Source organism: Halorubrum sp. Hd13 (assembly GCF_002252755.1).
In the GTDB taxonomy this organism is placed as follows: domain Archaea; phylum Halobacteriota; class Halobacteria; order Halobacteriales; family Haloferacaceae; genus Halorubrum.
Genome location: NZ_NHOY01000108.1, coordinates 1 through 45,007, shown reverse-complemented (window position 1 = coordinate 45,007; position 45,007 = coordinate 1). Strand labels below are relative to the sequence as shown.

The 45,007-nt window shown below is 58.6% G+C and carries 36 protein-coding genes and 3 pseudogenes; 17 read left to right on the top strand and 22 right to left on the bottom strand.

What is annotated here, in order from left to right; all coding sequences use genetic code 11:
- Nucleotides 1–286: pseudogene (locus tag DJ81_RS14940) on the top strand (IS6 family transposase); the annotation flags it as partial.
- A gap of 3 nt (nt 287–289) precedes the next feature.
- On the opposite strand, the gene DJ81_RS14935 reads toward DJ81_RS14940, so the two are convergent.
- On the bottom strand, nt 290–1,633 hold the full coding sequence (locus tag DJ81_RS14935) for an aspartate aminotransferase family protein (protein ID WP_094590378.1): 1,344 nt from the start codon (nt 1,631–1,633) through the stop codon (nt 290–292).
- Between the two features lie 316 nt (nt 1,634–1,949).
- Between DJ81_RS14935 and DJ81_RS14930 the strand changes: the two genes are divergently transcribed.
- Nucleotides 1,950–2,585: a type 1 glutamine amidotransferase gene (locus DJ81_RS14930; protein ID WP_094527775.1), complete on the top strand. Its 636-nt coding sequence runs from the start codon at nt 1,950–1,952 to the stop codon at nt 2,583–2,585.
- Nucleotides 2,586–2,637: 52 nt separating this feature from the next.
- Here DJ81_RS14930 and DJ81_RS14925 read toward each other — a convergent pair whose 3' ends face one another.
- Complete coding sequence (locus tag DJ81_RS14925; RefSeq protein ID WP_094527776.1) at nt 2,638–3,489, bottom strand: ABC transporter permease; 852 nt, start codon at nt 3,487–3,489, stop codon at nt 2,638–2,640.
- Between the two features lie 2 nt (nt 3,490–3,491).
- Entirely contained in the window at nt 3,492–4,388 is an 897-nt protein-coding gene (locus DJ81_RS14920) for an ABC transporter permease (RefSeq protein WP_094527777.1), read from the bottom strand.
- 349 nt (nt 4,389–4,737) lie between these two features.
- On the opposite strand from DJ81_RS14920, the gene DJ81_RS14915 reads away from it, so the two are divergent.
- The gene (locus DJ81_RS14915; RefSeq protein WP_170938342.1) at nt 4,738–5,826 is read left to right on the top strand and encodes a PotD/PotF family extracellular solute-binding protein; all 1,089 of its coding nucleotides are present in this window, start codon (nt 4,738–4,740) and stop codon (nt 5,824–5,826) included.
- A gap of 41 nt (nt 5,827–5,867) precedes the next feature.
- Complete coding sequence (locus DJ81_RS14910) at nt 5,868–7,016, top strand: ABC transporter ATP-binding protein (RefSeq protein ID WP_212589844.1); 1,149 nt, start codon at nt 5,868–5,870, stop codon at nt 7,014–7,016.
- A gap of 21 nt (nt 7,017–7,037) precedes the next feature.
- On the opposite strand, the gene DJ81_RS14905 is transcribed toward DJ81_RS14910, so the two are convergent.
- Both DJ81_RS14905 and DJ81_RS14900 read right to left on the bottom strand, forming a co-directional pair.
- Nucleotides 7,038–8,054: an agmatinase family protein gene (locus tag DJ81_RS14905; protein WP_094527780.1), complete on the bottom strand. Its 1,017-nt coding sequence runs from the start codon at nt 8,052–8,054 to the stop codon at nt 7,038–7,040.
- A 175-nt stretch (nt 8,055–8,229) separates the two neighbouring features.
- Entirely contained in the window at nt 8,230–9,915 is a 1,686-nt protein-coding gene (locus DJ81_RS14900; RefSeq protein WP_094590375.1) for an aldehyde ferredoxin oxidoreductase family protein, read from the bottom strand.
- Nucleotides 9,916–10,200: 285 nt separating this feature from the next.
- Between DJ81_RS14900 and DJ81_RS14895 the strand changes: the two genes are divergently transcribed.
- On the top strand, nt 10,201–10,707 hold the full coding sequence (locus DJ81_RS14895) for an Lrp/AsnC family transcriptional regulator (protein ID WP_094527787.1): 507 nt from the start codon (nt 10,201–10,203) through the stop codon (nt 10,705–10,707).
- A gap of 195 nt (nt 10,708–10,902) precedes the next feature.
- On the top strand, nt 10,903–12,315 hold the full coding sequence (locus DJ81_RS14890) for an aspartate aminotransferase family protein (protein WP_094590373.1): 1,413 nt from the start codon (nt 10,903–10,905) through the stop codon (nt 12,313–12,315).
- Nucleotides 12,316–12,593: 278 nt separating this feature from the next.
- On the opposite strand, the pseudogene DJ81_RS14885 reads toward DJ81_RS14890, so the two are convergent.
- From DJ81_RS14885 to DJ81_RS14875, 3 genes and pseudogenes are all read right to left on the bottom strand, one after another.
- A pseudogene (locus DJ81_RS14885) lies at nt 12,594–13,489 on the bottom strand (IS4 family transposase); the annotation flags it as partial.
- Nucleotides 13,432–14,304, bottom strand: a complete 873-nt coding sequence (gene epsC / locus DJ81_RS14880; RefSeq protein ID WP_094590371.1) for a serine O-acetyltransferase EpsC — start codon at nt 14,302–14,304, stop codon at nt 13,432–13,434. The gene epsC and the pseudogene DJ81_RS14885, both read right to left, overlap by 58 nt.
- Nucleotides 14,305–14,539: 235 nt before the next feature.
- Nucleotides 14,540–14,779, bottom strand: coding sequence for a hypothetical protein (locus DJ81_RS14875; RefSeq protein ID WP_094558086.1), 240 nt, complete (start codon nt 14,777–14,779; stop codon nt 14,540–14,542).
- 925 nt (nt 14,780–15,704) lie between these two features.
- Here DJ81_RS14875 and DJ81_RS14865 point away from each other — a divergent pair.
- Together DJ81_RS14865 and DJ81_RS14860 are read left to right on the top strand one after the other, a co-directional pair.
- Nucleotides 15,705–16,196 (top strand): redoxin domain-containing protein, encoded by a 492-nt coding sequence (locus DJ81_RS14865; protein ID WP_094558085.1) that lies wholly within the window; start codon nt 15,705–15,707, stop codon nt 16,194–16,196.
- Between the two features lie 144 nt (nt 16,197–16,340).
- A complete protein-coding gene (locus DJ81_RS14860; RefSeq protein ID WP_094590369.1) occupies nt 16,341–17,138 on the top strand; it encodes an SDR family oxidoreductase in 798 nt (265 codons plus the stop codon).
- 72 nt (nt 17,139–17,210) lie between these two features.
- Here the strand turns inward: DJ81_RS14860 and DJ81_RS14855 are convergent, their stop codons facing one another.
- The 5 genes from DJ81_RS14855 to DJ81_RS14835 form a co-directional block, all read right to left on the bottom strand.
- Nucleotides 17,211–17,981 carry an SDR family NAD(P)-dependent oxidoreductase gene (locus DJ81_RS14855; protein WP_094590367.1) on the bottom strand — a complete coding sequence of 257 codons (771 nt, stop codon included), beginning with the start codon at nt 17,979–17,981 and terminating at the stop codon, nt 17,211–17,213.
- A 45-nt stretch (nt 17,982–18,026) separates the two neighbouring features.
- On the bottom strand, nt 18,027–18,416 hold the full coding sequence (locus tag DJ81_RS14850; protein ID WP_094590365.1) for a cupin domain-containing protein: 390 nt from the start codon (nt 18,414–18,416) through the stop codon (nt 18,027–18,029).
- Between the two features lie 362 nt (nt 18,417–18,778).
- On the bottom strand, nt 18,779–20,278 hold the full coding sequence (locus DJ81_RS14845) for a tripartite tricarboxylate transporter permease (RefSeq protein ID WP_094590362.1): 1,500 nt from the start codon (nt 20,276–20,278) through the stop codon (nt 18,779–18,781).
- On the bottom strand, nt 20,279–20,854 hold the full coding sequence (locus tag DJ81_RS14840; protein ID WP_275542433.1) for a tripartite tricarboxylate transporter TctB family protein: 576 nt from the start codon (nt 20,852–20,854) through the stop codon (nt 20,279–20,281). It lies immediately after the preceding gene.
- A 152-nt stretch (nt 20,855–21,006) separates the two neighbouring features.
- A complete protein-coding gene (locus DJ81_RS14835) occupies nt 21,007–22,092 on the bottom strand; it encodes a tripartite tricarboxylate transporter substrate binding protein (protein ID WP_170938340.1) in 1,086 nt (361 codons plus the stop codon).
- 261 nt (nt 22,093–22,353) lie between these two features.
- Here DJ81_RS14835 and DJ81_RS14830 point away from each other — a divergent pair, with 261 nt between their 5' ends.
- Entirely contained in the window at nt 22,354–23,745 is a 1,392-nt protein-coding gene (locus tag DJ81_RS14830; RefSeq protein WP_094590358.1) for an SLC13 family permease, read from the top strand.
- Between the two features lie 69 nt (nt 23,746–23,814).
- Here DJ81_RS14830 and DJ81_RS14825 read toward each other — a convergent pair whose 3' ends face one another.
- Both DJ81_RS14825 and DJ81_RS14820 read right to left on the bottom strand, forming a co-directional pair.
- A complete protein-coding gene (locus tag DJ81_RS14825) occupies nt 23,815–24,801 on the bottom strand; it encodes an aminopeptidase (RefSeq protein ID WP_094558077.1) in 987 nt (328 codons plus the stop codon).
- Between the two features lie 176 nt (nt 24,802–24,977).
- Complete coding sequence (locus DJ81_RS14820) at nt 24,978–26,162, bottom strand: MFS transporter (protein WP_170938339.1); 1,185 nt, start codon at nt 26,160–26,162, stop codon at nt 24,978–24,980.
- A gap of 140 nt (nt 26,163–26,302) precedes the next feature.
- On the opposite strand from DJ81_RS14820, the gene DJ81_RS14815 reads away from it, so the two are divergent.
- The 3 genes from DJ81_RS14815 to DJ81_RS14805 all read left to right on the top strand — a co-directional run bounded on the left by DJ81_RS14815 (nt 26,303) and on the right by DJ81_RS14805 (nt 30,341).
- Nucleotides 26,303–27,553, top strand: a complete 1,251-nt coding sequence (locus DJ81_RS14815; RefSeq protein ID WP_094558075.1) for a 2-methylaconitate cis-trans isomerase PrpF family protein — start codon at nt 26,303–26,305, stop codon at nt 27,551–27,553.
- Between the two features lie 56 nt (nt 27,554–27,609).
- Nucleotides 27,610–28,401: an SDR family oxidoreductase gene (locus tag DJ81_RS14810; protein ID WP_094590354.1), complete on the top strand. Its 792-nt coding sequence runs from the start codon at nt 27,610–27,612 to the stop codon at nt 28,399–28,401.
- Between the two features lie 122 nt (nt 28,402–28,523).
- Entirely contained in the window at nt 28,524–30,341 is a 1,818-nt protein-coding gene (locus DJ81_RS14805) for a thiamine pyrophosphate-binding protein (protein WP_094590352.1), read from the top strand.
- On the opposite strand, the gene DJ81_RS14800 is transcribed toward DJ81_RS14805, so the two are convergent.
- Nucleotides 30,342–31,835 (bottom strand): aldehyde dehydrogenase, encoded by a 1,494-nt coding sequence (locus tag DJ81_RS14800; RefSeq protein WP_094590350.1) that lies wholly within the window; start codon nt 31,833–31,835, stop codon nt 30,342–30,344.
- 85 nt (nt 31,836–31,920) lie between these two features.
- On the opposite strand from DJ81_RS14800, the gene DJ81_RS14795 reads away from it, so the two are divergent.
- Nucleotides 31,921–32,364 (top strand): universal stress protein, encoded by a 444-nt coding sequence (locus tag DJ81_RS14795; RefSeq protein WP_094558071.1) that lies wholly within the window; start codon nt 31,921–31,923, stop codon nt 32,362–32,364.
- A gap of 142 nt (nt 32,365–32,506) precedes the next feature.
- Here the strand turns inward: DJ81_RS14795 and DJ81_RS14790 are convergent, their stop codons facing one another.
- The 3 genes from DJ81_RS14790 to tcuA all read right to left on the bottom strand — a co-directional run bounded on the left by DJ81_RS14790 (nt 32,507) and on the right by tcuA (nt 36,002).
- On the bottom strand, nt 32,507–33,469 hold the full coding sequence (locus tag DJ81_RS14790) for a D-isomer specific 2-hydroxyacid dehydrogenase family protein (protein WP_094590348.1): 963 nt from the start codon (nt 33,467–33,469) through the stop codon (nt 32,507–32,509).
- Between the two features lie 48 nt (nt 33,470–33,517).
- A complete protein-coding gene (locus DJ81_RS14785) occupies nt 33,518–34,495 on the bottom strand; it encodes an aminopeptidase (RefSeq protein WP_094590346.1) in 978 nt (325 codons plus the stop codon).
- A 64-nt stretch (nt 34,496–34,559) separates the two neighbouring features.
- The gene (gene tcuA, locus DJ81_RS14780) at nt 34,560–36,002 is read right to left on the bottom strand and encodes an FAD-dependent tricarballylate dehydrogenase TcuA (protein ID WP_094590344.1); all 1,443 of its coding nucleotides are present in this window, start codon (nt 36,000–36,002) and stop codon (nt 34,560–34,562) included.
- Nucleotides 36,003–36,300: 298 nt separating this feature from the next.
- Between tcuA and DJ81_RS14775 the strand changes: the two genes are divergently transcribed.
- Both DJ81_RS14775 and DJ81_RS14770 read left to right on the top strand, forming a co-directional pair.
- A complete protein-coding gene (locus DJ81_RS14775) occupies nt 36,301–37,422 on the top strand; it encodes a 2-methylaconitate cis-trans isomerase PrpF family protein (protein ID WP_094590342.1) in 1,122 nt (373 codons plus the stop codon).
- A 458-nt stretch (nt 37,423–37,880) separates the two neighbouring features.
- Nucleotides 37,881–38,654 carry an IclR family transcriptional regulator gene (locus DJ81_RS14770; RefSeq protein ID WP_094590340.1) on the top strand — a complete coding sequence of 258 codons (774 nt, stop codon included), beginning with the start codon at nt 37,881–37,883 and terminating at the stop codon, nt 38,652–38,654.
- 1,310 nt (nt 38,655–39,964) lie between these two features.
- On the opposite strand, the gene DJ81_RS14765 is transcribed toward DJ81_RS14770, so the two are convergent.
- The 3 genes from DJ81_RS14765 to DJ81_RS14755 all read right to left on the bottom strand — a co-directional run bounded on the left by DJ81_RS14765 (nt 39,965) and on the right by DJ81_RS14755 (nt 43,447).
- Nucleotides 39,965–41,707 (bottom strand): alkaline phosphatase, encoded by a 1,743-nt coding sequence (locus tag DJ81_RS14765; protein ID WP_094590338.1) that lies wholly within the window; start codon nt 41,705–41,707, stop codon nt 39,965–39,967.
- Between the two features lie 431 nt (nt 41,708–42,138).
- Nucleotides 42,139–42,813, bottom strand: coding sequence for a hypothetical protein (locus DJ81_RS14760; RefSeq protein ID WP_094527784.1), 675 nt, complete (start codon nt 42,811–42,813; stop codon nt 42,139–42,141).
- Nucleotide 42,814: 1 nt separating this feature from the next.
- The gene (locus DJ81_RS14755; protein WP_141212593.1) at nt 42,815–43,447 is read right to left on the bottom strand and encodes a TlpA family protein disulfide reductase; all 633 of its coding nucleotides are present in this window, start codon (nt 43,445–43,447) and stop codon (nt 42,815–42,817) included.
- Nucleotides 43,448–43,780: 333 nt separating this feature from the next.
- Here DJ81_RS14755 and DJ81_RS14750 point away from each other — a divergent pair, with 333 nt between their 5' ends.
- On the top strand, nt 43,781–44,395 hold the full coding sequence (locus DJ81_RS14750) for a deoxyribodipyrimidine photo-lyase (protein ID WP_094590336.1): 615 nt from the start codon (nt 43,781–43,783) through the stop codon (nt 44,393–44,395).
- A gap of 364 nt (nt 44,396–44,759) precedes the next feature.
- Nucleotides 44,760–45,007 (top strand): annotated as a pseudogene (locus DJ81_RS14745) (RNA-guided endonuclease TnpB family protein); the annotation flags it as partial.

The window sequence follows — 45,007 nt, the reverse complement described above, 5'->3', positions numbered from 1 at the left end:
AACGAACGCGATCTCCTCGATGTTTCTCTCAGAACTGCGTGAGAAACATCAGGTCGACGACGCAATCTTTCTCGTCGATGGTGCTCCGTGGTTACAGGCGGCCTGTCATCGTCACGGGCTCCGATTCCAACACGTTACACATGGGAATCGGAATGCCGTCGAACGTGTCTTTCGTGAAGTAAAACGACGAACAAACCAGTTCTCAAATACGTTCAGCCATGTCAAGCCGAATACCGCTGAAAATTGGCTTCAAGCGTTTGCCTTCGCATGGAATCAGCTTATCTAAACACTACCGCTCGTCGGCAAGTCGTGGAGCGATGTTCTCGAAGGCTTCGAGATGCTGATCGATGTGTTCGTCCTCGTGTTGGACCGAAATAGTCCACTGCTGGGACGCGTCATGGGGATGCGGGAGAACACCCTGGTTGAGCATCCCGAACCAGTAGTTCTCGTGGAACTCGACATCGATGTGCTCTAAATAATCTCGGTAATCCTCGACCGGTTCGTCGGTGAACAGGACCATGCCGATTGAGTTGACGTTTTCGACGCGTCCCTCGATCCCATTATCAGCCATGATCTCCTCGTACCCGTCCGCAAGTCGCTGTCCTAGTCGATTGACGTGGTCGTAGGCCTCCTCGGTGAGTACGTCGTTTAGGACGGTCTCGACAGCACGTGCGACGAGCGGGTTTCCATTGTAGGTTCCGTAGTGGGCTGTCCCGTCCTCGATGACAGACATGATCTCCTCACGGCCGCCGAAGGCACCGACTGGGAAATTCCCGCCGATGCTCTTAGCGAGCGTCACAAGGTCTGGTTCGACATCGTAGTGTTCGGCGGCACCACCAGGCGCAACTTTCACGCCCGTCTTGACCTCATCGAAAATGTATACAATCCCGTACTCGTCACAGAGCTCCCGAAGCCCCTGCAGGAAGTCGTCGTACGGTTGAGTGACCCCTTTCGCCAGAACGATCGGTTCGACGATGAGCGCGCCGATCTCGTTGACGTGGTCCTCGAGGATCGACTCGACCGCGTCGAGGTCGTTGAATGGGGCGACCTCGACGGTCTCGGCCGTTTTCGCCGGGATACCGTCGCTCTCTACGACCTTGTTCGGTCGCTTGGAATGGCCGACCTGACCCTTCGGCGGGGCCTTGCTGATGAGTACGTAGTCGTGGACGCCGTGATACGCTCCTTCGATCTTCAGGACCGTGTCTCGGCCCGAGTAGGCGCGTCCGACCCGCATCGCGTGCATCGTGCTCTCGGTCCCGCTGTTGGTGAAGCGAACCTTGTCCATCATCGACCAGCGATCCTTGATCGCGCTGGCCGCCTCTCCGAGCAACTCGTGCGGGTGAGTGAACAGCGTCCCGTCGTGCAACTGGTCGCTCGCGGCTTCAGTCACCGTCGGGTGAGCGTGGCCAACCATCGCCGCTCCGTTGTTCATATCGAAGTCGAGATATTTGTTCCCGTCGACGTCGTAGAGGTACGCTCCCTCTGCGCGGTCCACGACGAACGGATACGGATTCCACGCCCGATACGTGCTTGCGACGCCGGCGGGAACGTCCTCCTGCAGCCGTTCGAACGCCGCCTGGCTGCCCCCGGTCCGTTCGCGGTACGTTGCCTCGTAGTCGTCCCACAGGTCCATGTTGAGAGGTTGGTGCCCCATTACTTAATCGTTTGTTTATTATTCCGATTTACAATATTTGGAAAGACACAGTCTGTAAATGCGCGAAAAATTTAGATTTGGTCCGAATTAACCGCCGCGTCGCCGGCGTCGGTCGAAAGAATGTACAAGCGGGCCTGTCCTCGACGACGCGGCCGAGTCTGCGCTGTCGATCGCCGAGTACGCGTCTGGAGCCGCGCGACGCGTCCGGTCCGGGTTCGGACGCAGAACGACAGGTGAATCGGACGCAGAACGACAGGTGAAATGATTTATTGTACCGGGTTCGCAAATATTGATAATGACTGTACTCGTTCTGGACGACGAAGTCCAGCCCGAATACCGGTACCTCGGTCCCGAGATCGATCGGATCGCCGGCGACAGCGAGTATCGCGTCGCCTTGGAGGGCCCGGACGTCGACGATCCGACTCAATACGACGGGATCATTATCAGCGGGAGCACAGCCAGCGTGTACGATACTGATAATGAGGTGTTCGATCGCCAGCAACGACTCGTTCGAGAGTGTATCGACGCGTCGGTGCCGCTGCTGGGGATTTGTTTCGGCCACCAGCTTGTCAACTACGCGCTCGGCGGCGAGGTTCGAGAGGATCGACGCCGAGCGACGTTCGTGGAGATGACGGTCACGGGCGACGACCCCGTGCTCTCGGGCGTCGAGCCGATCGTCCCGGTGCTCCACTCCGATCTCGTGACCGAACTCGGTCGCGACCTTCGTACGATCGCGACGACCGACTACAGCGAGCACTTCTGTACGCGTCATGAGACCGAGCCGGTCTGGACCGTCCAGTATCATCCCGAGTTTACCGAGCGCGTCGAGGGGAACCCGAGTGACTGGTCGCGCGGCGGCCACGACTTCTCCGAGTGTACGGCCGCCAAAACCATCGAAAACTTCGTTGAGATCTGCCAGAACGGCCGGTAGATTACGGCGGAGGACGGGCGTCCGGGTCCCGGAGCGAGGAAACCCGGCGTCGCTACCGGCTGATCAGTTGGCTGATGACGATGAGCGTGATGCTGAACAGCAGCACCATCGCGCTGATCGCGTTGATGACCGGGTCCGTGCCGTGCTGGATCTTCGACCAGATGTAGATCGGCAGCGTGTTGTTCGGACCGCTGGTGAAGAACGCGATAAGGAAGTCGTCGAACGAGAGAGTGAACGCGAACAGCGCCCCGCTCACGATGCCGGGCATCAACAGCGGGAGCGTGACGCGCCGGTAGGTCTGCCACTTGGAGGCCCCGAGGTCGCGGGCCGCCTCCTCCAGCTCCGGATCGAACCCTCTGAGCCGGGCGCTCACCGTGATGACGACGAACGGGGTGACGAAGACGAGCTGCCCGAGCATCACGGTCAGCAGCGAGGTGTTCATCCCGATGACGTTGAACCAGATGAGCAGGGCGATCCCGAGGATGAGTCCGGGGATCGTCATCGGCGCGATGATGATCGCGCGGAATAGGCCCTTCCGACGGAACTGGCCGCGGACCAGTGCGATAGCGCCGAGCGTCCCGAGTATTGTCGCCGCGACGGTGACGTTCGCCGCGACTTGGAGGCTGTTGAACGTGGACTGTATGAGCCGGTTGTCGCTCAGCATCTCCGAGTACCACTGGGTCGTGAACCCGTTCCAGGGGAGCGAGGAGAACGTCCCCTGCTCGAAGGAGAACAGGATCAGGATGACGATGGGCGCAAAGAGGAACGCGAAGACGAGCACCGCCCAGACGGGGAGCCAGTAGCGCTCGGCGACGGTCGCGCCGACGCTCAGATACCGGTCCAATCGCGACTGGTTCGGGGTCTCGCCCGCCCGCTGGGCGGTGGGTTCGGTGTCGTGACTCATCGTTAGAACATCTCCTCCATGTTAGTGTAGCCCATCAGTGACCACAGCGTCCCGGCGACGACGATCATCAGGACGCTCCCGAGGGCCGCGCCCTGCGCCCAGTCCCCGCCGATGCCGAACTCGTGTGCGATTCTGGTTCCGACGAACAGCTGCCCGCCGCCGATCATCGCCGGCACGATGTACGCGCCCATGCTGAAGATGAACACGAAGATCGTCCCGCCGACGAGCCCCGGGATCGAGAGCGGGAGGATAACCCGCTTGAACACGGCTCGTCTCGTCGCGCCGAGGTCGTAGGCGGCCTCGATCAGAGTCTCGTCTATCTTCTCTAGGCTGGCGTACAGTGGGAGGATCATAAACGGCAGCCAGAGGTAGGTCAACCCGAGCCAGATAGAGAAGTTTGTGTTCAACAGCCAGCCGATCGGCTCGTTGATGACGTTTAACCAGATTAACAGCGAGTTGATGATCCCCTCCGACCCGAGGATGATCTGCCAGCCGTACACCCGAACGATGTAGTTGGTCCAGAACGGGATCATCACCAGGATCAAGAGCTGATTTTTGAACCGGCCGCCGTGTCGCGCGATGTAGTAGGCGAAGGGGTACGCGACGACCGCCGCGGTGAATGTCGTCAGCATGGATAGGAACACCGTGTTCTTGATCGCCTCTATGTTCGCGGCCCCCGAGAACACCTCGACGTAGTTCTGCAGCGAGAGCTCGTGAACCAGCTGTAAGTTCTCCATCTGAATCACGGCGATGTAGAACATGATCAAGATCGGTCCGAGGAAAAGCAGCATCTCCAATAGCAGTATCGGACCGCCGGTGACGAGGAACGTGTCCGAGATAGGTATCCGGTTAGTTATCGTCCGAACTTTACTATTTATTTTGTCTGTGATCTCTACCATGGCCACACCTTACTGAACTCCACCCGATATATGTTCCGGTCCACCCCGTCCTCGTTCAGAAGTTTCGTACACCGCTCCTAACCGTCGATGAACGTCGCCGCGAGTCGGCCAGAACGGTTCGCGATACCGGGACGGAAAGAGGTCGAAAGGAAACCGGTGTGAGATATGAATTAATAATCTCCAATCCTATCGGATAGTGTCGTACAATTCCAAGCAAATATGTACTATATGCGGAAATACTATAACCCCTGGCTCTCCATGCCTCCATGGAACAGATATGACGGACGAGAAACCGAAAACGAAACGCACGGCAGGACACGGTCACACAGGATTTTCCCGGCGTCGCTTTGTGCAGGCGTCAGGCGCGGTCGGGACGGCGGCGCTGGCGGGGTGTTTCTCCAGCGGCGGGAGCGCCACGGAGATCAACGTCCTGACTTGGGAAGGATACGGGACCGACACCATCGTTGACAAGTTCGAAGAGGAGAACGACGCGACGGTCAGCATCAGCCTCGTCTCCAGCGACTCCGAGGCGCTGAACAACCTCCAGAGCGGCGGGACGGAGGACTACGACCTCCTGACGGTCAACAACACGTGGGCCCAGCGCCACGCGGAGGCGGGGACGATCGAACCCCTCAACTCGGACGACTTCTCGGCGATGAGTAACTTCATCCCGCGGTTCCAGTGGCCGTTCTCGTCGTTCGAGTACGATGACGAGATGTACGCGCTCCCGACGCGGTGGGGCTGGGACACGCTGACGGTCAACACTGACGAGGTCGAAGCGGACCACTACCAGTCCTACGACGTCCTCTGGACGGGTGGCCCCGACGGCCAGTACTCCGGCAAGATGGGCATCATGGACTGGCCGACCTGGAACATCCCGAAGATCGCATTAACGCTCGGGTACGACCCCTTCGAACAGAGCGACGAGGAGCTGAGCGACATCGAGGACCACCTCGTCCAGATGTTCAACCAGTTCGAGGCCATCTACAGCGGGACCAGCGCCATCCGGCAGGCGTTCAACCAGAACGACATCGTCATGTCTCCTGTCGGGAACTTCACGATGTCCGAGCTGCGAGCCGGCGGCGCCGACTGGGTCAGCGTCGTGCTGCCCGAGGAGGGCGGGATGCAGTGGACCGAGGGGATGTGTATGGTCAAAAATCCGACCGACCGAGAACTGGCCAAAGAGTTCATGAGGACCGTTGTCAGCCCCGAAGGACAGAAGAGCATCTCTTGGGAGCCGGCCGCCAAGAGTCCCCCGGTCAACACCGAGTCCTTCGACATGTTCAGCGCCGAGGAGCAGTCTGCGCTGATGTTCTCCGAGGACGGATTCGACGCCGCCGAAGAGATCGCCGCACAGACCACGCCCTACGAGTTCTCCGATATGACCGAGGACTGGACGAACATGTGGGAACGGGCGAAATCGCAAAGTGATATGTAGACGTGTAACCGTATGAGAGAAATGGATATCTACAAATGACGGTGAGCGAGAGCAACAACACGCAGGATTCGGGGACTAAACGGACGGAATCCGATAGAACCGGATCGGAGGGCGACTTCAAGCGAGGATCGGTCCACTTGCAGAACCTCCGGAAGGAGTTCGGGGACCTCGTCGCCGTCGACGGCGTGAACCTCAAGATTGAATCGGGCGAGTTCCTGACGCTACTCGGGCCGTCAGGGTGTGGAAAGTCCACGACGTTGCGGATGATCAGCGGGCTCGAGACACCGACTGATGGAGACGTGGCCATCAGTGGGAAGCGCGTAACCGCGCAGTCCGCGAACAGCCGCGACACGTCGATGGTGTTCCAGGAGTGGGCCCTGTTTCCGCACATGACTGTCGGTGAGAACATCTCGTTCGGACTAGAGATGGACGGTGTCCCCGAGGACGAACGTGAGACCAGGATCGCAGACGCTCTGGAGATGGTCGAACTCTCGGGGTACGAAGACCGCCAAGCAACAGAGCTGTCGGGCGGACAGAAACAGCGCGTCGCGATGGCCCGAGCCGTCGTCCGTGAACCCGACGTGCTCCTCCTCGACGAACCGCTCGCGAGCCTCGACCGGAAGCTTAGACAGCACATGCAGGTCGAGCTCAAAGATATCCAAGAGGAACTCGGGATCACGTTCATCTACGTCACCCACGACCAGGAAGAGGCGCTAACGATGTCCGACCGTATCGCCGTGATGAACGACGGACAGATTGAGCAGATCGGGCCGGTTGACGAACTGTACACGTCGCCGGAGACACAGTTTGTCGCCACCTTCATCGGGGAAACGAACCTCTTCGAGGGAACTATCTCCAACGACGGAATGTCACTTCAGACCGATGACGGTCGGTTCACAGTCTCAATCCCGCATAGTGCCGACGACAGTGGGCGGTCCGCCGCCGTGTCGGTTCGACCGGAGGAAGTTGTCCTCAAACCGTACGATGACTCGAGCGGATACGCCAACGAATGGACTGGGACCATCCTCGACACGATTTACAAAGGATCGCTGAAGCTGTATCGGATCGACGTCAACGGCAAACACTTCGAGGTCGAGCGCCAGATCAACGAGGAAACAACAAACTTCGCAGAGGACGATGAGGTAACCGTCAGCTTCCCGACAGAGGCGTGTAGAATTATCCTCGACTGATCCGGTCTCGTATCCTCTCACCTACTTCTCCGCGAACTGCCGTTCGAGGAGGGTCACGAGTGCGCTGGCCGCGAGGATTTGAGTCGACATTGTCGGGTCATACTCCGGCGAGACCTCCATGAGATCAACGGCCGCAATATCCGGGTGCGTGCCCGCGATTTCCATTATCTTTAGCGCCTGATGCGCCGAAAGCCCGTCGGGTTCCGGCGTTCCGGTCCCCGGCGCGACGCTCGGGTCGACTGAGTCGATATCGAAGGTGAGGTAGACGGCGTCTGTTTCCGCCGCGGCCGCCTCGATGGCGTCAGTGACGACATCGGCGACGCCGCGCTCGCGGACCTCGCGTTGGGTAAAAACAGAGAGGCCGACGTCGTCGACGAACTCGAAGAAGTCGGGGCCCTCGTATCCCCGAATGCCGACCTGACTGATCGCGTCGTACTCGCACCACTCCGACTCGGCGATCAGGCGTGTGCTTGACCCGTGATAGTGCTCCCCGAACACCGGGCTCTCAGTGACGGTGTCGCTGTGGGCGTCGATCTGAACGAGTCCGACCGAGTCCGCGTCGATCGTACGCGCGACACCGAGGAACGACGGGTAAGTACAGTAGTGATCGCCGCCGAGTATCACCGGAAACGCCTGCTCGGCGATCGATGAAACACGGGATTCGATACGCTCCGCGGTGCGCTCTCGGTCCATCGGTAAGACCGGGACATCGCCACAGTCCGCCACGCGGAGATCGGAGAAGTCGACCTGCGCCCGGGTATTCACGTTCGTGAGGCCGCCCTTGTACTCGGAGAGGTACGCCCACCAAGCGCTGGCTCTGCGTATCGCTCTCGGCCCGTAGCGCGCGCCCGGTCGATTGCTCAGTGCGCCGTCGTAGGGCACTCCCAAGACCCCGACATCAAACCCCTCCAGATCCGTCACGTCTCGGCTGTCGCCTTTCAGGAACGTATCACGTCCCGTGTACGCGAGTTCAATCTCGGCGTCCCTATCCACGGACATCTGCTCTTCGAATTGGGTGCCGTCTCTGTTCTTCGTCATGTGTTTCCGCTCATGTCATGTTCATCAGTCATAATAACCCACTGAACGTGTAATATCTACTGCCAAGCACAGTATTTGTATTTTTATCATATACTATTTCGTTATATGAACGAGGTTCAATAGTGACGGACCGAAGCCGAACGGTCTGTGTCGCTACTGTTCTTTCGTATACCGGTCAGACACCAATGGAACGCTGCCCGTACTCCTCTGGGAGCGCGTCTTCTGGGACGAGGCCGTCTTTCCAGCCACGCACTTCGTAATACTCGTCGAGTGCGGCCTCGAAGTCCGGGAGGTCGTACGGCAGCTTGTCGTCGTCGCGGTCGAAGCCACGCTGATTGTTGAAGTGTCGTTCTAATGTAACTGTCCTGGAACCGACTTCCAGCAGATCCTCATAGTCGACGCCGAACAGCGCTTCGTAGCGCTCGGGACTCATGTAGCTCCGGGAAAACTTGCAGATGACGCCGCTATCGTTGAACGCCATGAGGTCCTCGCGGTCAACGAGAGTCTCGGATTTCCCGATGGTTCCTTCGGGTTCGAGCGCCTCATCCGGTTCAACGAAGGGGTACTCGACCGAGTAGAACGTCGAATACATATGATCGGCGCCGCGGTTCGCGGTCGCGTATGATAGCCCCTGTCCGTTGAGGACCCGTCCCTCGTGGGCGGCAAAGTCCATTCCCTTGACTGACCAGTTTTCGACGCCAATCTCCTCATGGAAGCGGTCAATCCCCTCTGCGAGTGTGTCGCCAATTCCTTCGCGGTGAGCGATTTTTTTGACTGTGTCGTGGATCAGCTCGGTGTTTCCGAACTCGTCCTCGGCAGCGAGATAGGCCGCTACCGAGTTACCTGCTGAGATGGCGTCCATGCCGTAGCGGTCACATTGCTCGTTAGACTTCATGACTTCAACGATGTCATCGACGCCGGAGTTGGACCCGAAAGCCATCGCGACTTCGAACTCTGGCCCTTCGGTCTCGACACCGGCCGCCTCATCTTTTGTCGGCAACTTGCAGGCGAAGGCACAGGCCGAACAGGTCCCTTTCTTGTACTTCTTGTCGGCGACTGCCGCACCGTTGATGCCCTCGACGCCCTCGAACTGCTGTTCGGAAAAGTAGTAAGATGGCAGACCGTTTACCTCGTTTGCCAAATCCATGGCTGCCACCGTCCCCTGCTCTTTCATGATGTCGTCCGCAGTCGCGGCCTCTCGGTGAATCTCCGCTTGAGTTGCGGGGATGTTAATCTCTGGAGCACTGTCCCCGCCGAAGGTCACGGCCTTGATTCCCTTCGCGCCCATGACAGCACCGAGTCCACCGCGCCCGAAGGCGCGCTCTTCTGAAGTCATGATCGAGGCGAATCGCACCTTATTCTCGCCCGCAGGACCTATTACAGCCGTCTGATCGCTCGTGATGCCCCGCTGGGATTCAAAATACTCGACCGTCTCTGGGACGGTCGCGCCGGTGAGGTGATCGACTTCCTCGAACTCGACGCCATCGTCGCGGACGTGAACAGCGACCAACTCCTCGCTCGCCCCGGTGAGTTCGACGGCGCCGTACCCCGTATCAGCGAAGTTCCGGGACATGAAGCCACCCGCGTTGCTCGACAACAACCCGTCGGTCAGTGGCGAAACCCCGGTGCAGTTCATCCGGCCGGTGAAACTCATGTTCGACGTCTGCATCGGTCCCGTGGTGAACACGAGTCGGTTCTCGGGACCGAGTGGGTCAACATCAAACGGGATCCGTTCGTGTGCCACGCGGGTCCCGACTCCTCGTCCCCCGACGTACCGCTCTTGAATCGATCCAATCGAAGTCTTACTGGTTTCATGACTGTCTACGTCGATGGTGAGCATTGGCCCCCGGCTACACAACATGTTCGTTCGATGTCTCGGTAAGCTAATAAATATTGCTTACTATCCACTAGAAACTGCCTAGATCGGATACCAGTCAATATTTTATGTATTTATCGAACGAAGCTGGCGCGCTCCAACTCAGAGTGTTCATTGGTATCAGCTCTCTATCCCGTCGTTTCGTATAAACGAGATTCAAATCTCCCCCAAAACCTAGATACAGTCCAACATATAAACAAGATTTAATACTGACGACACTCGATACAATTTAAACTCGTGGACGTAGTGGGGAACACGGGATTACTCACCATGGACCGAAAGGATATTCAGATTCTCAAAACGGCGTTGTCAGAAGGAACCACTAGCCCCGGAGAGATACACAAATACACAAGCATTCCCAAATCAACAGTCCACTATCGACTTAACCAACTACGGGAACGGGGAGTCATCAAAAACGACTTGTTTGACATTGATCTCTCCAAGTTGGGACTCTCGCTCACGATTATCAGCGAGGTCTACGCGGAGTTCGACGAGGGGTACCACGATATTGTCGGCGAGAAACTCGCGAACGTTGAGGGTATTAATCAGGTGTACTTTACTATGGGCGATACGGACTTCATCGTCATCGGGCACGTTACGGACCGTGCGATGGTTGAGTCAGTCGTTGACTCTTACGAGGCTATCGACCAGATCCAGCGAACCAGCTCGAAGTTCGTCATTTCGACGGTGAAGAACGAACGACACCCGATAAACGACTTCGAACAGGACACACTCGTCGAAGCGCTCACCCAAGAGCAATCGGCTAATCCGATCTGACGGACTGCGTTTGGTGTAGTATTGCCAACGTTCACGTTGAATATGAGTGTACCCAATGGACTACGTGCCAGTATCGGTTATCTGAATTATTGAATGGTATTCAAGCTAGCTGGCAAAAGTATGGATATAATCCGTTTTTTGTCATAAAAATCGGATAAACATCAAATATAAATGCTCTCGGAAAATTCGCAAAATATGGTAACAAGCCCACCAATCGACGAAATACACTTTTCCATGGAGCCAGACGTGGGGACGGTTCCCGGGCCAGAATCGAAACGGTTACTGAAGCGACAGCGGGAGATCGACAGCAACGCAGTCGCATACCCGCGTCGCATACCGGTCGCGCTTGAAGAGGCCAAAGGAGCGACCATCAGGGACGTCGACGGAAACACGTTCTTGGACTTCTTTGCTGGAATCGGCGTGCTGAACGTCGGGCACTCTAACCCATACGTCCTCGAAGGGGTCCAAGACCAACTCGAGAAGCTCACCCATACCGTGGACTTCCCGACCACGGCCCGGATTGAATTTATTGAACGGCTCAACGATATCGCACCCAACGGTCTCGGCGGAAACAGCAAGATTATTTTCGGTGGACCAAGCGGCAGCGACGCGATTGAGGGATCAATCAAGCTCGCCAAACATAATACTGGCCGCCACGGCTTGCTCGCCTTCGAGGGGTCGTATCACGGTACGACGGCCGGCGCACTCAGCCTTACCGCAGGAAAGGCATATAAAACGGGGTACGGTCCACTGTTAGCTGACGCCGTCCACGTCCCCTTCCCGAATCCGACCGAGTCGGGGCCGACCGGCGATGTGGAGCCGTTCTGTCCCGCAGCTGACTGCTGTCAAGCCGGCCCCTGTGCCCGTGCGCTCGACGCTGTACAACGAAAATTCGAGAGCCCGTACGGCGGACACGAATCGCCCGCAGGGATCTGGGTTGAGCCGATCCAAGGCGAAGGTGGCGTCGTCGTTCCGCACGAGGGATTCCTAAATGGACTTCGCGATATCGCGGACGACAACGACGCGTTACTTATTTTCGATGAGATTCAGACTGGGTTCGGTCGCACCGGCGAGTGGTTCGCGGCCGAGCACTGGGGTGTGACGCCGGACGCGATGACGATGGCGAAGGGGATCGGCGGCTCTGGGCTCCCCATCGGTGCGATGATGTACCACGAACAGTACGACACGTGGGGGGCGGGCGGTCATGTGGGTACGTTCCGCGGTAACGTCCCCGCATTTGTCGGCGGGACGCGCGCGATCGAATACATCGAGTCGCACGACCTCCTCGATCACGCGACGGACGTCGGGGAATACATCCGATCGCGGTTCCGCGAACTCGCCGAGGACGTCGATGAGGTCGTCGACGTCCGTGGCAAAGGACAGTTCACCGGCGTCGAGTTCGAAGTGGACGGCGAACCCTCGAAATCACTCGTCGAGTCGATCCAACGCGAGTGTTACCACAGAGGCGTTCTTGTCTGGTACGCCGGGCGTCACAAAAGCGTGCTTCGCCTGCTCCCACCGCTCGTGCTGACGCAGCGTCAGGCAACCGTCGGTATGAACATCATCACCGAATCGATCCGTGATGTCCTCGCGGACCACGAAAGCTGAAGTCAGCCAGCACCCGATGATGCGTGTATTTCCCCTAACAACGGACACGTGGAGAGAGTATTAGGTACCGTGATCACTCATTAATCTCTGGAACTGTTCTTCCGTGTTGACCGGCCTTCTGTACTTGCATTCCACTGATTTACGTTCCGGCCTCTGCCAGCAGTCGTAGCGATTCTCGCTGATATCTTCTGAAACGATTCGCATCGTCACACCGAGTTCATCAGCGGCGGCAGTCAACTGATCGACGAGGTGTATAGGGAACACGCATTCGTCTTTAGTTAAGACACACACCTCGGTTGCGTTGCGGTAGCGAGCGTTTCCCGAAGGATCGGCCGTTGCTGATGGATCTTTTGAGCGTCTTCGATCAACCGGTTAAGCAGTGGCTGTGGGGTGTATCCCAAGAACGCACCGAGTTCGAGAGAATGATCTGGGCGTGCGACCGGACGGTCACCGCCCAGCGTTCTGGTGGGAAGACGACCTCATCATCTGCTACCTCGGTGACTAACCCTAGCAAATCACGGCTTATGAGCAGTGAGAGCAACGCTTCGTACACTGGAATTTCAACAACCGCTGGGTCAGCCGTGTCGAACTCATCTAGTTCGTATTGCGTCTTGAGTTCACGAAACAGCAGCTCTACCTCCCACCGGCACCGATACAGGGTTGCTAGATCCGACGGGAGAAGCTCTTCTCGTGGGAGGTTCGTGATGTACGGGTGATACTCGTCGGCGTCCTCGTTGCGGACGCCGACGACGCGGAATCGCCTCGTATCTAACGAGCGGGTGCCGTTGTACGGTTCCAGTTTGAACTCTACGTCCACTTCTACGTCGATACACGTGCGGTAGAGATCGTCTACAACGTTGTGGATCTGCTTTCCCTCCAAGCGAATGGCGTCGCCACGGTATTCGCGGAGTTCCTCTGTTATCACCGGGTTTGCGTTCTGTTTCAGTCGGCTGACGAAGTAGCCGTCATTCTCGCAGATCCGTGCCAACCGGCGGTGCCCGAAATCCGCCAAATCAAAGGGTATGAGCCGTCCTTGCAGCCTCGACCCGGTCTTGAACACGAGACGGCGCTTCGTAACCGAGTTGTGTCGCGTACTGTCCGTGAACTCCGAAGCCACTACCTGTTCGATTTCTGCTCCTGATTGGGGTGATCCGAAATGAACACGCTCGTGTCGTCCGGGACGTCGTCGGTCACCCAGGCGTTCGCACCGATGCTCACGTGGTCGCCGATTTCTATCGTCCCGAGTACGTTGCTTCCGGCACCGATGACGACGTGATCGCCGATGTCGGGATGACGCTTATAATCTTTCGCCAGCATGTGGTCCTCACCCTCTTCCTCCTCGAAGTGGAGTGCGCCGAGAGTGACGTTCTGGTAGATCCGGACCCAGTCGCCGACCGTCGCTGTCTCGCCGATGACGACCCCGGTCCCGTGGTCGATGAAAAAATACTCACCGATCTCCGCACCTGGATGGATGTCGATGCCCGTCTCGACCTTCGAGTACTCGGCGAGTTCGCGAGCGTACTCGAAGCTGTCCTCCTCGTAGAGGATGTGCGCCACCCTGTGGGTCATGATCGCGTGGAATCCGGGATACGACCGGATGATCTCACAGTTGCTCTTTGCTGCGGGATCGCCCTTATACGCGGCCTCGACATCCTTTTCGAGGGTCCGTCGAATCGCCGGCAACCGGTCGAGCGTCCGTTCGACGATCGCGGTCAAATCGTCTGCGTCACGATCCGAATAGGCCGTGATACCCGTGTGTATGCAGCTGCCGAGCTCGGTCAGGCGGGCACGAGTTTCGTCGGGATCGTCCAGCAGCTCCGTCGCGTTCCAGCATCGGGGAAACAGGAGCTGTTTGAGGAGAGGTGGTTCATCACGCAGAGAATCGCGGGGAGGATAGACCCGCGAGGTGTCACTCGGGAGGGACGATTCGCCTGCTCGATAGGACTCGACGAGGTCTTCGTGGACGTCGCCGGTGTACTCGTACGCCATCTGTTGGTGTTGAGGCTGGCGAGTAAAGTTAGTTCTTCCACTTCGCACGTGTCTGTTGATCTAGGGGCCTGACAATCGAGTTAGCACTGTACTGGAAGTCTATCGATATGTGATCCCTCTGTACTTGTTATCTACTGAATCTATTCTCTGTACTTATCAGGCAATTTCTACAAACTATTGGATATTTTAACGGAACTATGGTTTACTCTGTGAAAATTTTGTGGTGGTGAGTACGCTATGAGTCGATGACGCGTTCGATATCGTCGTCGATGTCGTCTCGGGCCTTGGCGCTCGTGACGAGGCTTACAGCGATCATTACGACGATAGCAACGAGGAGCGTGAGCGCTTCTGCTGCGGAGCCGTGCGGGAGCGAGAAGCCGTAGAACTGAACGGCGACCGCTAGACCGAGGTTCCCGAATAGCGCGACTACACCGGCGGCTATCGCACCTTCCGTGGTCGCGCCTTTCCAGTTCAAACCGATCCCGAGCAGTCAGAATGGAGCTTTGACGGTTGATTCGGAATCATGTCAAATTAAGAATCGGTTCCAGCAGACGGCGAAGGCTCGGAGCCATACTTCTGCCGCGGTCGGCTTCGCGTTTCTGAACATATATGTTAGCAAAGAGGATTGCTGTTTTATCTCTCTAATAATATATTCAACAGCGTTCCGATTTCCACGGTGAGTGATCTGAAATTGGAGCGAGATTCGTGAGAGTGCAGCTGTGAGATGTCCGCTAGCATCACGAGAAACAGCGCATCGTCAAAGTGGTGTCTTTTCTGAGATCGCGGATAACCTCGGCGTAGACTGTTAGGTTTGGACAGAAGATACGTAAATTGGTGGAATTCGTTGTATAAACATTTACCGCAGCATACAGCCAGAGTCTGTCTGAGTCGATCTGAATCACAGTCTCATCAATTACGACGCGATTCGGGCCCGCACCGTCAGATGGCTGTAGATTGGCATTCCGAATCCGGTCGTGAATTGTTGTTCAGCTTCGCTCGACGCCCAAAATATAAATATATTTATTAGTATTTAAAATTGGTAGTTTGGCGAGATGGAGCTGAATACCGTTTTCGACGATCTCGTCGGTGTCCGCTCTCGCTGCATAAACTCCAAAACCGATCCATTCAGTAGAGCCGTCGAGGCAACTGAATTCGGACATGGATTATTCGAAACACCGATCGCCTCGCTTTTGATTTAATATCGTCGTTTTCGGACATAGATTACTTTGAAAACGTTCCGCCTCGCCTTTCAATTCTTATCTGAACATCGCCGGGCACGGAAAGCTACGTTGATTAGTTGTCCCCGAGAATCATACGTTCGATAGCCCTCCCCAAGTTGATTGAGTTGTCGACGGCAAGTATTCACCAGCATTACACCGTTCCCAACAGTACAGTTGGTCATGGTTTCCGAAGGTGATCGTGCACCCGACTTTACTGTCCCGCTGGCCGGTGGCAATGGCTACGATGATGTTTCCGAGTTCACACTTTCAGAGGTGATGGGAGACGGACCAATTGTGCTCGCGTTCGTCCCAGGCGCGTTCACGAGCGGCTGTACCGAGGAGATGTGTACATTCGGGAATGAATTAGGCTCTTTTGAGGCGCTCGACGCCGCGATATACGGCATCAGCGTCGACCTCCCGTTTGCCCAAAACGTCTGGATAGCACAGGAGGGGTTCAATATTCCGATGCTCTCGGACTGGGACCACGAGCTTATCCGGATGTTCGATGTCGTCTCTGAGAATATGTACGGGTCGATCGAATCCGCCCAGCGAAGTGTCTTCATTATCAATTCGGACGGAGTCGTCACGTATCGGTGGGTCCGTGAGAATGGGAACCCCAAGTTCGATTCGTTCATCGATGACATCCGAGAACGAGTGAAAGAGGCGGTTTGATAGCGATTTCAGTTATGACTACACGGTTGGCTAGCAACCTCCGTCGCACTGCCGACCGTATCCGGCGTACGGCCTGATGTACGAGTCTGTGATGAGCCCTCCCGTGAACGGAAGTGTTACATTCCATTCATGAGATGTGATCGCATGGATTTAGGGCTTGACGGAGCATCGGTGTTCGTAGCCGCGGGAAGCAAAGGGCTCGGACTGGGGGCGGCCACGCAGTTCGCTGCGGAGGGAGCGAACGTAACGGTTGCCTCCCGCAGCGCAGATAACCTTGCTCGTGCTCGCGAGGCGATACTCGACGAGACCGGCTGTGACGAGCATGCGGTGCTCACTGTCGAGATGGACCTCGCTGACCGCAATGAGATCGAGTCCGGAATCGCAGCGGCAACAACGGAGTTTGGCGGGCTTGACGTGCTGGTAACCAATCACGGCGGTCCGGATAACACCTCTTTCGAGGAGACTTCCTTGGAGAAGTTCGATCGAGGATACAACGACGTCCTCCGGAGCACGGTGGTTCAGTGCAAGGCCGCTCTCCCCCGGCTTCGGGATGGTGGCGGCGCGGTCACACACCTTGTCGCCGCCTCTGCGGCGGAACCGACGCCGCACGGTACTCTTGGAAACGTGTTTCGACCGGGTATCTACGGACTCTCGAAGATTCTCGCCAATGAGGAGGGGGAAAATGGAGTCCGATCGAACTGCGTCGCCCCTCGTGGTGTACTCTCTGACCGGATCGAGTCGAAAATCGCTGCACGGGCCGAGCGCGAGGGGGTAACAGAGGCGGCGGTGCGCGAACTTCGCGTTGAGAAGGTCCCACTTCCGGAGATGGGCACAATTGAGGAGTTCGGCAAGGCAGTCGCCTTCGTCTCCTCACAGGCCGCATCCTACATCACTGGGTCGGTGTTACCCGTTGACGGCGGGTGGAGTTCGCGTCTCCTGTAGTTTAGCGGTGAGCATTCGCCGCTCACCGTAGCTCCCATAGTGACTGTGATAATGGGATCTATTTTCAATCCATTACTCTTCTGGAACCAGCGTCGGTGTCGGATAAGTCCCGCCGTTGACGTGTAATACTTGTCCAGTCACGAACGACGCGGCGTCCGACGCGAGGAAGCAACACGCGTTGGCCACCTCCTCAACCTCTCCGAGTCGTCCGAGTGGGGTCGAACGGATTATTTCCCGCTCGATCCGCTCCCACTCATCAGTCCGGGTCCGGTTAACGTCAATGAGACCCGGCGAGACCCCGTTCACGCGGATCTCATCTGAACCCAATTCGGTTGCCAACTGGCGTATTTGTCCTTCGATTCCTAGCTTTGAACCGTACGAGTGGGCATGCCCGTGCTTGCCGAGGTACACCATCGCCCCGATCAGGTTCACGACTGAGCCCCCTCCCTGAGCCTTCATGTCTGGAACGACCGCCTGCGTCGTCTGGAACACGCCCCTGAAATTAATGTCGAGCACGCGATCAATGTCCTCTGTCTCTACCTCAAGAAACGGTTTCGACGGACGGTAGGTCGCGTTGTTCACGAGAACGTCGATCGGGCCGAGTTGATCGCGGATATCGTCAACTACCGACTTGACGTCGTCCGGATCACCGATGTCACCGAGCGCGACTGCGGCTTCGCTACCGGCTTCTTGAACGCGACGTGCAGTTTCCTCACATCCCTCCTTGTCGGTCCGGGCAGTGACCCCCACATCGGCTCCGGCCTCCGCGAGTCGGACTGCCGTCGATCGACCGATATTCCGACTTGACCCGGTGACGAGAGCGGTTCTTCCGGTCAGATCCATGTTTGACTCACCTCGAATCCCCCCGATCGTTCAAGCGTTATTCGACTAGACATCGAACTCTGTTTGGTAGTCGGTCGCGTCAAGTCGGTCCTCCCGAAGGGGCCAGAATGCGAGTAGGCGCGCTGGGTCCTCGGAGACGGCGCGAGACGCGTGTGGGACGTCCGGTGGTATCTCTACCGCGTCGTGGACGCCAAGTGAGACCCGCTCTCCATCAACGAGGAAGTCGACTTCCCCTTCGATAACGACGGTCATCTGCTCCCACGGATGACTGTGCTGTGGCTTGTCTTCTCTCTCGGGCCCGATCGTAGTCATGCCGACCATTTGGTCGACACCCCGGAAGACGACCTGCTCGAACCCAGGTCCCTCCTTCGCGGTAGGGGCATCAGCAAGATTGTGCACTGACGGGATTTCGGACGGGTCGTATCTGCGTACCATGCCACATGGAGTAACGAGACGAACTTAAAAAGTAGGTCAATGAGGTGCTCCAGATACAGAATGCAGATTTTCATCTCCTGTTCGTCTGAGTGGAAAATAATCCCCGATGGTTGGAATAACGCTCCGATCCATCGACTGCGAATCCGGACGGTTAGCCTAGCCGAGTTCGTTGATGCTCTCGACGACGGCGTCGGCAAACTCGCTGGTCGCGAGCTTCTCGCCGCCCTCGATCTGCCGGTGGAGGTCGTAGGTGAATTTCTCTTAGCTTGTGCCGTCTGCGCTCAGACGGGGTGTGGTCCGTTTGTAGGGCTAAAACTGACGAGCGAGAAACGAGGGAGCACGCAGAACGGGTGTGTCGCCAGTCAGGTGCGTCTGGCGACCAGTTGCTTGAGTTTGGGTCCAATGAACGGGCCGAGTAAGACGACGACGATCGCGATAACCAACATCAGCGAAAGCGGTTTGCTAACAAAGATCCCGAGCGAACCGCCCGAGAGCTGGAGCGACCGGAGGAGATTCTGCTCGGCAATCGGTCCGAGGACGATTCCTAAGACGAATGCAACCATTGAGAAGTTGTGCTTGCGCATGTAGTAGCCAATGAATCCCAGTGCCAGGATCGTGAAGACGTCGACCCAGTTGTTCCGAAGCGCTAGGGCACCGAGCGTCGCGAGCACGAGGATGATCGGGATGATGTAGTTGGTGTCGATCTGCGTCACGTAGCTGAGCTTCGTGATAACGGTGAGGCCCAACACGAGGATGACGATGTTCCCGACGAACAGCGCGATGAACATGCTGTACGTCTTCGGCAGCTGGCTCGTGAACAGGTCCGGGCCGGGAATGAGCCCGTGCATGATGAGCCCACCGAGCAGGACCGCGGTCGAACCGCTCCCCGGGATCCCGAACGAAAGCGTCGGAATGAGCGATCCGCCGACGGTCCCGTTATTCGACGCTTCCGAGGACATAACACCTTCGGGGTTCCCGTTGCCGAACTCCTCCGCGTTCTCCGAGGCCCGCATCGCCTCACCGTACGCGAGGAAGTTCGACACCGACGCCCCTGAGCCCGGAATCGCACCGATACCCATCCCGATGAACGCCGATTTTATTACCGTCACCGGGTGTCGGATGGTCTCTCTGACTCCCTCTCGGAGACTGCCGCTGATGGAGATGTCGGCGTCCGCGATCTCCGTCTGGTCACGGGCGAGTATCAGCATCTCCGTCACGGCGAACAGGCCGATCAGCGCCGCGACGTACGACAGCCCGTCGCGGATCGCGAACCAACCGAACGTGTATCGGAGCGTGGGCTCGACGGGCGCGATACCGATAGTGGTCAGTAAGAGACCGAAAAAGCCCGCCACGAGCCCCTTCACCATCGACCCCTGTGAGACGATCGTGATCATCGAGAGGCCGAGCAGCGCGATGAGGAAGTACTCGGGCGACCCGAAGAGCAGGACGATCTCGACGAGCACGGGAGAGATCAGGAACAGCGCGATGATAGTGAATAACCCACCGACCGATGACGCAACCGCCGACATCGCGAGGGCGTTTTTCGCTTTCCCCTGTTTGGACATCGGATAGCCGTCGAACGTCGTCGCCGCCGCCGCCGCGGTGCCGGGGACGTTGATGAGGATCGCCGCGATACTTCCCCCGTACATCGCACCGCTGTAGATGCTCACGAGGAGGATGATCGCACTGATCCCGTCGAGGGGAAGCGTCAGCGGGAGGATGATCGCCATCCCGAGCGAGGAACCGATCCCCGGAAGCGACCCGAAGAAGATACCGAGGAGTAGCCCGGCCAACATCAGGCCGATGGTGGGCCACCCGAACGCGATGCCGATCGCTTCGGAGAGGGCGCCGACTGTCGCCATCTACACTACCCCCAAGATTCCGATCTGCAGGAGATCGCCGACGTATACCCCGCGGTCGACCGGAACGATCAGCACGGTGGAGAACGCGTACCCGAGAAGCGTCCCTATTCCGGTCAAGAGCGCGATCATGTACCACGGCTGACCGAACCAGGCGGTGTACGCGACCACGAACAGCGGCGTCATCAGAAACATCGAGAACAGGTAGCTCAGACCGATGTACAACGTGATGAGGACAGCGGTGAACACGGCGGGCGAGAGCGGCCGATCGGGGATGTCCGCCTCCCTCTCCGCCGGAGATCGCTCCTCGCCCTTCTTCGCTTGCACCTCCTCCGTCTCTCGACTCCCGCCGGTGATCGACGTCGAACCGGCCACGACGGTGTAAAACGGCTCCGGGAGGTACTCGCGAATCAAAAGCAGCACCGAGCCGATCAGCGTCGCCGACCCGATGTACCGCGGGAACACCGCCGTCGTTCGGTTCCACTGGAAAGTCTGAATCACCATATAGCCGGAAACGACTATCAAGAATCCGAGGAGAATCTGTTCACTGTCCAAATCACCGAGTTGTTGCCGTACCATGTCAAATTGTGGCATTGTTTTGGGTTGTTATGTAATTTTCGTCTGGTTAGATAGCCCCGGCCGACGGGACCGCTTAGTCGGGGTTCACTTGCCAATCGCAGTCGGTACGTCGCGCGACCACGGGAAATAATTGGGAAACGAGTGGAGGGCGTTCAATTCGTCGCTTCCCGTAGGGCCTCGAGGTCCACGTTCTCGGGAATCTGTTCGAAGGACTGCTGGAGCACTTCGTCGGCGAACTCCGGCGGGTTGTACTCGATGATGTTGCCGGTCTCCTCGGACCACGACTGGACCGGCTCCGTCTGGAGCGCCTCTTCGACGGCACTTGACATCGTCTGAACCCGCTCGTCCGGCGTGTCGCCCGGCATCCACATACAGCGAGTGAGCTGACCGACGTAGTCGATGTTGGGGTACCCCTGATCGGTCACCGACGCCACGTCGGGGAACACGTTGCTCCCCTGACTTGACAAGACCGCGATCACGTCGACGCGGTCGTCCTCGGCCGCGCTGAGACCGGACGCGTCGGTGGTGACACCGACGGGCACCTCGCCGGACGCGACGGCTTGAACCAGCGGGCCACCGCCGTCGTAGCCGACGTAGTTCTCCCAACTCAGGCCGTACTCGTCGTTGTTCTTCATGATCTCGGCGATCACGTTGACGATCCCGCCTCGCTGTTGACCGCCCATGTTGGTGATATCGCCGTTGTCGAACGCCTCGATAGCGTCCGCGAGTTCGCTGAAGCCCTGGTCGGGGTTCGAATACATGACGTACGGCGTCCGGGCGTACCCGCACACTCCGCGAAGCGACGTGAGTTCCCAGTCGTCCGGCGGGTTCAGCAGGTAAGACACCGGCGTGGACGGCGGATTGAATCCACCGAAGGTGTACCCGTCGGGTTCGGCGCGGACCATCTGACCCGCGCCGCGGAGCGACGCCGATCCCGGCACGTTGTTGATCTGGATCGAGACACCGAGGATCTCCGATACCTGCGGCATGATCTGTCGGGCGTACGTGTCGGTCCCGCCGCCTTCGCTGAAGGGAACGATGTACTCGATCCGCTGGTTCGGGTATTCGTCCCCGCCGTCGCCGCCGTCGCCGCCGTCGCTACCGTCGCCGCCGTCGCTACCGTCGCCGCCGTCGCCGCCGTCGCCGCCGTCACCGCCGTTGCCCGAACATCCGGCGATGCCGGCTATTGCGATTGTCGATGCCCCACCAGTATATCGCAGGAGTGACCTGCGAGACATGCGGTCATTTGTCATGATCGACCCATTTGATTAGAAAATGCAATCATATATAATAGTTTCCATAATTTAAATGGTAGTATATGCGGAACAGATGGTGGAGGGACGACACACCCACGGTAGGTGCCGTCGAAACCCGGATTAACAAACCTCAAAACTCCCCACAGTCGGGACTGAATCTCATCCTAACGATAACCACTCGATGAATGGCCTGCTCCACCACCTTTATCAGATTCTACCGCATCTGTAAATTTCACTCACTGCATGCGAAGTCTGCGAGATGTTGATATTGTACCGGCGATCGGCGTAGCGCTGAGCGTAGTTTGTCTGTACGGAAGCGTCGCAGGGATCCCGGTTAACGGACTGTCTGCGACCGGTCAGCGCGTACTCGGTTTGTTCTTTTTCGCGCTCGTAATGTGGCTGACGAAGCCCGTTCCCTTTGTGATATCGAGTCTCACGACCGTCGTGCTCCTGTATGTGCTTGGTCTCGTAGACTCGTTCGCCACGGCTGCCAGCGGCTTCTCGTCGCGGCTCGTTTTCTTTCTCCTCATTCTGCTGCTCCTCGGAAACACGATCTCCAAGGTCGGGCTGGACCAGATGATCGCGCGACGGCTGCTCGTGGCCGACTCGCCAGGAGAGACGATCCGACTGGCCGCCGCGGGATTACTCGCACTCTCGTTTATGATGCCGTCGGCGCTGGCTCGGACCGTAGCGTTCCTACCCATCTTTGAGGAACTCGACGAACTCTGGGACGTCTCGGACGACGAGAACTTCCTCCTGGACGCTCACCTGATCCTCGGTCACGTCAACCCGGTCGCGTCGATGGGACTGATGACCGGCGGAGGCATGGCGATCCTTTCCTCAGAGTTTATCCGCTCGTCTGTTACTGACATCTCTTGGCTGGACTGGGCAGTGTTAATGCTCCCGCCGACGGTGTTCATTTTTGTCCTCGCGGTTGTGACCATTCTTTTCATCCACCCTGTCGGCGCCGCATCAGTTCCCACACCACGGGAGGAGCGTCCATCTGGAACCGGATTCGACCGGGACCAACGGATCGTCATCGGCGTAATGACCGCGGTTATCTTCCTCTGGATCGTCGGGTCATTTATTGGTATTCCGACTATTTTCCCCCCCACCGCGGCAATCCTCTTTCTCGCGCTACCAGGGATTCGGATCGTTACAGGCGATGACATGACGACGATCAGTTGGGGAATCATCTTCGTCTTCGGGACGATGTTCTCCTTACTCGGCGTACTGGAGTCGTCCGGAGTCCTCTCGTGGGTGATCGGAAACGCGGAGCGTGTGCTTCCGTTCAGCGCACTTCCTCTTTGGCAGACTGTTGCGCTCCTGTTGGCACTGGCGTTCGTCGTCCGGCTGTTCTTCTCGACGGCGTCGGCATCGCTTCTCGTGTTATTTCCCGTAATGCTGCGATTTGCCGAGACGTTCGAGATAAATGCGCTGTTCCTCTCGCTGTCGCTGCTGATGGTGGTCGGCTGCTCGACCGTGTTCCCGTTCAACACGACGACGGTGCTCCTCACCTACGACAAAGGACCGATGTCTTTGATTGACGTGATCGTAACGGGGCTCGTCACGACGGGGTACGCTGTCCTCGCGGTCGTGCTCTGCTGGACCCTCTATTGGCCACTGGTCACCTGAGGGAGACCACTAGCGAGGCGACACCGTCGAGAAAATCGAAGTTAATCGTGAATTGAACCTCTGCCGACGCTACAGAAACTTCTCGGTGAGGAGACGACCGTTTTCGACGACGGTCTCGCCGTCCAGCTCGACCGTCGGCGTGCGAACGACGCCGTCCAGATGAATGTCGCTCTTTCTGGTCCCGCCGAGCGACTCGTTGTCGCCGATAGCGAAGTGAACCGTCCCGCTCCGCTTTTTGTCCTCAGCGAGGTTGCCGATGAGCTTCGCCTTCGGGTTCGTCCCCATCGCGAACTCGGCGAGGTTCCCGGCGTTCTCGTCGCTGCGTTCGATTAATTCACGGAGCTCGTCGGCCTGACTGCCGCCGTCGACGTCTGCAACGAAGCCGTCTTCGATCTCCAAGGTGACCGGCTCGTCGAGCTGGCCGAGGCTGTCCATCGACACGTCGACGACGATGGTCCCGTTCGCCGTGTCCTCCTTCGGGTGGGTCGGGGACTCGCCCGGGGGAAGCGTGGCGAATCCCTCCGCTTCGTGATAGTATCCGTCGAGCGAGAACGCGCTACATCCGTCGACGCTGAAACTAATGTCGGTTCCCTGTTTGCTTGTGACGCGAACCTCGGAGGCGGCGTCGTGGACGTCTCGAAGCCCCTCGGTGATGCGGCGGAGTTCCTCGAAGTCTACCGTCATCGCGCCCTCAACCATCATTTCCTCTGTGACGCCGCGTAGGATTCCGAATCGAGTTCCTGCCTCGGCGGCGCGTAGCCGCGATCGGGTGTGCGTGATCGCGTGCGTGGTGCACGTGAACGCCACATCTGCAGCGGCCATGGCGTCGGCGACGACGTCCGGTGGCTCGTTTCCATGGCTCTCCAGCAGTGGCATCACCGACATCGTTGTCGTCGCGCCGGCGGCGTTAGCTGCCGTCGCGATGTTTCGGCCGACGCCGACCTTTCGAGCGTCCGTGATAACGAGGACCTCCTCGTCGGGTTTGATGTCAAGACACTCCTCTACGACTGAGGTGGACGCGTCGATCATCTCCAAGTCGAGCATTTGCTCGGGCATACGGCCTACTTGTCTCCGGGACCGCGCTTAAATCTATGCGTGACTCAAACAGCGTTGCGAGTTCAGCTCTGACGGCTCGGTAGCGACGGACGACCAATCCACGGTGTTGAGAGGGACTCCGTCCGGACGGATACGGATCGGCAGTGGAGTGTGGTCTATCTGGGGAGCGATGACGTCTACGACTCCGTCGAAAGGTGGATAACCGCGAGGATGAGGCAGGCGACTGCTAAACAGCCCACGAAGCCTCCGAAGGCGAGCCTGTAGTTCCACCGTGTGGCAACTACACCGACGTACGTGGGTGCGAAGCTCCCAATCCCGGTCCAGATGGTCTTCATCGCCCCGAGGTCCCCGGCCATGCTATCATCCGGAAACAGACCGATGAGGTACGCCTGCATGACCGGAGGGTAGGCGCGGAGCCCGGTCGCGACGACGACGACGCCGACGACAGCCATGACGACGTTTCCTGACGTGATCAAGACGACGAGGCCGACAATGGCGACGGCAGTCGCAACGACCCCGACAAATATGCGAGAGATTGCGTCCCCAAGTCGACCCGCGAGCGGCCCGACGATAATCGCGATGACGAAGACCGATGCAAAGGCCACTCCCGCCAAAGTGGGACTAAACGATTTTTCGACTCGCAAGAATGTCGGCAGGAAGCCGAGAAATCCTTGCCAAGCAAAAGAAACGCAGACATACGCGAGAAGCAGCGATCTCGCACGCGAGACAGCAAACACCCGACGGCTCGTGCCGCCGAGTTCAAGGGAGACACGACCGACCACCCACTCACCGTCGGCCCATCGCACCAGCGCGAACAGCACGACGGCGAGGACGCCGATGACCGGGAGAAACGAGAGCTGCCAGACGCCGACCGAGACGGCGGCGAGCGTGACGCCTGCCGCCGCACCCGCGCCAATGGAGCCGGATGCTGACTGAATACCGAAAACGTGGCCACGGCGCTCGCCGAAGACGTCTGTCAGAAGTGCCCGGGACGGAACGAAGTACAGTCCGGCGCCGAGCCCCACGAAGACGAAGCCAATGAGGAGTCCAGCGTATGTGGAGACCACGCTAAGCACGAGGAAGCCGACCACGAGGGTAGCGAGACTCACCGTGAGCACTGTCTTCCGCGAGAGCGCGTCCGAGAGACGACCGCCGGGATACTGACTGAGTGCGTAGACGAGCCACATAACGGTGAGGCCGAATCCCGCTGTCGATGGCGATATCTGCAGATCGTCGATGAGTGTCGGGATCAGCGGCGGGATGGCTTCTCGTCCGAGTCGAACCGAGAGCCATCCCGCCGAGAGGGCGATAAGTATCCGCCCGTCGGCGCCTGCCCAGACGGAGCGGTCGTTGGTTGACACGTCGGCCACGATGAGACACCCACACTTGGTAGTAGAGTTCCCGGCAATTGGAGCAAACTGTCGCGCTCCGAGGGGCCATTCACGCCGTTGCTGTCGCTCGCAGCGAAACCTATATTCGTCGCTTGCGCCTCGTCGTGGATATGTCGGACACGCCACAGCCCATTGGTCAAGGGTCTGTTCCGGGCGTACTGTTTCGCGGTGGCACCAGCAAGGGGTTCTTCGTCCGAGAAGGTATCCTCCCCGAGCCCGGGCCGCTCCGCGACGAGCTCGTATTGGAGCTGTTCGGTTCCCCGGATCCGCTCCAGGTCGACGGTATTGGTGGCGCGAAATCTCACACGAGCAAGCTCATGATCGTCGGGCCGGCGGACCGTGAGAACGTCGACGTGGCCTACACGTTCGGGCAGGTCGCTGTCGAGGATCCCGTCGTCGACTGGGGCGGTAACTGCGGTAATCTTACGGGCGCCATCGGTGCGTTCGCCGTCCACCAAGGCATCGTCCGTGTCGAACCGCCCGCCGCCGATCTCACCCTCGTCAACACCAACACCGACACCGTAATCGACCAGACCGTTCCCGTGACTTCCCACGGACTCGACGTCTACGGCGACTACGCGATCGACGGTGTGCCCGGAACGGGCCCCCAGATCCCCTCTCGCTTCCGCGACCCAGCCGGCGGTGTTACCAGCGCGTTGTTTCCGACGGGGACAACGACCGAACAGGTCACCCTCGAGGGAGCCGATCGGGACGGTAGTGACCTCAGCGTGACCTGCTCCGTCGCCGACGTGGGGAATCCCTGCGTCTTCCTGCGGGCGGCCGATTTAGGTCTCGATGGAACCGAACTGCCGAAGGAGCTATCGGAGACGCCCGGACTGCTTGACGAGCTCGAACGGATCCGCGGCGTCGTCTGCGAGCGGATCGGGCTGGTGGACGACGCGTCGCGCTCGCGTAGCGAATCGCCTGCGGTCCCGCAGATCGCTGTCGTCTCTGAACCGCAGTCGTACGACTCCTCCGTGGAAACACACGTCTCAGCAGACGAGATCGACATTACGGCTCGAATCGTCACCTCTGGGACGCCTCACCACGCCTACGCCGTGACCGGTGCAATGTGTCTCGCTGCGACGGCGTCCCTGCCGGGAACGGTCCCGAACGAAGCCGTCCGTTCCCCGACGGACGGTTCGGTTACTATCGGCCATCCTAAAGGGAAGATAGAGATCGGTGTGGAAGTTGCTGCAGATGAGACGCGGTACACTCGTAGTGGGGACACTGACGATGGAGCAGGCCCCCGAATTGAGGCAGTTACGGTTAGGCGGACCGCTCGCCCGTTGTTGGTCGGCGAGGCGCAGTACCGCTATATCGGTAGCCTGTCACAGCTCAGTCCGGACACGTCAGAATGATCGATCGTCCCGCTGGAGGGCGGGGCACTTATTTTCGTCTCGGTTGCACGGATCGTATGGACCTGAAAATTGCGGGCAACGCGGCAGTCGTGACAGCGTCGAGTAGCGGTCTCGGAAAGGCGTCAGCGCGGGCCCTCGCCGCGGAGGGCGTCGATGTCGTGGTCAACGGTCGGGACAGGGACCGGCTCGATGAGGCGGTCGAGGACATTAAGCGGGACGCAACGGGGTCCGTGGTCGGTCAGCAGGGTGACATCGCTGTTCGAGAGGACATCGAGGCCGTCGTACGGCGGTGTGTCGACGAGTTCGGACGACTAGACCACCTCGTTACCAGCGCCGGCGGTCCGGCGAGTAAGTCGACCCTCGAGACGACAGACGAAGATTGGTACGACGCCTTCGACATGCTGGTGATGAGCGTCGTGCGTGCGGTCCGTGCCGGGGAGCCGCATCTGCGAGCCAACGGCGGCGGGAGCATCGTCAATATCACCTCCATGAGTGTCAAGGAACCATCGAGCACGCTCGTACTGTCTGCTTCGGTGCGGATGGCGGTCGCTGGGCTGGAAAAGACACTCTCGCGCGAGCTCGCACCTGACGTCAGATCGAACATGGTGCTCCCCCGGAGTATCGAGACAGAGCGGATTCGGTCGCTCGGTGAGGCAGCGATTGAACGCGGCGAGTACGATAGCTACGACGAGGTGCTTGCCGACCGTGCCGGTGACAGTCCGTTGGGGCGGCTTGGAAGTCCAGACGAACTCGGCGACCTCGTCGCATTTCTCTGTTCTGACCGTGCGAGCTACCTCAACGGGACAGCGATATCCGTCGACGGCGGCGTCAGCCGGTCGACGTTATAGCAAAGGCCGACAGCTCATCAGCCGGTCTTCCCTGTGCGCCGTCAGAACGTCAGCGTTCACTATAATTGGCTGTCGCCAGTACGACTAAGTAGAGTCTCGCCGTTGAGCCAAAGCGAGCTTGCATGAGTGATACTCCGGACAGCCCCCCACCGCGAGAGCGGCGGACGGTAGACACCAGTAACCAGGCGTACGGCTCCGACTACATCACCGACTTCTTAAAGGGATACGGCTTCGAGTTTGTCTCTTTTAATCCAGGATCGTCGTTTCGGGGTATCGAGGAGTCCTTGGTCAACTACAACGACGAGGAGCCGCCGATAATCGAGGTTCCTCACGAAGGGCTCTCCGTGGCGATCGCGCACGGACACGCCAAGGCTACCGGCGAGCCGGCGCTGTGTATCCTCCACAACGTCGTCGGCACCCTCCACGGGACGATGGGCATCTTCAATGCCTACTGCGACCGCGTCCCGGTCATCGCTTTGGCGGGGACTGGCCCGGTTCAGAAGTCAAAACGGCGACCCTTCTTCGACTGGATTCATACGGCACAGATTCAGGGGAATCTCGTTCGCGGATATACGAAATGGGACGACCAGCCGGTCGACGTCGACGGCGTTGCCGAATCGCTTCTGAACGCGATTAACATCGCCAACTCGAAGACTAAGGGGCCGACGTACGTGGCCTTAGACCATCAAATTCAGGAGGCAGAACTCGACGAGCCGATTCCTCTTCCAGACTTCGAGAAGTTCGAGACCCCCTCTCGTATCGCGCCTGATCCCGAAGCCGTCGAGCGGGCGGCAGACCGACTCGTTAACGCTGATTTCCCCGTTCTCCTCTCGGACGCCGTCGGGGACTCTCGAGAGGCGGTCGATGCGCTCGTTGACTTGGCGGAGTCGCTCGCTGCCCCGGTGTTCCACTCCCACCGCGTCGGCACACCGCATCGCTACAACTTCCCGAACACTCATCCACTTGATCTGGCCGGAACCGAACGTTATCGCGACGCTGACGTCGTGCTCGCGCTCGACGTGTGGAGCTCGAACTACACTCTCACCGACACCGAACCGGTCACGCACGAGCAGACGGAGTCGGTCAACGGTGACTTCGGGCTAATCGACGTCGGAACACACAACACGCGCCCATCCGGGCTGGTCTCTGATCAGTTCGCACTCCGCGAAACGGATCTCTCGATTACTGCCGATACGGCACTCGCAGTACCTCAGCTTCGCGACGCGGTACAGTCTCGGATTGAGGGCGACGCCGAGGCGCGCGAGCGGGTACGCTCCCGTCGCGCTGCGATCGAAGGCGTTCACGACGACCAGCGCGTAGCGTGGCGAGACGAGGCCGAAGCGGCGTGGGACGAGACACCCATCTCGCTGCCCCGCGTGGCGGGAGAGATCTGGGACGTTATCGAGGACGAGGAGTGGGTGCTTACGAACGGGACCTTCCGCGGATGGGCCTACAAGCTGTGGGATATCGACGAATACGACCAGTACATCGGCAGTTATTCGGGAGGCGGCGGCATCGGCCAAGGGATCGGTCAGGCGGTCGGCGGCGCGTTAGCCTATCAAGAGACAGACCGGATCCCGATAAACCTCCAACCTGACGGCGACCTGATGTTTTACCCCGGTGGCCTTTGGACGATCGGCCACTACGGGCTGCCGATCTTCACCGTCGTGCACAACAATGGCTCGCTGTACAACTCTACAGACCACCGGATGACACTCGCCGAACACCGCGGCCGTGATGCGAGCTTCGAGAGCGCACTCGTCGGCACCGGTCTCCACGAACCGACGCCGGACTACGCGACGATGGCCGAGTCGATGGGTGTGAAAGGATTCGGTCCCGTCGAGGACCCAGATGAACTCGGGCCGAAACTGCGTGAAGCCTGGGAGGTAGTCAAGAGCGGCGACCCGGTCCTCGTCGACGTGGTCTGTCAGCCACGTTGATCAGACGAGACGGAACGGGTCTGAGACCTCGTCTTCCGTTTCGACCCAGACGCTTTTCGTCTGCACGTACTCCTCTATCGCCTCTATTCCCTTTTCAACCCCGATTCCGCTTTGCTTGAAGCCGCCGAATGGCATCGTAAATGACGACTTCCGGTACGTGTTGAGCCACACGACGCCCGCCTCCAGCGCGTCGGCCATCCGGTGGCCGCGTTGGATGTCCTTCGTCCACACGCCCGACGCGAGCCCGAACTCGGAATCGTTCGCCTTCTCGATGACCTCGTCTTCAGTTTCGAACGTGAGGACCGCCAGCACCGGGCCAAACACTTCCTCGCGTGCGATTGCCATGTCGTTCGTTACATCGGTCAGAATTGTCGGCGGATAGAACGGCCCGCCGGGGACGTCGCGCTCCGGTCCTCCGGTCAAAAGTGTTGCTCCGTCGTCGATGGCGCTTTCGACGTGTTCCTGAACGCTGGACAGTTGAGACTCCGAGACGATGGGTCCCATCTCTGTCTCCTCGTCGAGCGGATCGCCGAGATCGATCTGTTCGGTGCGGTCAACCAGCCGATTCAAGAACTGCTCGGCGATCTCCTCGTGGAGGAACAACCGTGACCCGGCGATGCAGGTCTGTCCGCTGGCGGCGAAGATCCCCTTGATCGCGCCCGTCACCGCGTTTTCTAGATCAGCATCTGGGAACACGATATTTGGACTCTTTCCGCCGAGCTCCAGCGTACTCGGGACGATGTTGTCGGCCGCAGCGGTCGCGACCGCGCGTCCCGCCTCGGGACCGCCGGTTAGCGCCACTCGGTCAATATCGTCGTGACCCGCGAGCGCCGCGCCGGCCTCGGCGAAGCCCGTGACCACGTTGAGCGCGCCCGAGGGGAAACCCGCGTCGTCCGCCAGCTCTGCGAGCCTGAGCGCCGAGACTGGCGCCAGCTCGGACGGTTTCAACACCACCGTGTTGCCGGCCGCGATGGCCGGCGCAATCTTGTAGGTTGCCAGCGATAGAGGTGAGTTCCACGTCGTGATCGCCCCGACGACGCCGTACGGCTCGGGCGTCGTGTACCCGAAGAAACCGTCTTGTTCGATCGGCATCGTGTCGCCTTGCACCTTGTCTGCGAGTCCCCCGTAATACCGGTACCAATCCGGGAGGCTCTCGACTTGGCCCCGCATCTCGCGGATCAGCTTCCCGTTCGATAGCGTCTCCAGCGCGGCGAGCTCTTCGGTGTGTTCTTCAATCTTGTCGGCGAGAGAGAACAGTAACTTCCCCCGCTCAGTTGCCGATCGAGCCTGCCAGGAGTCACTCTCATATCGCTGTCGAGCGGCTGTCACGGCGTCGTCGACGTCCGTTGCTGTCGCCTCGGGCACTGACGCCCACATCGTCTTCTGGTACGGATAGGAGACGTCGAACCGTTCGCCGCCAGCTGCTTCCGTTTGCTCTCCATCGATAATCATCTGATACTCCTGTTGCTGTGATAGCAACTCGCTTGCGTCCATACAACTCTCATCTGTCTCGAAAGTGATAACCGTTGAGGTAGTGGGGCGAGTAAGTACTATACGTAAGAGCAATCATGAGACAGGTATGACCGTTTTGGTCGCAGTCAAAGAAGCGGAAAACTCGCATAATGTACTTGAAGCAGCGGAGACGCTTGCGCGCCAGTTCGACGACGAGCTGGAGGTGCTTCACGTGTTGAGTCGAGACGAATTTGTCAATCTCGAACAGACGAGCGTGTCAGAGACCGCAGACGCGGTCGACCCCAACGAAGTCCGAGAGATCGCTGCCTCAATCGCTTCGGAAATTGCGGAGCCAGTCGTTGACGAGTTCGTAGCGACCGGTGCGGTGGGGGACGCCGCAGGCGAAATCATTTCGCTTGCAAAGCGCAGGGATGCGCGCTATATCGTGATCGGGGTTCGGAAGCGCTCCGCTGTCGGGAAGGCTGTCTTCGGGAGCACTGCACAACAGGTTCTCACGAGCGTTGACCGCCCGACTCTCGCCGTGCCGCGGGTGAGCGAAACCCCAGAGTAAGGCGGTACGTTGTCCCGGGTTGCCGATATCAGGTTGGTCGGTTGAATGTCAGCTACCCGATCGGTTCGTAGCTGAGTAATCTGTTGGACGGCTCCCCTGAAGAAGGACCCGAACACGGTGAGCCCGTAGCTCTACTCCAGGTCTACGACTCGAGAGCGACTGCCGTGTACCGCTCCGGTGCGCCGTCCCCGTCAAGCATCCCGAAGACGCTGTCGACCAGCGCGTCGATGCTGAGGGTTCGGCTCTCCGTGGTCGTCGCGGCGACGTGGGGCGTGGCAATCACGTTGTCGAACTTGTGGAATGGAGAGTCCTGGGGCAGGGGCTCGGTCTCGAACACGTCGAGGCCAGCGCCGGCGATTTCGTCGGTCTCTATCGCGTCTATCAGCGCCGACTCAGAAACGACTGATCCTCGGGCGGTGTTTACCAAAATCGCTGACTCTTGCATCCGATCCAGTTCGGGAGCGTCAATCAGCCCCTCCGTCTCGTCAGTCAACTCCGCGTTGACCGTGACGATGTCGCTGCGCTCGAGAAGGTCCCCTAAGTCGGTTAGCTCAGCCCCGGTGATGTCGGTGTCCTCTTCGAAGACGTACGGGTCATACGTGAGCACGTTCGTCGTGAGCCCAGAAAAGAAGGCAGCGACGCGGCTGCCGATGTCGCCAAATCCGACCACACCAACGGTCTTACCGTGGACCGAGGTGCTCAGCTCAGTCTCGTCGCGCCACCCGCCGGCCTCCAGAAGGCGGTCGTTCTGGAGGATGTCACGTGACACCGCAAGTGCGAGCCCCACGGTGTACTCAGCTACCGCGGCCGCGTTCAGTCCCGGTGTGTACGCCACGCCAATTCCTAACTCAGCCGCGGCGTCGAGATCGACATTGTCGAGGCCGGTCCCAATCTTCCCGACGACCTCGAGGTCGTTGGCCGTCTCTAGAACCCGCTGAGATATCGGTAGCCGCGACGTGGTGAACAGTACAGATACACCATCAAGTGCCTCAATCACTGCCTCTTCGGTCGACTCCACGCCGATATCAAGCTCGATCCGATCGCCAACCTTCTCTTTAAGTGCCTCATCGGGCTGTAAGTCCTGATCGACGAGTGCCCGCCTCATGTCTCTCCCGCCGTTAACTGTCGTCCGTGATTCCAGTTCATCTGTCGCTCAGAAAAACGTGAACTCGCCGTCTTCGAGCACAACTTCGCCGTCGAGCTCGAGCGTCGGCTCGGCCATCATCGCGTCGAAGTGGACCGGTGCGCGGGTGGTACCACCGAGATTGCTGCTCGTGCCGATACCGAAGTGGACGTTCCCGTAGCGCCCGTGATCGTTGGAGAACCAGCCGTTGAACTCGGGACACTCGGGATTCATGCCGACAGCTAACTGGGCAATGTTGTATACAGCGGGGTCGTCGTGTTCCGCCCAGACATTCGCGATGCGATCCGCCTCCTTGCCGCCGTCGACGGAGGTGACCGCGCCATCTTCAATCTCCATCGTGACAGGTGTCTCTAGGACGCCGATATCGAGATTGGGGATGGCACCATCGAAAACGACCGTCCCGTTCGTGGTTCCTTCTACGGGGGAGATGTTAGCCTCGATATGGACGAGCGCCGTGAATTCGCCGGACTCGTGGGCGATTCCTGGATGGGCGTTGCCGTCACGTCCCTCGAGGCCGACTGTCACGTCGGTCCCTTGCGGGGATGTAATCCTGGCTTCGTCGGCCTCGCCGAACTTTTTGGCCATCTCCTCGCAGTGCGGTCGCATTCCCTCGTAGTCAGCGTAGAGGCCCCCGTGGACCAGCTGTTCGTCGGTGAACTTCACCATGCTGATCACTCGTGCACCGGCCTCTTTCGCTTCGGCTGTCGCACTGGAGTGGGTGATGGAGCGGTGGACGGGCGTGATGATCACGTCCGCTTCGAGCATGGCCGCCGCGACTGACGGCTCGGGTTCATTACCGTCGTACTCGCGGGGATCCATCATTGTCATCGTGACGTTCGCGTCGCGCTCGTTTGCGGCGGCGGCGACGCGTTCGGCGACATCTGCGACCTCCCAGTCGGAGACGACGAGGACGTCCTCGCCCGGCTGGATTCCCGCACAGGTGTCGACAACGATGCTTGCACCTTTCATTTCTTGGACTGAGTCCATACCTCGAACCAGTCCATAGGTGTTTATAAAAGTGTGTCTCCCGGCGGGACCGACGGCGGTTCGTTCAGTCGTCAGCCTCCGCTCTCGCGGCTCGATGCTCCAGTTCGTCGGCTGCCGACTCGGCTGCAATTTTCCCATAAACAGCGGCGTTGGTCAGTCCCGTACCGCCGGGGTAATTGTCGTAGAACAGCCCACCGACGCTGTTCCCAGCGGCATACAGACCGGGGATGGTCTCTTCACGCGTATCGAGTACTTCTGCGTCGGTCGTCGTAGCGACGCCACCGAACGCGAATGTGATCCCTCCGGTAAGTGGGTAGCCGACGTACGGCGGATTATCGAGCGGCACGGCCCAGTTAGATTTGGGCGGCTCGATTCCCTCGGCGTTGTTGCCGTCAAGCGTCTCGGGGTCGAACTCGGGGTCATCCGGACAAGCGTCGTTGTACGCTTCGACGGTCTCCTGACCTTTTTCGGGGTGTTTGCAGCCGAGTTCATCGAGCACCTCGGCGACCGTGTCGGCGTACACCGGGTCGGACGGTCCCTGCGGCCAGAGGTACTCTTCCATCTCGCTGTCCGCGATCAGGAACACCTCGTGGTCCTCCTCTTCGAAGAACAGGCGGCCGAACTTTGCGTACGTGTGCGCACGGGCGTCCTGTCCCTCGTCGACGAATCGCTCTCCGTCGTGGTTGAGAACAACGCAGTACTGGTAGCCGTCGATTCGGTTCGCACCACCTCGGGCGGGCGGCGAATTGCCGTCGATGAGACTCATGTGAGCGCCGCTCCACTGGCCCGTCGCCCTCGCTCCGATATCAAGCGCCATGTCGATGGGACCGCCCGTGTTGTACGGGCTCCCGCGGACGGTCATCTCATCGTAGCCATCGCCGTAATACACCGTCCGTTTCCGTTCGTCGGACTCGTACCCGCCGCTGGCAATCACTACGGCGTCGGCCTCGTAGATGACCCGCTCCCCGTCGACGAGCGCCTCAACGCCCGTCACTCGTCGTTCGGCATCGTCGCTCTCCTTGAGGTCGCGCGCCTCCGCATTGTAGACGATCTCACCGTCGAGTTCCTCAATACGCTCGATGAGCGTGGGAACCAAATCCTCGCCGTCGATGAACGTCCGTGCTACCGTGTAGCCGACGTGAGGTGGTTCCATGTCCCAGTCGACTCCGTGGTCTGTGAGCCACTCAGCGGTAGGAGAGGCGAGATCTACGAGTGTTCGCGCTATGTCCGGGTCGGCCTTCCCACTGGTCTGGTGCATGATGTCATCGTAGTAGTCGTCTGCGCTGTAGTCCGAAATGTCGAACTCGTAGCCGCGTTCTGGGAGTCCGGAATCTGCGGAAGGAATGCGAAACGACTGGACGTACCGCGTCTGACCGCCCCGTTCCTCACGAGGCGTCTTCTCAAGCAACACCGGGTTCAAGTCGAGCTCTGCAGCCCGGAGCCCAGCGGCGAGGCCAGCCATACCACACCCCACCACGACGAGATCGTGACCGTCGATAACGTGCATCTCGCCTGTCGATATGACGAGTGTTTATTAAACCCTTTTGCTCGCCAGAGTATGTCAGAACTACTAGGTTAAATCAAACTGCTCCAGTTGGTCGGCTTGGTGTGGCGATAGCCCCCTTTTCGGGGGTAAAATAGATAAGCGCGCACAGGAGATCACTTCTGTAGATGAAACAGCTAGCCTGTTCCGAGATCACCGTAACCCCCTGCGGACTACTCCATCCGCCCGGAATCGATTGGACCGTTGAACCGAGTCTACTGACCTCGCCCGTAGAGAAATTTCAGGCAGGGGCTCCTGTTCTATGAGCGATCAGCGCTCACTCGGTTGTGCTATCGTTCGAGGCGGGACGAGCAAGGGAATCTTCCTTCGTCGGGAGGAACTCCCTGAGACGGACCGCGACGAGGCCATACTTTCGCTTTTTGGGAGTCCCGATCCCAGACAAATCGACGGACTAGGCGGTGCGACCTCAACGACGTCGAAGCTCATGGTCGTCGGCGATGCCGAGGTCCCAGATGCGGATGTCTCGTATACTTTCGGCCAAGTGGCTGTAGACAAACCAGTTATCGACTGGAGCGGCAACTGCGGGAACCTAACCTGCGCGATTGGCGCCTTTGCAGTTGATGAGGGATTCGTCGATGTCGACCCCGACGCTGACGCGGTCAACCTACAGCTGCACAATACGAATACTGAAGCCCGAATCGAACAGCGGATCCCGCTGGTGGACGGTAACGCTGCGACGGAAGGTGACTTCACAATACACGGGGTTCCCGGGACTGGCGCGCGGATCGACACGACGTTCCTTGACCCGGCGGGCTCGTTGACCGACGCGCTCTACCCACTCGGCGGACCGACTATCGAACGAACAATCGACGGACGAACACTCGAATTGTCTGTCGTTGACGTTACGACTCCGATTGCGTTCATTAGGGCAGCTGACATCGGGCTGACAGCCACAGAGACGCCTGAAGAGATCGACAACGACCCAGATCTCCTCGCGGATCTGGAACGTATTCGAGGTTCGATCTGCGCAGAGCTCGGGTTTGTCGATGAGCCCGAGGACGCGTCAACAGAGTCGCCCGGTTACCCGAAGCTCGTGTTCGTGTCGCCCCCGTCCGATTACGAAACTTCTGACGGGAATGGTGTGTCGGGTGATGAGGTGGACCTTCTTGCTCGATATATGTCGATGGGGAAACTCCATCCGGTGTATGCTGTCACTGGCGTTGCCTGTACCGCTGCTGCAGCACGGCTCCCGGGGACTATCGTCGAAAATGTTACGAAGAACACCGAGGAGACGGTTACATTAGGGCATCCCCGCGGTGCCATGTCCGCGACCGCATTGGTCGAGACCGATCCGCACAGCGTCGACAGTGTCACAGTCTACCGTACACAGCGACGACTTATGGACGGAACAGGCTACTATTGATGGGGATCATTCGAACGGTTGAGACTTGAGGAGCATCGAATTTCATCTTTCTCGGAGGCCTAGTTCGGCTGAGCAACTCCGCTGCTGACAAATCAACATCCCTAGTTTCATGATATAACTTCATCAGCCACCATTGGGGGCTCAGATTCACTCTAGTCCGGATCCAGTTTCGAAGGTTTTCCCGCCATATGAAAACAAGACGCTAAAATTTCAATAACTATATAATTAAACGAATATCTATAATCAGATTTAAAGATTTTATCTAGTTACGAAACGAGGTAGTTCCCAATACGTTATTACGATTCTTGCTAACGGATCACAGTATACTATCATACAAAAAGTGACAATCAAATCAATCACTCAGATGATAATTAGATGTCCATACCCGAGGAAATACGCTATTCGGGTAGTTCCCGCTATTCGGGAAAAATAAATAGTATGGCATCCATTGTAGAGCCATGACTGATATTAGCGAAAATGACACTGTTTCCACGGTCGATACGGCCATATCGATCGTTCACACTGTCGAGTCCAATAGCGAAATCACTCTATCAGAAATTGCGACAGAACTAGACATCTCCACGAGCACAGTACATCGACATCTCAATACTCTCCGAAAGCATGGCTACGTCGTGCGTGATGGGACGGAGTACAGACTTGGAATGCGATTTCTAACTCTCGGCGGAAGCGTTCAGACGGATAAACAGGTGTTTGAGCTCGCGAAACAGAAAGTGGACCAACTCGCGACAGAAACTGGTGAACGAGTCCAGTTTGTTGTCGAAGAAAATGGACTGAGGTACTACCTATACACTCAGTCCGGCGAAAACGCAGTCCAGACAGACGCAAGCATCGGAAAGACCGGTCCCCTCCATGAGAGTGCGTCCAGCAAAGCTATCCTTGCAGAGCTCCCTAAAGAAAGGGTTGAGGAAATCATTGATAAGCGTGGATTATCTGCATCGACGGATCAGACAATCACCGACCGTGAAGAGTTGTTTGCTGAACTTGACACAATTCGTGAGTCCGGTGTCGCGTTCAACAACGAGGAAGCGACGCCCGGACTACGTGCTGTCGGTGCAGCCGTCTGTGGTCCTGACAACGAGCCAGTTGGCGGATTGAGTATCTCTGGGCCTGCACATCGATTTACGGGAGATCTCTATCGTGAGGAGCTCCCGAATCTTGTCTTGGCTGCAGCAAATGAACTGGAACTGAAGTTGGCTTACGAGGTCGATTAACTGACTGAGACACGTTTGGCATTGCTGTTAGTGTTAATCAGAGCTGTTGCGTTCATTCCCGATATACGGGAAGACCACTGTGGTTACAGGTTTCAGGCCCCAGAATCCGGTGGTTACCGAATTAGAGCTGGGGCCGCATGACATCACCAATAAGAAGATCACATAAGCACACCATTACAAATGTACTACTGTAATGCCAAATGTGAAGGAGGAAGCCCTGACTTCTATACATACGCTTAACATAGTAGATCTTAAATGTGCACACATATATTCTGCCAGTACGGCGGCGGTGTTAAGTGAAGAGTAAAGCGGTCGATTTTCCGAACTCCTCTGCTCGAAAGAGATCGCCTCACCGACTCTACTGAGTTGATCAATTTGGGGTTGTGGAGCGAGAGCAGACACCCCACAGATTATTGGTACTGGTATTTGTTGCTATCTTGCAGAACTACCACTTTCAACTACAGTTACTTTTGTTTATATTTAGATGTCAAGAGAAGTCAAACTGCGATCCAAAAGTGGGTCCACAAATCCGATTTACAGCCGACAGGCAGAAATCCCGGATCGCGTCGCTGTCGATCAAAAATCGATCCGAGTCAATAATAACGAATATTGATTGTACGCCGTTTTCGATCTTAGAACTAACGAAATATCTATTCTCGGCGCCTTTCGACGTATATTATTCAATCGTACGAAAACTTCTCACTGAACTTCTCGAGAAACACGACGTTGCCGACGCCATGTTTCTCGTCGATGACGCCGATGATCTCAAGGGGGGAACTCCGACGAGAAAACCTCAGCTACCGCGTCGAGATCCACAGCTTTCACAACAGTGTCAAACATATATTGAGATCGGTATGATGTATAATATACTAGTTTTCAAATAGTTTTAGCCACATCGACCCACCAATCTGACAATCGTGCGAGCCTCGAGCGTTGAGTCTCGGACTGACGTTCTAACGACCGACTGTCAGTGATTCGTATCAACTGGACCCAGCGCAATCATTATGATGGACGCCGGTATTCGACCAATCTGCATGCCAGCGGTAGTTCACGCACGACCGATATCACTTTGCACATAACTGCCCTGATACTGCACGGTAGCGTTGAGGTGGGGGCATCATCGCGGTATGAGAGTTCGTCCACCCGTACTCTAACTGGATCACTCTTTGAGCAGCCTGCTGCCGGTGATGTTCTGGAGCTGATGACCCGATTGCTGTCCCGAACGTCGGATCGGAGTCTCAAAACTGTCGACCCGTCGCGCTGGCAGCCATGTTCGATAGCAAAACGAGTCTCTCAATCCCGGCTGACACTCACGCTCGGTGCTGGTCAGTCACGTCGGTCAGATCGATGACTCCCTCCGGAACTCTGTAGGCGACCAGCACGTCTCGGTCGGCGTCAGGGGAGTCGTCGGTCTTGTCGACGGCGTAGCCGATATACCGACACTCCTCGTGCCCGAACTCCAGTACGGAGTACCCCCAGTTGTGGCCGTCGAAGAATTCGATGTGAGGATTCATCGCGGGCACGAGATTCGAGACGAGCGGTTCGGTCAGGTTCCTGCGTACACCGCGAGTGAGGTGGAGTGCCTCGGCGATGTTGATCGACGTGATCGCCGGAGTCATGAACTCGACGCCGAACCGCTCCCCTTGGGCGACGCCCTCGCCGCCGGTCACCCGGCCGGGGTACGATGTTTGCTGATAGCCCGCGATGTAGCTGTGCATGTCACCGGTGACAGTGACGAAATTGTCGACGCTGGACGCAGCGATCCTCTCGGCGATCCGCTGACGTTCCCGTGTGTATCCGTCCCAGCCACCTTGGACGGGATAGACAGAGAGCGGCCCTGACCCGAGACGGAACGGGATCGTCAACACCTCGTCGGCCCAGACGGTCCACGTCGCGTCGGAGTCGGTGACGGTATCCAACAGCCACTCGCGTTGCTCGTCGCCGAGCATCGTCCGTCCTGGAGGCTCACGGTGTGGGCCGACGTTGTCCACAGTCGGTATCGCTTCGCGGGGGGGATCGCGGAAGAGGCGCTCGTCGGTCATCACCAGGTCGACCAGGTCGCCGAACTGAATCTCCCGCCACAGTTTGAACCGCTCCTGTAATGATTCACCGGACGGGTCATACTCTACGCGGGCTGGCATGTACTCCCACCACCCGTGAATCGCGTCGGCGACGAGTCGCGTCATGAACTCGGGGTCGTCTCCGCGAGGGTGGTTCCCTGTCGGGGCGTTGGTTTCGCTGTCCCAGTAGATGTCGTCAACCATCTCGTGGTCGTCCCAGCCGGCGATCAGCGTGTGCGACTCTAACGCCTCCTGCAGGAACTCGTCGGCCCGGTACGTCCGGTAGAGGTACCGGTAGTCCTGCAGTGAGTGAGCGTGATCGTGGCCGCTGGGCAGGGATTTCTCGCGGTCGGGATACTCGTAGGAGCCCAATCCCTTGAACGCGCCCGAGTCTGATTCGTAGATGAAATCCCCCAGATGAACGATGAAGTCGACGTCCTCCTCGGCGACGTAGTGATACGCCGGATAGTAGCCATTGAGATAGTCCTGGCAAGTGAGCACGGCCAAGCGCACTGATTCCGGGGAATCGTCCGGTCGCGGGAGCGTCTGACACCAACCCGTTCGCGTCGCGACACCGTCGTAGACAAACCGGTAGGCGTACTCTGAGTCGGGGTCGAGACGGCCGTTGAGATCGATCTTAACGGTGTAATCGTGAGCCCGGATCGTCTCTGCGTCGGTCACAGCACCGTCATAGACGATATCGTCGAAGCTCGCGTCGGTCGCCACCTGCACACCGAGCGGTAGCTCGGAATCAAAGGCGTTCGGCGCGATTCGCGTCCACAAAATAACGCCCGTTGGCGTCGGCCCACCGCTCGCGACCGACTGTGGAAAAGTACCGTCGGCGTCCGTCTGCTGGACCTCGAACATCGACGAGTCAGTCGCGTCAACAGTGTCCGCTGCGAGCACAAGCTCGTGTGACTCCAGTTCTGACAGCAGTTCAGCGTGGTCGCTCGACCCTCTTGCGGGTTCATCGCGTGCGCTTCGTTCAGTCATCGGCTCCGGCCTCTGCCACGGATGTATTCGTTAAATGACTCTTCACTGCTATCTGTCATGGCAGTGTCTCACATCTGCGCTGAGAAAAATTTGCTCCAAAATCATGGTATACTGACTACTGCCTCTGTCTTCAGCAACCGCTTCCTCTCAGTCCAAAGTCGAATAGAACCGTACACGCGACTGAGATCAGCCACACTGAGCTCGTTGGAGCAAGAAATACGAGATTTCAGTCCGTTCTACGGTACATGACGGGCGATGCGCACCGCGACGGGCCACTCTCGTTCGAGAGGCCTTCCGAGGATGAAGATGAAATGCAACGCGTGTACGACGCGGTGTTGGATGGGTCTGTCGGAGGGAAATCGGGTGCTATCTCGTTCAAACTTCAACGTACATCATCGAACGGTCAGCTGATCGCCCCAGCGCTCGAACGGTCAGCCGATCGGTCCGGCGACCTCGAAGACGAAGAACAGGTAGTACAGCGAGATCCCGACCAGAACGAGGCCAGTACCGACGTTGATAAGCCGACGGTTGCCGGTCAGCGTGCCGAGCACGCGGTCGCGCCAGGGTTCGGAGGCCACGGCGAACGCCAGCAGCGGGCTCGCCATCCCGACGCCGAACGCGCCGAAGTTCGCGATACTGGAGAGCGGATCGGAGAAGAGGAACGCCCGAGCGAAGAACACCGAGATGAACCCCGGGTTACACGGCAACACGATCGCCCCGAAGAAGGCGCCGTAGGCGAACGCCGACAGCGACGGGAACCGCGTCTGAGGCGGTTCGACCGTGGGGAGGGCGGCCTGCGGGTGTAGATCCGCGACTAACACGACGCCCAGCACCGCGAGGACGGCGAACGCCGGCGGCGAGACGCGCTCCACGACGGCCGTCAGCGACGTTTCGAGGAGCGTCGTGAACAGGATGCCGACGACACCCATGAAGGCGATCACGCCCATCGACACCAACACGCCGAGGACGGCGATCGGTGGCGCGTCGTCGTCCTGGTTCGAGAGGAAGGCCAGGAATCCCGGATACAACGGGATCACACAGACGGCCGACAGCGGCGTCGCGACGCCGAGAGTGAACGACGTTACGATCTCTGTAGCGAGCCCCATCTCAACACTCGTCGGCGGCCGCCTCGATCTCCGTGGCGGACTGCTGGCTTCCGGAGAAGAACTCCGCGACGCCGTCATCACAGGCGACGATGATCGGGGTGCTCGGGGCGTTGGTCACCGCCGCTCCGAACGCGTCGATCAGCGACTGGGTCATCTCCGCCGGCGCGACGGCGAACCGCCAATCGAAGTCGTTCTCTTCCGCGTGGTTCCGCACCTTCTCGGCGTCCTCGTTGGGATCGGTGTTGAGACTGACGACGGTGACAGACTCGTCCACGCGGGACAGCGACTCCGACTGGCGCTCGCAGTTCGGGCACCACACGGCGAACGACTGGACGGCGACCGGTCCCTCGAGTTCGTCGATACGAAACGCCTCATCCGTCAGAACGTCGGTCAACTCTGTCGTCCGCCAGGCGGTCGCCGATGCCTCTCCCGTGGACCCATCGGAACCCTCGCCTGCTGCGTCGCCGTCGTCGGCGCCGTCGCTGCCGGTGTCGCCGCCGTCGTCGGTCCCCGATTCGCCATCACTTCCCAGACAGCCGGCGAGTGCTCCCACACCGGTGGCGGCCGCGGCCGCGATGACCCGCCGTCTGGGGAAGCGATCGGATCGACTGCGAGTGGGATGACGCGCGTCCATGCTCGATGAGGAGGCCCGTCGGCAGTTATAGGTTGTTCAACATTCGTTCGGTTTCGTTCGGATTCGGACGTATCCGTGAGAAGACGCGGATCGCGCGATCGGCGCGCGGATCGATATTCCGGGCCGTCACGTGAACAGAAAAAATACTCTCAACACTACCGCGTCCGGTCGTATCTACACTATGATGATACGCTTCAGCAGCCCTGCCGAATAGGGGACGCGTGTCTTGCACGGTTGTGTGCTCAGTGGGGAGGTGAGAGGTCCACCACAGGTTGAATCGTTTCGTTAGCCGGACGTCGCAACCCTTCTTACCGAAAGCCCCTATGAGTATGTGTGCAGTTGCATTGGCACCGTCGTACGCTTCAGCCAAGTCCGAATCCGGCGCTTTCGACCGCCTTCACCGCTGCTAAACAGGAGGATAGCCGTTTGGTGTCGGTGTTCGTGCTGGATGATGCGATCTTGTCACGGGCCGACGGGTTGGGAGTCGCGTTCATGCTCGGTTCGCTCCGCGAGCTTCGAGACTGGTACCGAGGCCATGGCGGTGATCTCGTGATACAGCACGGAGACCCGACCGACGTCGTGGGTCGTATTGCGAGGAGTATCGGAGCCGACCGGGTCGTGTGGAACGAAGACCACTCGCAACTGGCTCGTGGGCGTGACCGTGCGGTTCAGCGCGCTCTCACTCGCACCGGAGTCGCCTACACGTCCGTTTCGAACGAACCGCCGACCGAAGTGAACTCATCTACGACGCTGCCCTCGAACCCAGAGGCGTATCTGGCTAACCCGCACGATCTGGGTATTGAGACCGGAGCGGTGCCACAGCTCTCAGACCTTGGTGAAGACGAATACGACTCAGCGCCACTCACTGCCGGTACCGAATCTGCTCGAAAGCGATTACGAGCGCTGTCGAACGGAACGACGTATCGTCGGTGTGACGACACCGGATAGTACGTCACTCAGCATGATACGACACTCGACCGGGTCCGAATGAGTTCGCACCGGTCGTGTAATGACCGATGAGTGGGTTCTATCAGCCGCACTGATATTCAACATCGTCAAGCCACTTCCCGACCAATGTCCGGAGACGGTGCTTCTCCGTTCGCTCATTTAGATACGGTAACACATATTCGTGCTGACTTCACGCTCTGTATCGGTCCGGTGTTATAGAGATTCGAGGAGAATACCTGCGCCTTTAGGCGCAGGATGAATCCGACAACTCCTACGCAATCAACCGTCGATAGCACGGCCGGATATTCCACGCCAACCGACACTATTAACAGAACGGTACGCATAACCAGTTATGAAGCCAGAAATGAGTCGAACCATCCGAACCTTCGAGGCCACCATCACGAACCAGCAACAGGTTTGTGACGACCTCGACCAACTCGGATGGGCCGCCTCAAAACTCTGGAACGTCGGTCGCTACTACGCACAAGAACAGTGGGACGAAACGGGCGAGATTCCCGATGACGGGGAACTCAAGACCGAACTCAAAGGCCACGAACGCTACACGGACTTGCATTCTCAATCCAGTCAGCGTGTTCTCGAAGAACTCGCTGA

Bases quoted from the DNA above. Each gene is read 5' to 3' on its own strand.
- DJ81_RS14900 (WP_094590375.1), bottom strand. From the start codon at position 9,915: ATGTTGTGTAGCCGGGGGCCAATGCTCACCATCGACGTAGACAGTCAT.
- DJ81_RS14860 (WP_094590369.1), top strand. From the start codon at position 16,341: ATGGATTTAGGGCTTGACGGAGCATCGGTGTTCGTAGCCGCGGGAAGC.
- DJ81_RS14845 (WP_094590362.1), bottom strand. From the start codon at position 20,278: ATGGCGACAGTCGGCGCCCTCTCCGAAGCGATCGGCATCGCGTTCGGG.
- DJ81_RS14795 (WP_094558071.1), top strand. From the start codon at position 31,921: ATGACCGTTTTGGTCGCAGTCAAAGAAGCGGAAAACTCGCATAATGTA.
- DJ81_RS14765 (WP_094590338.1), bottom strand. From the start codon at position 41,707: ATGACTGAACGAAGCGCACGCGATGAACCCGCAAGAGGGTCGAGCGAC.
- DJ81_RS14905 (WP_094527780.1), bottom strand. From the start codon at position 8,054: ATGACGAAGAACAGAGACGGCACCCAATTCGAAGAGCAGATGTCCGTG.
- DJ81_RS14785 (WP_094590346.1), bottom strand. From the start codon at position 34,495: ATGGACTCAGTCCAAGAAATGAAAGGTGCAAGCATCGTTGTCGACACC.
- tcuA (WP_094590344.1), bottom strand. From the start codon at position 36,002: ATGCACGTTATCGACGGTCACGATCTCGTCGTGGTGGGGTGTGGTATG.
- epsC (WP_094590371.1), bottom strand. From the start codon at position 14,304: ATGGCGTACGAGTACACCGGCGACGTCCACGAAGACCTCGTCGAGTCC.
- DJ81_RS14800 (WP_094590350.1), bottom strand. From the start codon at position 31,835: ATGGACGCAAGCGAGTTGCTATCACAGCAACAGGAGTATCAGATGATT.
- DJ81_RS14815 (WP_094558075.1), top strand. From the start codon at position 26,303: ATGTCGGACACGCCACAGCCCATTGGTCAAGGGTCTGTTCCGGGCGTA.
- DJ81_RS14760 (WP_094527784.1), bottom strand. From the start codon at position 42,813: ATGGGGCTCGCTACAGAGATCGTAACGTCGTTCACTCTCGGCGTCGCG.
- DJ81_RS14810 (WP_094590354.1), top strand. From the start codon at position 27,610: ATGGACCTGAAAATTGCGGGCAACGCGGCAGTCGTGACAGCGTCGAGT.
- DJ81_RS14805 (WP_094590352.1), top strand. From the start codon at position 28,524: ATGAGTGATACTCCGGACAGCCCCCCACCGCGAGAGCGGCGGACGGTA.
- DJ81_RS14790 (WP_094590348.1), bottom strand. From the start codon at position 33,469: ATGAGGCGGGCACTCGTCGATCAGGACTTACAGCCCGATGAGGCACTT.
- DJ81_RS14825 (WP_094558077.1), bottom strand. From the start codon at position 24,801: ATGCCCGAGCAAATGCTCGACTTGGAGATGATCGACGCGTCCACCTCA.
- DJ81_RS14925 (WP_094527776.1), bottom strand. From the start codon at position 3,489: ATGAGTCACGACACCGAACCCACCGCCCAGCGGGCGGGCGAGACCCCG.
- DJ81_RS14935 (WP_094590378.1), bottom strand. From the start codon at position 1,633: ATGGACCTGTGGGACGACTACGAGGCAACGTACCGCGAACGGACCGGG.
- DJ81_RS14930 (WP_094527775.1), top strand. From the start codon at position 1,950: ATGACTGTACTCGTTCTGGACGACGAAGTCCAGCCCGAATACCGGTAC.
- DJ81_RS14755 (WP_141212593.1), bottom strand. From the start codon at position 43,447: ATGGACGCGCGTCATCCCACTCGCAGTCGATCCGATCGCTTCCCCAGA.
- DJ81_RS14835 (WP_170938340.1), bottom strand. From the start codon at position 22,092: ATGTCTCGCAGGTCACTCCTGCGATATACTGGTGGGGCATCGACAATC.
- DJ81_RS14855 (WP_094590367.1), bottom strand. From the start codon at position 17,981: ATGGATCTGACCGGAAGAACCGCTCTCGTCACCGGGTCAAGTCGGAAT.
- DJ81_RS14850 (WP_094590365.1), bottom strand. From the start codon at position 18,416: ATGGTACGCAGATACGACCCGTCCGAAATCCCGTCAGTGCACAATCTT.
- DJ81_RS14890 (WP_094590373.1), top strand. From the start codon at position 10,903: ATGGTAACAAGCCCACCAATCGACGAAATACACTTTTCCATGGAGCCA.
- DJ81_RS14920 (WP_094527777.1), bottom strand. From the start codon at position 4,388: ATGGTAGAGATCACAGACAAAATAAATAGTAAAGTTCGGACGATAACT.
- DJ81_RS14895 (WP_094527787.1), top strand. From the start codon at position 10,201: ATGGACCGAAAGGATATTCAGATTCTCAAAACGGCGTTGTCAGAAGGA.
- DJ81_RS14830 (WP_094590358.1), top strand. From the start codon at position 22,354: ATGCGAAGTCTGCGAGATGTTGATATTGTACCGGCGATCGGCGTAGCG.
- DJ81_RS14770 (WP_094590340.1), top strand. From the start codon at position 37,881: ATGACTGATATTAGCGAAAATGACACTGTTTCCACGGTCGATACGGCC.
- DJ81_RS14865 (WP_094558085.1), top strand. From the start codon at position 15,705: ATGGTTTCCGAAGGTGATCGTGCACCCGACTTTACTGTCCCGCTGGCC.
- DJ81_RS14840 (WP_275542433.1), bottom strand. From the start codon at position 20,854: ATGGTACGGCAACAACTCGGTGATTTGGACAGTGAACAGATTCTCCTC.
- DJ81_RS14775 (WP_094590342.1), top strand. From the start codon at position 36,301: ATGAGCGATCAGCGCTCACTCGGTTGTGCTATCGTTCGAGGCGGGACG.